The sequence below is a fragment of the Rhodococcus sp. G6(2025) genome (assembly GCF_058628105.1).
Window position 1 is genome coordinate 455,180 of the sequence record NZ_CP179751.1, and the last position, 56,919, is coordinate 512,098.

Below are 56,919 nucleotides of genomic sequence, written 5' to 3' on the forward strand. Positions count from 1 at the left end.
CTGCACTCCTCGCCTCCCTCATCGCGGTTGTGTCGCCAAGTCAGGCCGAGGCGGCGCCAGCATCATCGGGCTGCCCGGCAGTGGAAGTGGTGATGATGCCGGGAACGTTCGAAACGGACTCGACCGCTAATCCTGACGTCGCGAAGGGTCTGCTCAAGCAGGTCACCGATCCCCTTTCCCAGCTGTTCGGCAGCTCCATCAAGATCACCTATCCGGCGTACGAAGCGTCCGCCTTCAACAAGGGCAAGACCTATGCCACCAGTAAGGCATCTGGCATCGCGGCCGGCGCGCGCGTGATGCAGACCCGTGCAACGCAATGCCCGAACACCCTGTTCGCACTCGGCGGCTACAGCCAGGGTGCGGACGTGGCCGGCGACTTGGCATGGTTGATCGGACACGACAGGGGACCGATCCCCGCAGAGAAGTTGATCGCTGTCGGTCTTGTTGCCGACCCACGGCAGAGTTCGAATGGCAACAACACTCTCGTCGGTCCTCCCGTCGACGGTGTCGGGATCGCGGGGGCCAGGCCGGGCGGCTTCGGAGAGACAGCCGCAGTCACGCGTTCGTACTGCGCCCCCGGCGACCTCTACTGCTCGACCAACGCCGGCAAGGATGGATTGCTCGCAGGACTTGGACGAGTGCTTGCCCAGCCTCCGACTGCTTCCGGTCCGCAGCAGAGCGATGGATCTCAAACCACCACCGCGGGTCTGCAGAACGCCTTGGTGTCCGACTACTCGAAGGTCAGCCTTCCGGGATTGGCCGGCAACATCGAGACCCTGCAGCATCAGCTGCAGTCCGGCGCTCCGGACCTGGAGAGCATGCAATCGGCGGCGACAGATATTGCCAACACCCTTGTTCCGGTGGCCGATACGACCAGCTGGGTCACCCAGAATCCGGCCGTCGAACAGACACTCAAGACCGCCAACGCTTCGACCCCCGAATACGCCGGCGGCCAGATCGTCGACAAGGTCAAAGGCATCGACCTGAGGAGTGCATTTCAGGCCGCGGACACCATCACGCGGACGGTTCAGAATCCCTCCACGCCGGATCAGGTGCAGCAGCTGCAGACATCGGTGGACACCTTGTCCACTCAGGTCTCCCCCTTGGCCGCCACTCCGACTGATGGTCTGTCACTCGCGTCGGACGCACTCTCGATCATCAAGCCGAGCGTGCTCATCAACCAGGTCACACACATCGGGACGAACGCATTCGACCTCGCCAACAACATCCCTGCAGTCCTTGACATCTTGTTCACCCGGATCCCGCGCATTGTTCTCGATCCGGGTCTCGATCCAATAGCCAAGGTCAAGGCAGTCCACGCCGAGTTCGACCGCATCAACCTCCTATTCGAGCCACTCATCACGCTGACCGCCGGACTCGACTACAAGACCGCGGCGGCCCTGATCGCGATGATTCCCGACCCATCCGGCGCCGCACAGATCATCTCGATGATCGTCGGCCTCGTCGGGAACCTCGACATCATCGGTCTGGCCAACACCGCCGGCGAACTACAAAAGCAACTCTGGCGCGCCATCGAGACCGGCGACATCATCGGAGCCGGCCTCGGCGCACTCCCCCACATCCTCGACTTCGCGAAGATCGCGGTGGGCACACTCAACGGTGGTCAGAAGACCGAGGCGTCCAACCTCGGTTCAGTGTCTGCGTCCACGACGACCGGACAGCAGATCACCCAGCAGTCACAGGCTGGGGACCTCGGAGGGCTCGCCTCGAGCCTCACCGCACTGGCAGGCTCTGACGGTGCAGACGCCCTCTCCCAGATCGGTGCTGAAGGGCTCAAGTTCGCCTCATTCATCGGATCCGGAACGCACCAGAGCTACGGGGAGCTCGTCGTCGATGCAACAGGCACCACGGCCCTTCAGGACATGACCAACCACTTCCGCGATCCGATCGCCAAGGCCGTGGCGTAACCGAATTCGAGTTACGCGTGCAGCAATGAAGCCCGCAAAACTGCTCGTGATCTACGTGCCCTCCCATCAGAGAAATTGAGGCCATCTGATGACGAAAACACCACCGCAGCAAAGCGGTGCACGATTTTCGCGTTCTTCCCGAATCCCGTCTTTGCCGCCGCGGCCACGCACCTGGATCCGCGACAGCTTTTGCTTGGGTACGACCGCGGTAGGTGTCTGTGCCGCTGCTCCGTTGTTCGGGTACAGCACGCTCGCACCTCCCGCCGCAACCGGATTGTCGATCGCTGCAGCCTGCACCGGGGTGGCAGGCAAACGGAGACAGCGTCGCGATGCCGACGTTGACGAGGTGGTGGAGCGGCTATGCCCGATTGTTGGGTTGCCGGAGGCGACGCGGGCGGTGCTGTCCACTGCAAGATGGAGTCGCGGATGGCCGGGGCACCCGAAAAAAGTTACCGTGCATTACGACTCGACCCAAGCGCTGAATGATGAGACGTGGCTCGCCGACATTTGCGAGGTTTTCGAGCACCAGGGTTGGGGCTTCTTCGAACTCGACAAGCACGACCCCGCCCGTCGACGGTTGATCTTGAGGTCTGCCGCCGAACCGACACGGGAAGCGTCAGACAGTGACCAGGTCGCGCGCGCCAAGCGGATTGTCACTCAACTATTGGGGCCGACCGCGACCGCAACGGCGATCGATGTCGACGGCGACACTGGTGAGGTCACCGCGATGGAGGTCCGTCATGAGCTCGGCCCGAAGTTGGCATCGGAGGGGTACCGGACACGAGTCGAACGAGGAGTGAGCGCGACGCTGCCCGGCCGCTGGCGAGCACGGTGGAATCTAGAGACGGACTGGGTTCGGTTCGAGCTACGCACTGCGTTCCCGGATAGCATCTGGTTGCCGTCGCCGGACCTCGACCCCGAAGCGGACCTCTTGGCCAGTTACGACTCGGTGGAAATTCCCTACGGAATCGACGAGGACGGCAACGAAGTAGTCTGGCGGCCGGCGATCGACCCGAACATGATGTTGATCGGTCCACCGGGCAGCGGCAAGACCGTCACCGCGCACAATCTGTTGGTCAATTTCTCCCGACGAGGGTGGCCGATCTGGGTACTCGACGGCAAGTACGTCGAGTTTCTGGGATTCCAGGACTGGCCCAACGTGCAGATGGTCGCCACCACCATCGAGCAGCAAGTGGCGTTGGTCCATCGCGCCCGCGATCTCATGGAGTTTCGGTACCAGAAGATTGTCACCGGCGAGGCGACCGAAACGGACTTCGAGCCAGTACTTGTCTTCCTCGACGAATGGGCTGAATTCCGCGGGAACGTCGAGGACTGGTACATGGGAGTCAAATCGAAGGGCGGACCCCGTCTGCCACCGGTGGTAACCATGCTCGCGTCTATGGCACGCAAGGCCCGCACCGCGAGAGTGCATCTGGTCTTCGGAACTCAGCGTCCCGATGCGCAGTACTTCATCGGTGACATGCGTGACAACTTCGCCATGCGCATTTCGATGGGTCGGCTTTCACCACAAGGTGCGCTGATGATGTGGCAATCACCGACGATCGGTACCAGCGTTCCTCGCAAGTGCCGCGGTCGTGGCACCACTGTCACGGACAACTATCAGCCCATCGAGATTCAGTGCTACCGCGTACCCGACCCGCGTAAGACGCGCGCGGGCACCTTCGAGGCCGATCTACTCAACACCCTCCGACCCCCGGCGACACGCCATCCCCGATTGCTGATCGTCCCGCCGGACGAGTTGCCCGACATTGACGCCGCCGACGACACTTCCGAACCTGCGCCGCTGACCTACTTCGACTACATCGACGCCGAATGGGTGTTGGCTACCGACCGACCCGACCTAGATCCCGTACTCAGAAGAGCGGACATGACCCACGAAGTCGATCGTCGTCTCGCATCACCGACAGCGCTCCTCGGCCTACTCGGGGGCGGCGACGAGCCCACCAACGAAGTAACGGGAGTGCCCGACGATGACTACTACCCGTTGACCGCCGCGAACGGCGCGACCGATCCCGCTTCGTTTCTTGATCGGCTCTCTGCTCCACAACTCGGTGAAACCTCCTCCGCGGGTTCGGAGTCCCCACACACTCGGCTCGCCCTGGTCAAGGAGCCGGTCGAGACGGAGCGGGAGACGGCAATGGTCGGTGAATCCGACTTCGTCGATGATCGGACGGATTCACATCAGACCAACGAGAACCAGTACGGACCGGTCCGCGATGTTCGCGCCGCGGACGTGGCACTCGGGGACCTATTACTGATGGAGGACCTCGACGAATGGGTGGTCGTCGACACCGATCCCGAACTGGACATTATCGATCACTCGTTGCTTTCCCTGACCTGGCGCAGCGACACCGATGAGTATGGCGAACTCGCTTTACCTGATAGCTCCTACGTATCGATTCGCAAACCCATCGATGTATCGGTCTGAGGACCGGTGGCAGGTTCAAACCAGCGTCCGGCGCCGCTTCGTGTGACGGATCTGGGCTGTGAAAGTAGCGAGCCGACGTCTGTCACACAAGCCCGCTTGACCGGATCTTCCTCCACACAGAAGCCCACTTCAGGAGGAGAGCCTTTCATGCAACCCACTCACTCACAGCCGCCACGTAAATCGGCCCAGAATGAAGCAGGCCTATCCGACGAGGACCAACTGGCTCTGTTGATGGCCGCACCGCTGATTTTGGGCATCGCCGTGGCGGGTCTTCCAGCGATTTCGAGCAGTGCGACGGCTTGGCTGCTCACTCACGGGCTCATGGTTGCGGCCTCGGCATCACCACTGGTGACTATCCCCGGCACGGAAGGGTCCGGCCTAGATCTACGCCGGCTGGTCGTAGTCGCGGCAGTGCTGGTGGTCTCTGCAGCTCTCGCGCTGAGCGGAGCGCGACGATCGATCGATCTTCGCCGGCAGCGACGGTTGCGTAGTGGAGACAATGCATGAGCGCCAGGGTGATTATTGCGGAGTTAGCGAGGGGGAAGCGGCCGATTCCGTGCGCGGATGAACGCTTCACGGATGGTCCGTTCGTCGAGGCGAAGAACTTCAGCGAGTGCGGTGCTATGTCGATCGGACAGGGTCCCTTCGCCCCGCTCGATACGGCCGACCGTGGTGGTACTGAGTCCAGTTCGTTCTGCGACGTGTTTCTGTGTCAATCCTGCAAGATTCCGCAGGTCGGCGATGGTCCGACTGTCCACCGGAACGACGACGAGATGGTCGAGTGGTATTCCGAGCTGCTCGGCGGCCCGGGCGAGATGATCAGGTTGGGGGTGCGATCGCGAGGTTTCCCAGTTGTGGATTGTGGTCGGGTCGACACCGATTGCGCGGGAAAGGTCACCGCGCGTGATTCCAGCAGCGGTGCGTGCGTCCTCGAGGGCTTTAGGGCGGAAGCCATTCAGGGGCCCTCTCACCGCAATTTTCCGTTCATCGGTGGACATCTTATTGAAGATGTAGATACCATCATTGTATACCGGGTTTAGATTCGAGGTTTAAATACAAGTAGAAGCGAAGGCCGCTTGCTGAACTCGAACCTCCGGTGCGCTCGCGTACGAACAGATCCCACGTACACGCGGCCTGACCAGCCGCTAAACGGAAAGAGCATCCGATGACGACTACCGCTGCAGCCGCCCAATCCGAGACTTTTTCGCACGGACGCGCCTCACGATCGTCTACGAACGCCACTCGGCCACCTAAACTGAACGCGGCCGGATTCCCCGCCCGGTCTGCATTGCCGACTCGCGACGACGGGTGGTTCCGGATATCGCGACCTTCGGGTTCAGGGGGACGGGACGGGCAGACTTGGACACCTGCCCGTCACGCCGATACCCTTGCCGACACGCTTGACGTGCGCTCTCACATCAACGCCCTGATGGGCGCCGGAATGACCACCGCTTTGATTGCTGACCTGGCCTCTGTGCCGGTCGCGACGATCCGGTCGTTGCGGAGAACCGCGACTCGCACGATCACACCCGCCACCGCAGACGCCATCCTCTCCATCACATTTCACCCGAGCCGTGGGCGTGATCTGACACCAGCGGTGGGGGCCCGTCGCCGGCTGCGCGCGCTCAATGCCATGGGCTACGGCGATCCGGCCCTTGCTGGTCGGTTGAACGTCGAGGTCGACGTCGTCACGTCGATGCCGGAGAAAGGACTCATCACCAGTGAACTGTGGGAAGCCGTCCACGAGATCTACGACGAGCTTTCTATGCGCCCCGGCCCTGAGACGGACCTCCGTGAGCAATCACGCGCAGCAGGTCTGGTGCCGCCCCTGGGATGGGACGACGACGAGATCGACAACCCCAGGGCGCGTAGTCACGAGCGCGAGCGGGCCACGGGTGCGGTCGCGGCCGACGACGTCGTCATCGTTCGTCGCCTCGGTGGCGAACCGGTCCCGATGCGCAACTGCGAACGAAAAGAAATCCTCCGGATGGCCTACGAGCAGCGCTGGTCACCAAGCCTGCTCGCGGACACGCTCTCCATCAAATACGACTCGGCTGTAACGGAACTGAGCCGGTACCGCCGTGCGCTCGTCCAGGCGGAAGCCGCCGGGTCCGGTTCCGCCGATTCCTCGACGGAGGAGATAGCGGTACGGATTTCCAACTCGCCCAAGGGTGAGCGTGAAAAGGATGAGAATGGCACAGTCGCTGCCGCCGCCGAACTGACAACCGCGCACAATCCTGACTCCCCGCGACGAGCCGAAGCTATGTCGGACGGGATCCAATCTCTCGGCCACCGACAGGCTGAACGTGCAGGCGCGGGCTTTCGCCAGCCGGGGGAGTGCGATCGGGCCCAACTGGACTGGCGTCCTCGCAGCATGCGCAAGGTCCCACGAGGCGACGATTGGCTGTGTTCGTGCGGTATCGGATCATGGGGTGCGCGCATCTGGGACAGCGAAAGCTGGCGACTACCCCGTCACCCGAGGCGATGTCGCCTGGCCCGCCGATCGAGATCGACGAGAGCCGCAGGTGCCAAACAGAACTGCACTAGCTCGAATGAGCGCTGGCAACCGCCGCCCGGCCTGCCGGTCTTCGCGTCAACGATGGCATCCCCCTGCCGAACGGACTTCGGTATCCCATCGCGGTCGGCCCAGACCAACCTCGTTCGAGGTCGCTGATGCCTGTCGATTTCCGGCGAAGGGTCGACAACGCTCTTGGCCCGGCCGGAGCTCGACGTGCACGGCTCCTCAATGGTTCTTTAGCAATCACCACGACAGCTTCAACCCTGCTCGACCTCAAGTCCCATTCATGGGACACGGAGACGGGAAACGGTCATGCATGAGTCATTTTCTTCCGCGCTGAACGAGATGTCCGTCGCCGATGCGGTGATGCAGCTGGCGTCGGGAACCGTTGAACTCGCGCTGGAGGAGGCGCCTGAATTCGGTCGCTGGTGCTGGATCGCCGACCTGCTCGACTCAGACTGGGGCTTGACCGGTCGGCTCCCGGCTACCGGCGGCGATGTAGTCCACGAACTCGAGCGCGTCGCTGGTATGTGCCGAACATCGGGAGAGAAGACCCTCAATCCCGACGCGTGGCGCGCGGCGTACGAGGCCACTGAGAGTCTGTCCCACAGCTCGGCTGTAACCAGCTCAGAGGCCACCTATCTGGCACTTTCGGCGGCGAACGACATCGCACTCGAATGCATCGACGAAACGCACCCCGAGTTCACAGTCGCGATAGCGCTGGCATTCGAGTCCCTCGCCGCCTGTGCGGCGGACTCCGCGGTAGCGCGATGCTGGATCGCCCGCGCTCTGACCGAATGGACGAACCGAACTCTCCCAGTCGCGGGCGGCCCGCGAACGGGAGAAACCCCACCGATCACGGACACTCGGCAGAACGCGTCGATAGTCTCCGCAGGTTGTGGCGAGAGGGTCTTGTTGAGAGTGAGCGGCAACCTCTGAAAGGGGCACTGGCAACAGCGCTCCTTGAGACTCGCCTGGGTGCGGCATGTGCTGGTCAGTTTGTCTGGGTGGTCGGTGCCGCCGGCTTTGGTGTTGCGGATGTGGTCTACCTCGGTGGCTGGTTGTCCGCATGTGGTGCAGGTGTTGTTGTCGCGTTCGAGGATGGTTCGGCGGAGTTTGCGCCATGCGGCGGTGCTGGTTCGGGGGTCGCCTGAGCCCCGGTTATGTGTCATGCGTTGTCCTTCGGGTTGGGGCATCTCTCAGCCCTCGGGGAGTAACGGCGGTCACGCCGTCAGCGATAGTCAGGCAGGTCGGGAGGACCAGGAGACAGTCATGATCGGCAATGTGTTCGACATACCAGTGTTCGGTGACCCGATCTGGCCTCCGGGTGTTTGGTACGTCAACTTCGCCAACTGGTTTAACCAGTTCTGAGGGGCCATCATGAACACCCTGTGGCTGTGGCCCTGGAACATCGTTGAAATCGGTACCAGACTGCTGTTCAGCCTGACCGGTGGTGATTCGCAATGTTCGGGATAGTCACTGATATGGCCGATTGGTTCAGCCTGCACGTCTTGACGCCGACTCAGCACCTATGGCAGCCATTGTTGCAAGCATGGATGGATTGGCGGTACTGACATGATCGGCAACCTGCCTGACTACAACTGGTTCTATCCAGGTCTCGGTGGAATCAGCGTGTTCATGTTCTGGTTCTTCGACGACGTGTGGAACCCGCTATGACCGGCAACCTTCCCGACTTGTTCATCATGATTTGGCTTGGTCCATTCGCAGAAGCGTGGAACAACTTCGCCCTCTGGTTCAATCAGTTCTAGGAGAAATCATGACCGGCATCGTGTTCGATCTACCTGGGTTCTGGGACGTCGGTGATCACTGGCCAGGCACCGTTCAATGGAACATGTTTGCCCTGTGGTGGAATCAGTTCTGACCCGTCGGCACCACCTCGGTTGAAAGTGATGCCCGCCCACGTGGTGGCGCTGCTAACCGGCTCTGCTCGGAAAGGTGAGTGTCGTGGCCGGTGCATGGTTCCGCCCGGTCCGTCCGGTGTCGGTGACTTTGACGCCCTGTCGGTTGGTCTGTGGTCAGTCCTCGTCAGCGACCTTGTACGGGTTCACGTGCACGTCAGGGACGAACCCCGCAGTCTCGTTCATTCGCCCCGAGCGGCCCGGTGTGATCGACGCATCCGACCGGGGATAGTCACCTCACCCTAGGATCGGCTACGTGCCGACAGTGACAACGCCCGACGCCGACATTTTTTACACCGACAGTGGGGGAGAGGGGCCTGTACTTCTACTCGGGCACGGGTTCTTCATGGACTCATCCATGTTCACGCCCCAGTTGCGCGATCTAGCCCCGGACCTCCGGGTTGTGACCTGGGATGCGCGCCGCCACGGGCAAACCACCGATGCGGGTTCGCCGTTCACATACTGGGACCTCGCGCGCGACGCCCTCGCCGTCCTCGACGACCTCGGCGTCGAGAAGGCAATCATCGGGGGCATGTCCCAGGGCGGCTATACCGCGCTGCGGACGGCACTCCTCGCACCGGAGCGCACGAGGGCTCTGATCTTGCTCGACACGGAAGCCTCAGCCTGTACTCCTGAGCAGAAGTCCGGATATCGCGTCTTGTTCGATCAGTGGTGCAGCACAGAGCCACTCGAACCGCTCACCAGCGCACTTGCCCCTCAACTGATCGGTGGAGAACCTGCGGATTGGACGTCGTGGATCAGCAAATGGAACAGCAGCGATCGCATGGCTGTCCGGCCAGCCGCGGAGTGCCTTATCGAGCGCGACGACGTCGTGGACCGACTCTCCGACATTGACGTTCCGGCGTTGATCATCCGTGGGGAAAATGACTTGTCAGCGCCTGCAGAGAAGGCGGACGAGCTCAAAGCAGGTCTTCCCGGTGCTGCGCCAGTTGTCACGATCCCGGTGGCCGGCCATGCCGCGAATTGGACACACCCCGAGCCGGTCAACGCGGCGATCACTGCGTTCGTCAAGACACTCGGCTAATTCGGGAGGCGGGGAGGCGCACTCCGAGGTACATCTGCAGCGGATACTTGCCCCGCATCTCTGCGTGGACCTGCACGTGCACGCTGTATTGCTCACCAGTCTCGGCGTCGCGGAGGTGCATGAACGGCTGGTGCCGGCCGAACCGGACTTCTTCGCGTGACCACAGTTCGCGGAAGAGAGGGAGCTCGCTCAACTCTTCGAGGGTTTCCACCGCCCAGTCGGGGTTGTAGTAGCGACCCATCAACGCTCGGAACCAGCTGACGGTCAAGGCGGCTTCCGCCTCCCACTCCACCATGACCTTCATTGATGCCGGAGTCGAGAAGAACCAGCGCAACACGTTTCCCTCGTCGACCAGTCCAGGGAACGCCTTGTCGTACGCCGAGTTGCAGTCGATGACATTCCAGCGTTCGTCGAGGTACGCCACCAGGTGCGGGTTCAGCGCCGCGATGGCGGTCTTCATGTCCGGTGTAATCAGTGTCCGATAGTCGGCGATCGTCCAGGGTGTCGTGGTGTCCTCACGCTCGGTCTGTGTTCGGCGTGCCAGATTGAAAAGGTGCCGACGTTCTGCATCATCGAGCCCGAGTGCGTTGGCGGTGGCGTCGAGAACCGGTGGAGAAGGGCTCGCGTCCTTAACGTTTCCTTCCAGCCGCGCGATGTAACTGACACTCAAATAGATTTCTTCGCCCAGTTGGGCCCGAGTCATTCCATCCGGGTGCGTCGGCGTTGCCCGGGTGCGCCGAGCACGAATGAAATCACCGAGGCTGGGTGGGCTGAGAGGGTCCATGCTTACCTTTCGTGATCATCAGCGATGTTCAGCGCGCTAACCCTACTCCGGTCGGATGTCAACCTTTGTAGGTAACACTCTTGAGTGTTACCCCTCTGCTGGACAACGCAGTTCCCGACCTGATGGAATGTTTTCCAGAAGGCTCACAGCTGCGTGGCAGGCAGAGAGTGCGGGTCGACAGTCGCGCCGAGGGGGAGGACCCCGGCGGGTTGCGGAGGGGAAAGCGTTTATGCCACGTGCAGCGCAGAGGGATTCACGTGTGCGACCGACGGGGAGCATGCTCGGCGATCGATTACCCGTGACCGGTGTGCCATCGCTCGGACCGCTATTCGGGGTGAGTCGATGGGCCGTCCAAGCGGATCCTAAAACGGTCCGCAAACATGGTTACAACTATTATTTCGAACCCGACTCCTTCTATACGGCAATAGAAGTGGCCGATCAATGGCGTACCCCGCCAATTTTCCCACTCCGGATAGCGGACACTGGAATATTCGACACACGTAGTCGGGCCGACCTTGGGCAGAGCGGTTTTCATGTGCATACCGTCGAAAACGCCGCGGTAGACACTGCTGCTGCGGCTATCACCGCGGTCGACGCGCCACCAGAGCCTGCGATTAAATGTGGACGATTCACACATCACGCGGCACCGAGCGCACCGGAGCAGTCGCGCCCGATGGCGTCACCAGCCTGTCGGAGCCCGCAGGCGGCGTAGTCACAGCGAACTCGTCCAGGTCGCTCTCTACTGTTCGCCGTACGAAAGTGTCCGATATGTCCACACGTCCACTGTGAAGGACCACCACATGGCATCCCTGCTGACCAAGAAAATAGACAAGCTCCGCTCGTCCGGGGATGATCTGCCCCCGGCGCACAACGGCGCAGATCAGGACGACCCACCCGATCTGAATACCCGCGCGCGCGTCCGTCGACGCCCCATCTACCTGGCGATCGGTGTCGCACTCGTCGTGGTGGCAGTGATCGGCATGCTCACCGCGGTCAACGCCATGCGCGCAACCACCGATGTCCTCGTCCTGACGAACGAGGTGCAGCAAGGCCAGACCATCGAGTCCAAGGACTTGGCCGCCAAATCGGTCAACGTCGATGCCGATCTCGGGGCGCTGCCCGCCAGCGAACGCGGCCGCATCGTAGGAATGAGTGCCAGCACCCGATTGCCGGCCGGCACCGTCCTGCTCCCGTCCGCGATCACCGATCAGGTTGTTCCCGGGGAAGGCCTCACGATGGTCGGCATCACGGTGAGCTACAGCTACCTCCCCTCCGAGCCGATCGTCCCCGGTGACATGGTCCGTGTCGTGGACACACCACGCGACCAGGACGACCCGCCCGTCCAGGGCCCGATCAACACGAAGGCGCAGGTGTACTCCACCAAGGAGATCCCCGAAGCCGGCGAGACAACGCTCAACCTGCTCGTGCCCGAGGCAGAGGCCAACTGGGTCGCCGCCCGCGGCGCAACCAAGCGTGTCGCGATCGTCCTCGACAACCGAGTGCGGTGATCGGCGATGTTTCTCGCACTGACATCCGCCTCACGCTCACCCGGTGTGAGCACCACGGCGCTCGCCCTGGCCCTGAACTCACCGACCGACCGGACTCTGCTCGTAGAAGCGGATGCCATCGGGTCCTCGCCGGTCCTGGCCGGATACATGCTCGGAAACCACTATCACGATCGTTCCTTGATCAATCTCGTCGACGCGAATCGTCACGGGCGCCTCAAGGCTGCTCTGACCGAGCAGCTCATCCAGATCCCGGAATCGTCGGTGTCATTGCTCCCGGGGCTGGTCCACTCCGCCCAGGCAGATGCGATGCGGCCCGTGTGGGGACCGTTGGGTGTCCACCTGGCCGGATTGAGCGTCGACGACACCAACGTGATCGTCGACGCCGGCCGGATCGGGCAACGAGGCGCTCCGATCGAACTGATCGTCAACGCGACAACGATCGCAATCGTCACCCGCACGGAGCGAACGGCAATCGCAGCGTTACGCGCCTCGCAGAACGCCCTGCGACAGCAGCTCTCCGCGGTGCAATCACGGGCAAGTCTGGGGTTGATCCTGATCGGTGAGTCCCCCTACAACGCAGAGGAAATCACGAAAGTCACCGGACTTGACGTGATCGCGGTCCTGCCCGACTCCGATGACGCCAAGGTCTTCTCGGACGGGTTGTCCATCAGCAAATGGCGCCGTCGCCGCTCGATCTACCTGCACACCCTCCACCGCGGTACCTGGCCGAAGATCACCAAATTCGCGGTGAGCCATCAGGCGGACTGGAAGTCCGGTCCTGCGCTCAATGCTGCGCTGCCGACACTGACAGGAGACCGCCGATGAACTCCGACGACGCGACTCAGCCTCCACAGAACAAGATCACGGAACTTCCCTTCTTCTCAGCCCCGATCCCGGACGCCAACCTCGCAGGTGGCGGCCGCAGTTCGGTATCGAAAATCACGCTCCCCGAAACTGATCCGTTTCGATCGCTTCGCCTACACGAACTGCCACCGGCCAGCACCAATGGGCACAGCGGCACTGCGCGACGGTCCGTGCCGCCGGCCGCGAAGGTCAAGGTCGATCGCGCCCTGGTCCGCGCTCTGCAGAAAGAAGCTGCGGAACTGTTGCGTGACTACCGGTCAGCGCGTGACCGCGAGCGCCACGACCCGAAGAACGCCGGCAAATACTTCGCCCCGTTCACCGAGGAGGAAGAACGCGAGTTCGGCCGTGAGACGATCACCGGCCTGGTCAAGAACCACGTCCAGAAGACCATCAACTCCGGCGGCGAAGCCTTCACAATCGTCGAAGAAGAAGCCCTGATCAAGGCCATCTTCGACGCGCAGTTCAACCTGGGCCCGCTGCAAGAACTCGTCGAAGAGCCGCACGTCACCGACATCTTCCTCAACGGCGCGGCCGTCTACGTCAAGTTCCCCGACGGACACTATGAACACCGCGACCCAGTGGTCGACACCCCCGAGGAACTCCTCGAGTGGATGGGACTGCTGGCCTCACGCGCCGACAACGGCGGCCGACCCTTCTCCCGGCTCAATCCGTCACTGCGTCTGACAATGCGCGGAGGCCACCGACTGTCGGTCATGGGCTACTCGGTCAAACGGCCCTCGGTGGCAATCCGCATCCACCGCCTCAAGAACATCGCCCTCGATCAGCTCGCCGTCGAACATCGGATGATGCCGATCGAGCTCGCGACCATCCTCTCGTGCGCGGTCCGCGGCGGTGCCTCGGTGGTCACCGGCGGCGGAATGGGCTTCGGAAAAACGACCTTCACGCGTGCCCTGGCCAATGCGCTTCCTCTGCAGACCCGAATCGGAATCGCGGAAACCGAACGGGAACTCTTCATCGACGAACTCCCAGGCCGCGAGGATTTCGTGGTCGACGCCGAGACAATCCTGGGCGGCGGAGAACGCGGTGCAGACGGCGAGCTCGCCGGCAGCTACACCCTCTCGGACATCCTGTACGAGTTCGTGCGACAGCAGCTCGACTACATGATCGTCGGTGAGGTCGCCGGTCACGAGATCCTCGCTCTTCTCAAGGCACTGCAGACGGCCAGAGGAGGGCTATCCACGACGCACGCTTACACCGCTCGCGGTGTCGTCGACCGTCTGGTGAACCTGGCGACCGAACCCCCGATGAACGCGACGGTGGACTACGTCGAACGCCAGCTCGCAGAGCACATCGACCTGATCGTCCAACTCGGCACGAAGGTCCGCGTCGATGGCGAAGGGTCGCGCACCTCGGTCCGCTACGTCGACGAAGTCGTCTACGTCGAGCCCGGCGACGACAAGAAGCCGTCCTTCTCCACGATCTACCGGGGATACTCGGACGGCACAGGAGAATTCGGATCCATTCCACAACCTCTGCTCCGCAAGCTGCTCGCCGGAGGATTCAAGCGAATCAACCTCCCCAGCGACAGCCTTCGCCACTTCGACGAAGAACGCGACCTCTACGACGATGAAGAGGTGGCGTGATGTATCAGCAAATCGGCATCTTCCTGGTATTGCTGCTGTGCGCCGGGGTCGCCTGCATCGTCATGGGATGGAAAGACCGCCGCGATCCCACCGCGCCCACGCGTCAGCGCCGGCGCCGCAGCTCGTCGAAGATCCCGCGTAGCACCCAGATCCTGCTCGTCGTGGGCTTCGCCGCCGGCATCGTCGTGTCGTCCCTCTCGGGTTGGCTCTTCACCCTCTTTCTGGTCCCGGCGCTGCTGGTCGGCCTGCCGTACCTGCTCGGCCGTCCCGAAGCAGAACAGCAGATCAGTCGGCTGGCGGCCATGGATGAATGGGCCCGCAACCTGTCCAGCAGCATGAAGGCTGGTTCGGGAATCGAGCACACCATCATCTCCACTCCGATCCCGGAGGCACTACGGGAGGAGATCACGGCGTTCATCAGCCGCCTGCGCAACAACGTCCCTCCGGTGGATGCGATCACACGTTTCGCATCGGACCTCAACGACAGCGTCGGCGACAAGATCTGCGGCGCCTTGCTACTGAGCATGCAACTGCGAGGCGTTGGACTTGCAGCCGTGCTCGAAGGCCTCGCCGAAGACGTCGGTGACATGGTCGCGCGCCGACGCCGCACCGAGGCCGACCGCAAATCCAGCCGTACACAGGCGAAATGGGTCACCATCATCGCAATCACAACACTCGCGGCAGCGTTCCTGTTCACCAACTTCATGGAACCGTACAAGTCGGGCGGAATGCAGATCGTGCTACTTATCCTGCTGACCCTGTTCGCGGCCGACCTGTACTGGATGAAGCAGGCCACCAAACCGCCGACCTACCCCCGCTTTATCGGCACCAATGATCGCGTCAACCGCACCGACCTCGTAGGAGCGCAGCGATGAGCATTCAGATGACGGTCATCCTCTACACGAGCGTCGGAACAATCGGCATCTACCTGGTCGCCCTCTACTTCATGCGCGCACAACCCGCACTCAGCGATGCCATGTCGCGCCTGTCCGGACCGGCCCCGGAGCGCACGTCGACAACCGGAACCTCCCTGATCGACGGGATGGCGAACAAACTCGGCATCCGGGTCCACCCCTACCTACAGGACAGCAAATTCTTCACGCTCCCCAACGCCGATCTCGCCCTGCTGCACCGAGATCCCGCCCACGTACTCGGGGAAAAGCTCGTCGCAGCACTGCTCGGACTGCTCATCTTCCCCTTCCTCAACCTCGTCCTGACTGCATTCGGGGTCGGCCTGGGATGGTCCATCCCGGCCATCCTGTCGATTGCGACCGCCTTCCTGCTCTTCCTCATCCCCGACATCGAGATCCGACGCCGGGCAACCGCGGCACGAGCCGAATTCGCGCAGGCACTGAGCTCCTACATCGACCTCGTCGCACTGTGCCGACGCGGTGGAATCGGCACCACCCAGAGCCTCGAGCGCGCTGCGCAGGTGGGAGATTCATGGGTGTTCCTGCGCCTCGACGAGGAACTGTACGAAGCCGGGCGCTCCGGCGAAGCCCCGTGGAATGCCCTGACACGCGTCTCCCATGAGCTCGGCCTGACCGAGCTGGGCGACCTGGCCGACATCATGAACATGACCGGAGACAAAGGCGCATCCGTCTACTCATCACTGCGGGCAAAGGCCGCGGGCCTGCGATCCGCTCAGGCCAGCGCAGAACAGGGTGCGGCAGCGGAGGCCACCGAAAAGCTGGCTATGCCGCTGGCCGGACTCGCCGGCCTGTTCATCATGCTGCTGCTCATCCCGGCACTGACCATCATCACCGGCTAGTCCGATTCGATGGTGCGCCGCCGGCGCCGCGAAAGGAGCGAGACGCCCAGACCGCCGAGCCTGGCCGGTCACGATCATCCAGTCCAGCTCACCTGCTACACATCGACCAAACACAAGGAGCCCACCATGAGCATCACCACCGTCGCTACCGCCACCCGGCGCACCGCCCGCGAGGCCGTGACCTCCTACATCACCCTCACGATGATGTTCGTCGCCGCACTGGCCGGCACCCTCCTCCACCGCGCCGGCGGCAAAGACTCAGACCGCGGACCCTCCACCCTCGAGTACGTCTTCCTGGCCGTCTTGGTTGTCGGCGCCGCCGCCGCAGCCGGTGCGATCGTCGTCCGCAAAATCATGTCCCGCGCAAACGCGATCCCCGACTGAAATCAGACAGCGCTGCATCGATTGGAGAGACGGTGAGTACGTGACACACCTCGTGAGGGTCTTCCAGGCCGCCGCGATGGTGGCGGTCGCCGCGGAACTTGTGCAGCTCGGAATCGATTCCTGGCCGTGGCCGTATATCCCCATTCCGTCCTGAAAAGCCAGCCGTCCAACAACTATCGGAAGGCAGACCATGGTCACACTGGAACAGTTGATCGACCGATGGCGCCGCGATGACCGAGGCCCGGCGACGCTCGTAACGGTCATCGCGATGGTCGCATTCCTTCTGATCTTTTCGGTCCTGCTGCAAACCGCTCTGTTCTTCCACGGCCGCGACGTCGCCAACAGCTGCGCCGAAAAGGCACTGAAGAACACAAGATCCCAGTACGGCAACCAAGCGCTCGGAACAGCTGCCGCTTATGCCTGCATCACCCAGGCAGGTAGGGGTGACCTGCAGATCCCGGTTGTCCTCGTCAGCAAGAACATCCGCGAAACAACCGTCAACATCACCGGAAAGGCCCCTTCCCTCGTCCCGGGTCTCGAATTCCCCATCGTCGTCAACCACACCAAACCGACTGAACGCGTCACCAACCCGGGAGGAATCGGATGAGACTCACCCGATGGATATCCCGCGCCCGCCGAGATGACCGGGGCGACGTCACGATCGAGCTGTGCCTCGCCGTCGTCATCCTGATCTTGCTCCTGGGCTGGATGTATGCGTACGGCGTCAACCGACAGGCGCACCAGAAGGTTGAACACGCCGCCACCGAGGGTGCCCGTGCAGCCTCACTCGCCCGCACCATCGCCACGGCCACTCCGCTGGCGTACCAAGCAGCGGCCGGCAGCATGGACGGACAAGGTCTCAAGTGCGCCACCATGAACGTCAACGCCGATACCAGCGGATTCCGCACCAGACCTGGTGTCCCCGCCACGGTCGAGGTCACCGTGACCTGCCAGGTCTCCTTCGACGCTCTTGGATGGCCCGGAGTCAATGGTGCCCGCACCGTCACCGCTACCGCAATCTCGCCGATCGATACCTACCGGGAGCGCACACGATGACCAACGCCCTGCGTAAGCGACTCGCCTCCCGCCTGCCCGAGGAGCCCCGCGACAAGGGTGCCGTCACCCTGATGACGGTGGTCTTCGCCCCTGTCCTGATCTTTTTCGTCTGGGGACTGATCGTCGACGGTGGCGGCATGCTCACCGCCGACCAGCGAGCCGACAACGTCGCCGAGGATGCTGCCCGCGCAGCCGGTCAGCAGATCATCGGATCGGTGAGCGCCCGCGGCATCGACACGGTCGTCGACCCGGTCCGCGCGACGGCAGCCGCCAAGAGATACCTGTTCGAGGCCGGCGTCGACGGCGACGTGATCCCCACCGGCCCGCGCACCCTCCTGATCACGACCCGCATCGTCTACAACTCGAAACTTCTGCCATACCCCAGAACGAAACTGCTCGTCGGTACGGCCGCTGTGAATCTCAACCGCACCAACGCCGGGGAGGTGTACATACCGTGAGCGCAAACGCCACGCGGTCCCGCCTTGCCGGACTCGGCTACCTCCTGATCCTGGTGATGCTTGTCGCCGGGATCCCGGCCGCGCTCTGGGCACTGCGCGGCAATCCGCTCGACATACCGTGGTCGGATTCCGAAGTTTTGCTCGCGAGTCCAGATGACGGCAGTCTTCTCATCGCCCTTCTTCCCCTTGTTGGCTGGGCGGCCTGGGCCACCTTCACCGTCCCGATTCTGCTCGAACTCGCGGCGACACTGCGTGGCGTCAAAGCGCCGAAGCTGCGCCTTCTTCGCTCACAACAGCGGACGGCGACGTTCCTCGTCAGCGGCGCCCTCTTGCTCCTGACCGCCGGAACCGCCACCGCCGCACCCGTCCTGACCCAGCCTGCGGACGTGGGAAGCACCTCTCCGTACGCGCCGCACTCACAGCAGGAAGATCCGAGCGCGTCACCGCAGACCCAGGTGGATCCGCGGGCGACCCGGGTGGCGGTACAACCGGCGGGGCCGACAGTGACGACCGTGCGCGGAGACACCCTGTGGGGATTAGCCCAGCAGCATCTCGGAGAGGGCCGCCGCTACGCCGAGATCCTGGACCTCAACCGGACTGCTGTCCCCGAGCCAGGGTTTCTGGCCGAAGGGTTGACCCTGCAGCTGCCCGCATCCCAGCCCGAGGTGGTACGCGGCGCCTATACGGTCAAGCAGGGCGACACCCTGTGGGATATCGCCGAGCGCGAGCTCGGCGATCCATTGCGTTTCATGGAGATCACGACTCCCGACGGCACCCCGGCTGGCGAGCTGATCACGGTCGGCCAGCAATTGATCATGCCCACCGCCGCCTCCGCGGCGGCTGACGCTACGCCGGCGCCGGCCTTGGTGCCGCCGGCTGATGCTGTTCCGGCTCCCGCTCCGGCTCCGGATGCTGTTCCGGCTCCCGCTCCGGCTCCCGCTCCGGCTCCGGATGCTGTTCCGGCTCCCGCTCCGGCGCCCGCGCCTGTGGATGTCGCCCCCAACTGGCAACTCGATCCCGTCGAGCCTCAAATGCCTGCCGACCTCGTCATCAATGACGCGCCGGCAGAGACCGATACCGAGGACGGCTCATCCGACGTCGTGTTCATCGGTCTCGGAATCTCAGCGGTTGCTGCAGCTGGACTCACCGGGCATCTCGCTCTTCGTCGCCGCAAGCAACAACATCGCCGCCGCCGCGGCGAGCGCATCGCCCTTCCCGCCGAAACCGCGATCCAGGCGGAGCAAGCACTCACGGCCGCCGCTGATCCGCTCACCACCACCCACGTCGACATCGCATTGCGGCACCTCGCGCACCACTGCAGGTCCACGGGAATCGCTCTGCCGGGCCTGCTGGCGGTCTTCGTCGGTGACAACGACATCGAGCTCGGACTCGTCGAACAGGTCTCACTCCCGGCGCCTTGGACACAGATCGACGACACCACCTGGTCAGTAGATCCGAGAGCGTTTCCGCGCAGCGTTCCCGAGGCTGAGATCAGTCCGTACCCGGCGCTGACGGCAGTCGGAACCAGCGACGACGGTCGCGACCTCTTGCTCAACCTCGAACAGATCGGCCACCTCGCCATCAGCGGCACCCCGACTGCAACAGCCGGGGTGCTGCGTGCGCTCGCCGTCGAGCTCGCAGTCTCGCCCATCGCCGACAGCCTCCACCTCAACCTCGTCGGATACTGCGCCGACCTGCCGGAGGCAATCGACAACGGTCGCATCACCCACTCCGAGGACGCCGACACGGTACTGACGACACTCGCCAATCACGTCGAACTCGACTCCGAAATCCTCGCGGACAACGACTTCGAGTCAATCGCGCAGGCACGCACGACGTACACCACCAGCGAGCTGACCGCACCCGAGATCGTTCTGATCGCCGATCCGGTGACCGAGGCACAGGCCGGGCTACTCGCCGGCATCGCACGGCACGCACCCCGAGTCGCGTTCGCCGCAGTGACCACCGAGAGCGCACATACCAACGCCAAATGGACCCTCGAGGTCGACGACAACGGCTCGGCCGTCCTTGCTCGTCCAGGAATCGCGTCGGCCGGCATCACAGTGACCACCCTCGATGAGGAGAGCTACGCGTCTGTCCTAGACCTACTGACCACCACCTCACGCGAACCTCGCGTTGCCCACAAGGGCGATAACCCTGACATTCGATGGGAAGCAGCCCGTCTCGACAACGACATCTCGACCGACGAGTTCATAACCAGCTCCGATCCCGCAACCTTCAGCGTGGTCGGGAACGAGGACCTCGACCATGCCGTCGACCGACCAGAGCCGTCCGATTCGGATGAGGTCACCGCAGAAGGCGAGCTGCCGGAGGCGGATCACATCTGGATCAGGCTGCTCGGCGAACCCGCCGTCACACCCCCGTCACCAGGGCCGGCCGAAGGCCGAGAGAAGAGCCTGACCGAAATCGCCGCGCTTCTCATCACCACTGATGGCGGAGTCCTCGCCGCGGACATCGACAGCAAAATCTGGCCCCATGACGTCGAAGCCGCCAGAACCGGCACAGCCGAGCAGGAGAAAGAAGCGAAGGCCCGGCTCCGCCGGCGCCGCAACGAAGCGCTCTCTCGCCTGCGTAAGTGGCTCGGTGACACCGAGACCGGTGAACCCGCCCTCATCAAGTCCGGAGATCGAACCGGCCGGACCCCGCAACGGCTCCACGACGCCGTCACGACCGACTGGGACTATTGGCAGGAACTCGTCAATTCCCATCCCGCTGACGTCGACACCGCCCGGTTATCCGCCGCACTAGCTCTGGTCACCGGTCAACCTTTCAGTAGCGATGACCCCACCGCCTACGGGTGGGCCGACCAAACCAAGCAAGACATGATCTCCGCCGTTACCGACGTCGCCGAGGAGCTCGCCACCCGCTACATCCGCGGCCGACAAGTTCCCCAGGACCTCGCGGCTGCACACGTCGCCGCGGAGACGGGCCTCGAGGTCGACATCGTCCACGAAGGGTGCTGGCGTGCGGCGATCATCGCCACCCACTTCTCGGGTGACACCGAGACCACCCAAAGGTTGATCGATCGCATGATCACCGAGCTCGACGCCCTTGAAGAAGAGCCCGAACACGAAACCAAGATGCTCTTGAGTCAGCTCGACTCCACCTACGGGAGCCCCTACCGGATCGGAGCAGCATCATGACGCGCCGCATCGCCGCACTGGCGACACTCACTGCTGCGATGTGCCTGACAGCCAGCTGCAGCATCCTGACCCCAGAACCGGGCACCCTCGAAACCAACGCCGGACCCACGTTCACCGGGCCGCCCGGCTCCGGAAAGTCCCCCGAGCAACAGGCAGGTGAAGCCGCACTGGTGAAGGTCAACGAGTACTACACGGTGCTCGCGCGTCTGAGTGCCGATCCCGCCGCCAACCCCGCAGATCTCGACAATGTCGCGGCCGGCAACTTCCTTCAATCGACGAAGCGGGACATCACCGCGCATCGCATCGAGGCGGACGCAGGCGAGGTCAAGGTTCTCAAGAACACCATCACCCGCCACAACATCCCGATCGACGAAAACGGCATCCCTACGCCCGGCACCGCGACCATCGAGATGGACGTCTGCCTCGCCCGCGCTACCGACGTTCTCGAGCTCGGGAAGCCGATCCTGACGAACACCGCTTGGCCCGACCCAGCAGGATGGAGAGTCACAGCCGACTACACACTGCCCGGTACGCCCTGCAATGCCGGACTCTTCTAGGAGATACGACTATGGCACACACCACCATCCGCCGAACCTCCGTCGCTGCCTTGGCTGCGACGACCCTATTGGTCGGCGTGACCGCCTGCTCCGACACGGACGCGGCGGATCCGGCGGTAGAGCTCACTGTCACCGGTGACCCGGCGTTCGAGGGTCCCGACGGGGCGGACACGTCGAACAAGACTCCTGACGAGTTGGCACGGGAACAGGCGCTTGCGAAGGTCGATGACTTTTACGCTGTCGTGGGCAAGCTTGATGGCGATGCCGCTGCGCCGATTGAGCAGCTCGACACCGTTGCCGGTGGTCCCGTGCTGGATAGCTGGCGGGGAGATATCACCCTGCGTCGATCGCAGAACGTGGTCGGAGCGGGCGACGTCAAAGTTGTCGATGCGAAGATCACCGACGCCGGCATACCTGTAGGCGACGACGGCAAGGCTATCTCCGGGCCCGCCTGGGTCCACGTGCGCGCCTGCACCGACATCTCCGGTATGACCTGGACGAAGTCAGACGGTAGTCCCGCCTACGACGTCAACCGGCCGCAGTTTGTGCTCGCCCAGTTGACCGTCCGGAATGCGGATTGGCCCGATGCAAACGGCTGGCGAGTCACCAGCGATGCAGCTGCCCGTTACGCGCCGTGTGATGCACCATAACCAAGGAGAACACATGCCAAATCGTCGTCGTTTTCATGCGGCCGTGATCGGCGCGCTCGTTCTGGGGAGCCTGGTTGCGTCGCCACACTCAGCGCTTGGACAACCCGGCTTCGGTTCTGGAGGAATAGACGTCGCTCCAGGTTCCGGAAATCTGGGTGCGAACATTGTCGTTCAAGGCAGCTACGTCCAGGTACCTTCGGCGTCGCCTGGCTCCGGCGGCTCCTCAGGGGCGAGTGCAGCGGGGACGGGCGGCGGTGGGTCTGGATACAGCGGTGGTGGTGACGTCGTGGCCGCTCCTACGGAACCTCCGGTTCGGGAGCAGTTGAAGGCGTGCGGCCGATTCACGGACTGCGTTCCGCTGAGTCCGAATGTGGGTATGCCGGCCACTCCGGTGAGCATGGCGCAGGTCATGAATGTGGTGGGAACAGCCGTGACCGGGATGCAGCTTGAGGAGCCGCCGATGTGCTGGACCCCTGAACCTGCCAACTTCCCTGGTGGGAGAACCGGTTTGGTCGGAAAGAACGCGTGGGCGTGGGTTTGCCCGGATCAGATCCGGGAGAGCACCGTCGGCCCCGTGACACGTGTCGTCCCTGGTCCGGGAGGCGTCGTGGTGACCGCCACAGCTGTCAACTCGAGTGTCACGATCAACTGGGGGGACGGGTCCCTCCCGACAATCTGCCCGGGCGCGCTTCTGCCGTTCACCCCGTACAACGACCTGATCGACGCCAGTCCGCTGACCCCACCGAGTGGATTGCCATCCCCGACATGCGGTCACCACATCGAGAAGACATCGATTACGCAGCCCGGCGGCGTGAACAACGTATCGGCGTCGTCGGCGTGGATTGTGAACTGGACAGCAGTATGGCCAGGTGGCGGAGCAGGTGGAGTCGTGCCTGTTCCGTTGACCTCCAACTACCAACAGCGAATCGGTGAGCTGCAGGTGCTGGTTACGCCCAATTGATTCGACGTGGACTCCATTCGATGTTGGTGCGGCGTCGGTCCGGTCAGAAACTCAGTGGCGCTGGACGCGCAGGACTGAGTCCCCGGATCGATGCCCTCGCGCCGCTGCGGTGTCGACGTCGCGACCTGTGCAATGAGTCCGCGAAGTAGCTCAGATCAGGAAGTGGTGCTGCTGCTGGAGTTTGGTTGCCAGATCGAGTGAGGGCGTGATGGAGAAGCCCACTGCTACGTTCTGGCTCGCTTACGAGGAGGCGAGTTGTCGTCTCCTGCGGAAATTAACAGAACGGAGAACAAGCATGACCGTAGAGCAGGCGGTTACGACCACTTCCGCAACCAAGCCGGTGAGCACCCTTGCGCAGAAGGTCACGGCAGGCGCGGCCGTCGCGATCGCCTTGTTGATCGTGTTTTGGCGGCTTTCTCATTGGGGCCATGGTCTTCGCCGCGGCGGAGGGCGTTGATCGAACGATCTCGAACCTGACCGATGTAGACGATCCACGAGTTGTACGACAGGCGATCTGCCTGCCGTACTCAGATTTTGTTCTTCGGCAACATCAGGCAGGCCTGCCTACATCGCAGATCCAAGGTGTGCTGGATTATGCCGGACACGACGGAGAGGGCAGCGCAATCGACAACTCGGATGTCTGCGGCAGCCCGCAATCCATTCTCGACGCGGCGGGGATCAAGTAGGTAGTCATACGGCAGGCTGCCCCGCGGCACTTCCACAGGGCTTCAACTTGGGGAGTACGTAACCACCCGCGCTGGTGAGTGCCGAAGACGCCCGCCACCAGTCTTTATGGTGGCGGGCGTGCGTCGAGCGATCGATGAACCGCTAGAGTTATTGGTGTTCTGGTGACCATCCCCCCAATTTTGTTCCCAGAACACCCCCTTGTGCCCCGGCGTCCCCCGATGCCGGGGCACATTCATTGCAGTGAGGACGGATCGAGGGTGACGGAGACGAGGCCAGGGCGGATCCCGGTGGGCGATCCCATTGCACTGCGCTTCGATCCAGAGACCAAGCGCAAGCTCGAGGACATGGCCGAGGGGATCGGCCCACGTCGATTCGAGGCGTTGATTCGTGTTGCCTGCCGACGACTGGTCACCCAGCCCAAAGCTGTCGGCACTGGCCTCGCCGAACAGCGACGGCTTTCGGAAGCGCTGCGGGCAATCCTGCTGGTCATGCTCAAGATTAAGCTGGAGCCGGACACAGCCCAGGAGTTCGCGGCGCTGGCCGCCGCGTATGACACCACGGTCAGCGCGTTGATGAGGATCGCGCTGCACCGATTCCTGGAAGCGCCTGGCCGCTATAAGCATCCGATGCTCCGCGAGGCCGAGCGGACAGGTTTGTCCGACTGGGTCGACGTGATGGTCAACCCGTCCAGCAAGCAGCAGATCTGGCGACTCGCCGGCCGATACGGGGACAAGCTCAACACGTCCTTGCTCCGGGTCGCACTACGACGCCTGCTCGAGGAGCCCGGTGACCTCGCCGGAGACCTGGAAACCATCGCGCCGCTGCGCGATCTCAGGCCCGAAATCTACGCCAGGGCGAATGTGCACTTCGACGAGCCTCTGCGCGACAAGCTCGACGGGTTGGCTGCACGGGTCGGGTCCGATCGCGCTGAGCTGATGCGCCTTGCCGCGAGACGGGTGCTCGAGGAACCCGGAAAGATCGAACAAGCAGTGAACAACGAGGTCTTCCGTAGCGAGAAGAACCGGAAGCACCTCATGGCCAGGCACGCTCGCCGCCAGGCGCGACGCCACACGCAGCCCGACTGATCACCGCGGACAACCTTCTGTTTCCGACGCTAAGTCACCTGCGGTGCTCCCATGATTGGAAACCCTCGCAAGAATGCTGCGTTCGGTGGCCGGCTTTCGTGCCCACACGAGGGTGGTGGTCACCAGTCTGCGAAGAGGTTGTAGAGCGCATGGCTCGCGATTGAGGGGAGCAGCGACTTTGTCCAGATGGCGAGGACTCCCCAGAGAAGGCCGGCGACCACCATGAGTGCTGCGTTCAAGGCGGAGAAGGTGTCGTGTCCGATGCCGAATTCATAGCCAAGGAAAATCCAAAGAACGGCGATCAGGATGCGAGCTGCCCATTTGGGCCAGCGGCTGCGAATGTATCTGCGGGCAAAGACGACCGCAGCGACAAGTGGTCCTCGGAACATGAGTTCTTCAAAGACGACCCCGGACATCAGCGTCAGACCAGGGATGTGGCCGGCCCAGCCCGACGTTGACCAGGTGGACCTATCAGCGTCCGCGGCACGTTGCGCAGGTGATTGGTCCGTTCTTGCTGTCGCGACCACGAGGTCGAGAATCGGGCCTCTCAGCAGTGCCGTCACTGCCAGGGTGACGATTGTGACAGCAAGGAGCATCACGATAGTCCGAGGCTGTGGAAGTGTGCAGCCGATGCTGCGTGCTGCCCAGCGGGCCGGGGCGACCGTGGCACGGGCGCCATGGGAGGAACCCAACAGAGCAAGCATGCAGAGCAGGAACACGCCCCAGATGATGGCAAGAACAAGAAGGCCGAGTCCGACCGCGTTCCCTTCTTGAGCGGATATGGTCGGTACGCCCGCAAAAAAGATGAGGAATACCCACAGCAAGACTGCCAAGCACAATCTCGGGAAGCCGGTCTTGAGCGTGGCGGGCCGTCGTGGATTTGTACTTGCTACGAGCAGGTCACCCGTTGATGTTCGGGGCTTGTCGTTGGACAACGAGAGCTACCTTTCCAGTGACTGCGTTTGTGCGGTGATACGTCTGCTGCGAGTTGGACCGCAGGCATGCGATCACCGGCTGATGAGTGCAGCGTGGGGCGTGGATGAGCTGCCCAGCTCGACAGTTCTGCCCCGCGGCGCATCCGGACAGCAGGGATCGTCTCGCTCAGAAATTCAGGTGGCGTGCGAGACGGCTGATCGGATGGGTTTCGACATTCGCGGGTCGACCGGGCCCGATGATGCGCACGCCACCGCTCACTCGGACGTGGGCCTCGCCATCGATGCGGACCGTGGTGGTGTCGGTGGCGGCGATCAGAGCTTGACCGTTGGCTTGGACGTGGCAATGACTGTGCGCGAAAACGATGGCGCTGTCTTCTGCGCGGATCCTGGCGTTGTCGGTGCCGACGATATGGCTCTTACCGCGGGCATCGACGGTGCTGTCGTCGAACGCTTCGATGTGAGCATGTTCGTAGGCAGTGACCCTGGCGTGGTTGGACGCTTGGACGAAGCACCGGCCGGCGGCTGCGATGGAGCCGCCGGCGATTCCCGCGCAGGTTTGTCCGATAATTTTGACCTCGACTTCGCTGGGGACGTGACCAAGGTCCAGCCAGTTCTCCGGGTCGGCGTCGATGACGACGCTTTTCGCTCCAGCGGCGAGGCGCTTGGTGTATTCCGCATAGCTGCGGACCGGCGATGCGGAGCGGCCACGACGCGGCCGACGTGAGTTGCGCGTGGATTTCTTCACTGGTGCCCCCATGAGTCAATACTGCCTTCGTCTGGTGTCGTTCGTGCGAGCGCCGATGTCGGCGCGTCGCCCGTGGGCTACACGAGGTTCGGTGTGCCGCGGTGTTCTGTGTCAGTCGCCGATCTTGACGGCATTCCCGGTCGGGTCGACGCATTGCAGATAGGAGTCGGCGTGTGATCGGTCCGGAAGGTAGGGCCAGCTGCAGTTCCAACCGTCGATGACAGCGAATCGCCCTTGTCCTTGTGCGGTGACCGTGTGGTCGTTGAGGTAGCGATCACTGATGCTCAGTGCTGCTGGGCAGCTCGGAGTTCCGGCGATGATGATCACAGGTGCAGTCGCACCGTTCAGGTTGTTCGTGACGATTCCGCACTGAGCGCTCGTGGGCGGCAATGCGGCGGCAGCGGTGGCCTGCGTAGCAGTCGTCGCCAGCTGTGTCTCGGATATCCGGGTCTGAGCGTCGGTCACGCCGGGCTGACCTTGATCAACGGTGGGGTTCGTCGACCACTCGACGTGTGTGGCAGCACCAGCTGGTTCGGCTGACGGGGACAAGGTCTCGGCTTCTGTGCTGCTGCACCCGGTGAGGATGGCGGCCGTGATGAGGGACAGTGCAGCAATTTCCGTGGTGGTTCGTCGATTCACGAGTACTCGCTTCTATTCCAGTCCGACAGGGAGGACGCAATGTCGAGCCCAGTGATATGTGATGACCTGGACAAAACGACGCCCGGCGCGACCACCGCCGCACCAGCGGGTCCAAGCTGCGGTTTCTCGAAGGGCCCTTCCAGTGGGCGGGCTCCCGCATCGGTTCGGTGGTGCTGAGACTGTCCAGGTGGACGGCTAGTGTCGATCTATCCCTTATGTCTGTCGCACAGTTGCGGAGGAGTGCCCAAGATGACCGAACCGACGTCCGAGCTGGCGGGCAGTGGTCCCAGCGAGGAGCCACAATCGCCGGCCGTCGGTGCTGAAGATGCGGCAGGGCAACGCAGTGATCATCTGTCGGCGACGGTGTACGCGCCTGCTGGGATTGTCGTCGTCGCGAGTGTGGTGGTGTGGTTCGCGGTTCGGTGGCTTGATGTCGAATACGGCACAACAGGGCTGTGGTGGGCTGCAAGCGCCTGCGCTGCAGGTGGTGCGGCGTTGAGTGCGGCAATAGCGCCGATGATGGCCCGGTTGTGTAAGGCGGTCGATATTCCATCAGAGGCAACCGGCCGGCGGATCGTTCCTGCGGCTACGACCGCGGGATTGTGGTTTGGCGCCGCGCTGCTCACCGGCGGCGACGCGATCTTGACGGCCTGGCTTGCACTCAGCCTGCTGTGCGTGTGGGCAGCGTGGATCGATCACCTCACCCTGCGGTTTCCGTTGACGTTGATCCGGTTGACCACTGCAGTGGGCCTGATGTTGGGGGCATTCGCTGTGGCGGTGGATCAAGATCCTGCGGCAGGTGGGCGCGCTCTTCTCGCCGGCATGCTGGTGTTCGCGTTCAACCTTGCCTTCGCGATCGTCACCCGCGGCTACCCCGGGCTCGCCGACGTGCGTTTGAGTTTCATTCTGGGTGCTGCCCTGGGATGGGTCGGATGGATGAATGTGCTCTCAGGGATGTTGCTACCGAACGTCCTCGCGCTCGTGGTGATGCTGTGGGTGAAACTTATCGGACGACGGAAGGATTTGGGGGAGTTCGGTTTCGCCCCCTTCCTCGTCTTCGGAACTGCGCTGGCGATCGCGGTCCCCCCGATGTGGTGGATCGTCTGGATCTAAACGCCGCAAGGAGTCCTAGGTTTTGCCTGGTGGTGGTGGCCAAGTTCAACCGCGCCGAGGTGCGATGCGGATGAACGTCCCGGGGGTGTTCCCAAACACAAGGGAAGGAAAGGGGAGGGGAGTGAGTGATATACGGGTAAGGTCGATTTTCTATCGTGACGAGGTTCTTCGACTTGTTGCTGTGGGAAGTGTCTCGTTAGCGTGTGCTGTCGGTGTGCCGTTGTGGGCGCTCATGGCTGTCGACGTTCAGGGTGGGGCAACCGGGTGGTGGGTAGGGGTCGGTTGTTGGGTCGGCTATCTTGGGATGACGCTCCCAATCTTCCTAGCTTATTCCCCAAATAACATCGACTGCATCAGGTTCCTCGTTGGGCATTACGCGACTGTCGTGAGCTTGGGCGTCATCGCGACTTTGCGTCTATCGCACGGGGAGTCGATCGCGCCCTCATCGACGGGATGTGGGCGGCGGTTGCTGGAGTGACCGTCTTCCTTTTTTCGGTCGCCTATGTATTAGCTGTGAGGGAGCTTGATGCGGCTCGGCGTCGTGGACATAGGGCGACGCGGTTGACCGATCCGACACTGCCTGCGCAGCTGATCGGCATTCGCGAGTTGGTGCTCGAACTTGCTGCTGCTACAGAGGGTTCGGACTCGCAACGAGATTGCGGCGAGCGACTGCGGGAGGCCGTCAAAGGGTTGCGTCTAGTTTTCGGGGATGTCTATCCGTTGACGATTAACTTGGTGGCGTGGTTCCTTCTGAGGGGAAAACCAGCCCCCGTTCCAGCGGAGAAGGCGGACGAGTTGCTTGCGACCATCGATCAGAGGTTGCTGATTCTCGCTTCGGTTCCGTACGAGGAGGGAACAAGTTTGGGCGCGTGGATGGATGAGTACGAAACGGCGGCGAGCAGGTTTCGGAAAGTGTATCGGCGACCCCCGATCCGAAATTGAGTGTCTGAGCGGGGTGGTGATGCCGTGATCGGCGCGCGATCGAACGTGTTCTTCGACTGAGGTGTCGAGGGCCGGGTGACTGGTTTCGAGATTGGGAGGTGTCTTCGGCATGGACGACGCGGACCAATCCCCCCCGATGCCGTCGATCGTTCAGACAGAACTGCCGTGTGAGTTCTGCGCGGAGCATCCTCAGTACTTCCCCGGTGACCCCGTCGGCTTCGTGCGTGCGGCCCGCTGGGCGGTGGTCGTCAAGGATTGCTGCCACTTCGACGCTCGCGTGGACTACCTCCTGTGTGACGAGCACTGGGCAATGATCCGACACCAACAGCTGCCCGGGCAGTGCCCTCGGTGCGGGGCGATCGCCTACTCAGTCAAGGACATCGTGTGTACCGAGATCCCTCTGGGAAGGACGGTCGATGGGGCGTGGCCGGTGATCCGTCGATAGGCGCGGAGCCGCCGTGTCGTTGACCGGCAGACTGGCCTTCAAAATAGGACGGCTGCCGCCCCAACGGTGTTCCGGACGCGGACATCATGCTGAGCGATGTCGGCCTGTGTGGATGGAGACCCATCGGTTCTGTCCAAAGACATGTCACACAACCCCAGTTGTGTGGATCTTCCTCCAGATGATTGGGAGTGGTGGCACTTCCTACGACGGAGGTGCATCTGTTGTGGCGGAGTTGCCGATCGCTCGCGGTCCAGGTGGGGCAGTCAAGGTCCGGACCTATGGTCCTCGCAATTGCTGTCGTGAGGACTAGGGAGTGGTACCGATGAATGTTGAGGTTCGCCGTATCCACCCGACGGATGCGAAGAGAATCCGCCGCCACCTTCGTGCAGAGTCGCTGACCGGGCGTCACCGCGCGGACCAGTATGGATGCGGATGGTTGGCTCGAGGTCTGGATGGCCAGCGATGAGGGCCCCCGGGGATCGCACACGCCTCGTCCTCACCGCCGACGGCACCTCTCTGGCGGTGCGTGAGATCGGATCCCGGATGGCGCCGGTTACTGTGATTTTCGCGCACGGATTCTGTCTCCACATGGACGCCTGGGCACCGCAACGGGCCTACCTGGCTAAGGTCTGGCGCAAGCGCGCCCGGTTGGTCTTTTTCGATCACCGCGGCCATGGTGGATCCGGCGCGGCTGACACCGACAGTTACACGATCAGCCAGCTTGGACGGGACCTGGATGCGGTGATTCGCACGGTGGCGCCAAAGGGTCCGATTGTCCTCGTCGGGCACTCGATGGGCGGGATGGCCGTGATGTCCTACGTCGCCCATCACCAAGAGGCCGCGGCCGCGCAAGTCGTGGGAGTCGGGTTGATCTCGACCGCCGTCGACAATGTCGCCGGCGCCGGCATCGGGCGCGTTCTGAATACGCCGGCGGTGACGTTGTTGCGGTCGGCATCAGCTCACGCCCCAGGGCTCGTCGGGCGCAGCTGGAATCTCTCACGTCGCATCTTGTCGCCGGTGGTCGGCGCAACTTGCCCGCTTGCTCCGAGTGCAAGTGTCCGTGCCGCCGCCACGTCTTACGGGATGGTCCACGCGACGCCGATCGCCACCGTGGCCGCCTTCCTGCGTGACCTGCGGATCTACGACGCTTCCCCGGCGCTCGACGTGCTCGCGAAGGTGCCGGCGTCGATCATCTGTGGAACCCGGGACAGGGTGACCCCGATCGGGCACTCACAGCGACTCGCGGCGGCTCTTCCCCTCGCCGAACTGATCTCGGTGAGCGGAGCGCGGCACATGGTCGGCCTTGAGCGCCCTGACGTGGTGAGCGAGAGTCTCGATCGACTGCTCGGCCGCGCGGTAGGGCGCCGCGAACAGGACACCACCCGCAGGTCCAAATCCGACCTCGTCGGGGCGTGAGATCTGCGCGTGCCTGAGACCTGACGAGACAACCACTGATGGGAGAAGTGTTGAGTATTCACCAGGACGTTGACCTGTCATCCGGTCCGGCGCACCACCGGCCGGACGAGCTCGTTCACCGCGGCGCGAGGTCGTACACACGGCATGTTCTGAACCGGGTGGCAGCGTGTGGTGTGCAGGTCGGGGCGCGGCATCGGTGCATCGATCTGCATCACGAAGCGAAGACCTACAACCCGTGGCAAGACGTCACCTATTGCCGCTGCGGTCACATCCGGTGGGCGGGCGAGCATGCGCAGTTCGACACCGCCGTCGAAGCATTCGAGGTTTTCCCTCATCACCCCTCGGGGCGGCCGGATCCACGGACCTATCCCGGAAAAAATGACACCGAATCGCGGCAGGTCAGCGAGCAGCGGCCCATCGGGCGAAGCGAGCTACGCCGATGATCCCGGCAGAAGCGGGCGACCCCGCGGCCCGCGCTGTTCTGGACATGATCGACCGCGTCGAGATCGACCCAGAGAGCGACCAGTTTCTGACGGCGCTCGACCGTATCCACTTACAACTCCTCTCGCCGAGGGTGGCAACGATCGTCGCAAGGCGAGCGGAGCTGGGTTTTACCGCCTACGACGTGAATACCTATCCCCGACGGAATATGTGGCGCACGCAGGTCCCGTTCGGGCGGACGAACGGCGGTGTTGTTGTCGAGATTCCCCTCGTCGTGATCGCACCTGTTCTGATCGGCATGATTCCTGTCCTACTCAACATGAATCCGCTGTTTCAGTCTCCGATCACGGCTCTGACGGTATTCATCTCCGCGGCCGCAGGTGTGGAGGTCCTCGCGATGTGGTGGTGGATCCGCCGCGATCCCTTCAACCTGACCGCGGCGGACAAGCAGATGTTCCGCGGCAGCATTGCCAAGCTCAATGCTTACGTCTGGGCCGGCGGCGACTTCTTCGAACTTCGTCTGGCCATGACTGCGTCCGCGATCGTCGACGAGATTCGTGAAGTGCCGGCATGGAGTCACGAGGGCCTCGACATACACCGCATCCGGCTCGATATCGAGGACCACCTCCGAGTGATTCTCTGCCACTGCGGTGAGCTGGCAACTTTCCGGGCCAGCGTCGGCGAACCCACGACGGGAGTCAGTGCCGAGGCTGACGCGGCTCGGGCTGCCCACCATGAGCAGCGACGGTGGTTCGACCAGGTCAAAGAATCACTGATCGGGCGGGTCGCCGCGTTGTGGACGTATCACCAAGACCTACTGATGCTTCAGGACTCCATCGACGGTACTGCGGCTCTCGGTCGCATCGACGCTCACGCGCCGGCGCTCGGAGAACTGCTGGTCAACTCGGCGAATGATGACCTCGCAGCGTTGGCGGTCGGTGACCTGGCCACTGACCTGGCCGATCTACATCAGGCGCGGGAGAAGGCGCTGGCCCAGCTGCGCGGCGACGTAACCGGATTCGATCGGCGCAGCTGATGGGACGCAGCCATGACCGGATCAGCCCAGACCGCGGCGACGGTGTGTTCGATCCGGACAGGGGCGACAGTGACGTCGCCACCCGCAAGGAGGGCGAACTGATCTCGCAGCACGCCTACGACACCCGCGCCGATCTCCGCAGCGGAGCACGAGAACTCGACACCGCCACCGAGAACCTACCCGGATTGACCCGGGCGCAACGGGACCTCAACCGCGCCTATCCACGGCCCACGCCGGCGGCAATCGGAAACTCTCGGCTTCGCCCCCAGCTGCCACCGGCGATCGAACTCCGTCGCACACTCTCGGCACGACAGCGGAACACCCGATCCGCGGCGAAGCGCCGGGTCCTCGACGCCATGCCGAAAGCCCAGTACACGGCGCTGGCGTCGTTGACGTCGGACCCGAAGACCTGGCGGGAGACGAACAACGCCCTCTCCGCGGTGGCCGGCGACGCTGTCGAGCTCGACGATGCTCGCCGCAAGCAGGTCCAACGAGTGGACAGGGCCATCCAGCGATACGAACGCGAATCCGGACGAGGTCATCTCGTGTACACCTCGGTGAGCATCCCCAACGCGGTCGTGAACCCGTCAGATCTGCCCTCGACGCTATCGCCGGGGACGGTCCTGTCCTTCGACCGGTTCACTGCAGCAACCCATTCGCTGCACGAGCTGGACTCGACCGCCCGACCCACCGATGTCGTCTTCGAGATCCAGACCGACCGGGGCATGTACTACGGGCAATCTTCCCGCGTAGACAACTCGCACCACTTGCTGCCACGAGGAATGCAGCTACAGGTGGTGGGGGCTCATTTTGTGCCGTACGAGCGACCCGGACAGCCACCGGGGGAGCGCCTGGTCGTCCAACTTGTCGATCACGAGACGCCATGACGAGTCGAGGCGGGGCGTTCGAGACAGATTCAACTCACCGGAAGGAACACACAGTCATGACTGCGGACAAGCCGCGCCATCGGCGCCCCGACCTGACCTTTCATCCCGATATCTTCGCTGTGCCCGCGCAATTCAGAGTGGTGAAAGCCGCGCCACACGACGATGCGGACCAGGCCGCGGACACAACGCAAGGGAAGGAGGGCTCCGGCGCTCATACCGGACGACGAGATGGCAAGGGGCTGTGAGCAGAAAGAAAAGTCGGAGGCCACCTCCAAGATGGTGTGCCTCCGACTCACCCAGTGCATTCTCAGTACCCACACCCTATTTGATCTTCCGCATCCGGTCCAATTCTCCACGCCCTATTGGCCGATGTGGATGCCCGACTGGGTTGCCCCGGTTGTGAGTTCGGTCGAGTTGTACAGGTCCATCTCTACTGTCGGTGATCGCACGACACCCTCGCGGTCATCGAGACAGTACTTCCGCCCTTGGCCGCCACACCAACGGCAAAGGAGACATCATGGATTTCGCATCGATCATCGTCGGCGTCGCAGTGGCCGGCGCATCAGCTGCCCAGGGCGGCGGAGTGGACCCCGCGATCACCGACAGCGTCACGGCGGTCGCACAGGAACTACCGCCAGCTCTCGCCCAGTATGTCCCGGACCCGCAGCCCTACCTCGACGACGCGGCCCGGGCAGTGCAGCAGGCGCAGGAGCAGTTGCCCGCCGAGTGGCAAGCCGAGATCGAGAACGCCATTCCACCGGAAGTCCAGGATGGGGCTGCCGGCGCCAGGGAACAGCTCCCGCCCGAGGCGCAGGGCCTGATTCCCGAGGTCGTCCTGCCCGCCCCTAGCCCGGAACCCGGGCCCGCCGACGGTGTCACCAACCCCGCAGGACCCGCAGCTCAGGCACCGTCCTCAACTCCGCCGCCGGAGACGAATCCGCTAGTCCTGCCTCCTGCCGTCAGCGGAGCACCCACCACTGCTGCCGGCATCCCCTCCCTGACAGGAATGCTCGCCCCGACCGCAGTCAGCGATCTGACCTTCGATCCCCGCTTTCCCCGCAACCTCGAGTTCGCGCGTGCGGTCATCGAAGCGGCGATGCGTGCGATCGGATTGCCCTACCAATGGGGCGGAGGCCTTCTCACCGGACCGTCGATGGGCGATGGCACCGGAGGAGCTACAGCCGGCTACGACTGCTCTGGGCTCACTCGCTTCGCCTACTACATCGGCACCGGAGGCACGAAGGTCTTGCCGCGAACCTCACAGGAACAGTTCCGGGCAGGCCAGCAGATCAGCATGGACCAGGCCCAGCCTGGTGACCTGCTGTTCGGGAACTGGCAGGCAGACGGAGCCAACCACGTCGCGATCTACCTCGGTGGCGGAAAAATGCTTGAAGCACCGCAGACCGGGCAGCTCATCCAGATCAGCGCCGTGCGCTCGGACATGGTGCCCGCCCGCTTCCTGTGACCATCGGGGACAGTGCCCTGTGCTTGATCCCGAAGCGGAACAATACGATCGCCACTACAAACGCAGACCGGCAACAGAGTCGTGGCGACGTGCGGCACGACCGCAGAGACGAAGGAGACAGTGCCGCATGACGATTACGCCAGCAGCCCACAAGAAGGCAATCGAGACCGCACGAAAGAATGCGGAAGCACTGGCGCAGAAGGCAATCGAAACACGAGTCGCACTTGTCGGAGCCATCGGTGAAGCAGTGGAAGAGCTCGCCGCGCTCGATTCCGCACGCGAGGCAGCTGTAGACGCAATCAGGATGGCCCACGAGAACGCGATCGAAGGCGGGTGGACGGCCAAAGAGCTCGCAGCCATGGGCTACATCGCCCCGAAGAAGCGGAAGAACGCCTCCAGTAAGGCCGCGCGTGGTGGCGCCAGCAAGGACGCGACTGAGACGACCGATGTCGCAGATGCTGCTGCACCGCAGGAAGGAGATCAGCCGCCGAGCACCGACGGGCAGGTCTCCAGCGAGCGCGAACCTGAGCATTCCTACAGCTAGGAAGCAGTCCGGTGGTGTGGCCCCGGTCTCTCGGGTGTCGTCCTCCCGATCCTTGTCGGAAGACGGCGCCCGAGAGCTACCAGGAGCTTCGCCGGGCCGGCATAGGTGCCGGAGTCAGAACCACATGTCAGAGGGTGCCGTCACGATGATCACGAAGGAGGTGGCATGACCAGTACACAGACGTCTCCGCAGCAGTGGGCACGGGGTATGCTCGTCCCCAGCCGGGCAGCAGTGCTGGACATTGAGTCGACCGACCTCGACGGGTCGATCATCGAGATCTGCGTTTTGGACGCCGCCACCGGCAATCCACTGCTCGATACCCTGGTCGATCCCGGCGACGTTCCGATCCACCCGGACGCCTATGCCGTGCATAGTATTGCCCCGGCCGATCTGATCGGCGCACCCGGCTGGTCTACGGTCCACAAGAAGCTGCTTGCGGTGACCGCTGGCCGAGTGACCCTCTCCTACAACAGTCGGTTCGATCAGGGCCGCGTTCTCCATGATTGTGCTCGGCACAGTCTCGTCCCCGCGCACCTCGCCGACCCAGAGATGTGGGGATGCATCATGCGAATGCGATCGCAGGCCGAGGGCACCGAGAAGAGCATTCGGCTCGATGGCGGACACCGAGCCCGCAGCGACGCCGCGGCCGCCCGCACCATCCTGCTCAGCATCGCCGAGGGCCCCTCCGTGCCGACAACCCCCACATCCCACTCTCGGCTATAGCCCACCAAGGGAGCCTCCTTGCCATTCAGCCAGACGACCACCCGCCGGACGAAAGTGCTATTCGCCTCCGCCGCGGCCGCAGTTCTCGCCGGCTGCGGCACCGTCTCCGCTATTGAGGCGCAGACCCGTCCAAGCACCCCACCAGTAGTCCCGACCGCCGACATGGTGGCCAGCCCAACTCCTGACGTCGCGCAGACCACCCTCGCCACCCTGGAAACACTGCCGGTCAAAGGCCGCGCGCCCAAAACCGGCTACACGCGAGACGAATTCGGCCAGGCATGGTCCGATGACGTCACCGTCGCAGGCGGACACAACGGGTGCGACACCCGCAACGACATCCTTGGCCGCGACCTCATCGACCGAACCTACAAGGACGGCACCAAGAACTGCGTGATCCTCACCGGCACCCTCAACGACCCATATACCGGCAAGACCATCGCGTTCACCCGCGGCAAGGACACCTCGAGCTCGGTGCAGATCGATCACGTCGTCGCGCTCTCCGACGCCTGGCAGAAAGGCGCCCAACAGCTCGACGACACCACCCGCCGCAACCTGGCCAACGATCCCCGGAATCTCCTCGCCGCGGACGGCCCGGCGAACCAGCAAAAAAGCGACGGCGACGCCGCGACCTGGCTGCCTGCCAACAAGAGCTTCCGGTGTGTTTACGTTGCAAAGCAGGTCGAGGTCAAGGCTGCATATCAACTCTGGGTCACCCAAGCCGAGAAGGACGCGATTGCTCGTGTCCTTTCTGCGTGCGGCTAGGGGTGATCTCGCTACAGGGGTGTGGCCGTCGACGGTCGAGAAGATCGTGCGCGCCCACTCGGCGGGCTCCGCAGGGGCAGATAGCGTGGCGGGCCCGTCGCCGCGTCGAAGGGGTGCACGATGACCGCGACGGCGAATCCGGCTGCCGCGGGGAACCACTCCTCGGCTGCGACCTCGAACGGTGCGATGGAGGTGTGGATCCGCCGCCCCAGGATTCTTCACCGGACCACTTCTACGGGACGTCGCAGGTCAGCGAGTTCCAGTCGTGGGACGGCAATCGGAACGTGCCGGTGAGGGTTCCTCTTGCGGTGCAGCGGGCACAGCACGCCTGCCGTCGATCCTGCGGCGATTCATCCGATCGCGCTGAAAGAGAAGCGACCAGCGGTCGCCGATCACCTCGACGGCCGCGTTATCGCGCACCCCGAGCGCGGCTGTCCAGCCTTCGGCCTCACCGTCCCGTGTATAGCACTTGCGACCCCCACCACTTGTTACGGTGACGCCTACCACCTGCGACCCGCAACTGCTTCCTGGGAGATGCTGATCCCGACACCACCTGCCACATGTCGATCTCGCTCGACGGCTTCGTCGCCGGACCCGAGCAGAGCCGGGACAATCCGCTGGGCAAGCGCGGCGGCGAGCTGCACGGCTGGCATATCGGCGACCCGCGCGCGACCGAAGCCGACAAGACAGCCAACGGATGGCTCATGCGCCCTCGCGGCGCCTACGTCATGGGCCGCAACATGTTCGGGCCGATCCGCGGTGAGTGGAACGAGGCGTGGGACGGATGGTGGGGATCCGAGCCGCCCTACCACGCACCGGTCTTCGTGCTCACTCACCACGCACGCGAACCGATCGAGATGGAGGGCGGGACCACCTTCCACTTCGTCACCGAGGGGTTCGACGCCGCCTACGCGCAGGCGCTCCAAGCGGCCGACGGCAACGGCGTGGACATCGCCGGCGGCGCTTCGACAGTCCGACAGGCACTCAACGCCGCCGTGATCGATGAACTCACCCTCGACATCGCACCCGTCCTACTCGGCAGCGGCGAGCGCATGTTCGACGGCGTCGAGACGTTCGGCTTCGAGCCCGTCGAGGTGCTCCACTCACCGCTAACCACCCATATCCGTTATCGCAGAGGCAGCGCCGGCTGAGCAGCAACTGCCCTTCGTGCGTCTCAATCGAGGATCCCCTTGCGGTGTCTCATGAGGCCAGCTCCCGCTAACGACCATTTCTGGGGCACCTCCGATCCGAGCACCGGCTCTCCCTCTCATTGCGACCGCGCGGAGTAGAACGGGAAGATGGGAAGGCAGGCAGCCGTCGTGCTCTACGTGCTCGCGCTGGTAGCCGTCGTGGTCGGCGTGGACGTCCTGTTCTTCAGGCACCACTTCTGGGAGCGGCTGCTGGTGAACGTCGGCATCGTCCTGGACTTCGCGGCGTTCTATTTGAGGTTCCAGAAGGTTCATGAGCGCAGCCGCCGCAATTACAACGCGAAGTAGCGCACACCTATCCAGGGCAGATGAACCGGTGCACCGTTAGCCCCCATTGGGCCAGGCCGAACGAGGCTATAGCCCCGGCTCCCTCATCGTCACGCTCGCCGTCGCGGCGATCTGGTCGGTCTTCCAATAATGCGTGACGTCCTCGACGAGGGCTCGCGAACGCGAGCGGTTCGCCTGACTCCGCCCTACTAGGAGCTCTTGAAGAGAGAGTTCTTCGTCGAGGAAGCCGGCACGACCTCCAGCCGCTGTAGCTCTGCACCGGCATCGGCGACGTCGCCGTCAGCTTGGTCGAGTATTTGCAGGCCTTTTTCAACTGCGCGCCAGTCCGCGGACAGATCGAAATATCCCAGGAGATCAACGACCTCGGCGACCCACCGTTTCGCGCCGCGTCTGTCACGTCGCAGCTGGGCGTAGTAGGTCACCATGGCGTCGCTCACCGACTTCTTGCGCTGCCCCCACTTCTCGCCCTTCCTGGCCGCGTCACTGGCCAGTTGCCACAGCTGTGCAACGTCGACGTGCCGATCCAGCACCGGTTCCCTCACACCTTGCACAGTAGCGATCCAACAGGGCAGGTGATAGCGACCCTGCATGTAGCCGATCGGCTATCGGCACAGCGCTTGGCGCGCCCCGATGCGGCAGGCGGAGCAAGATCGAATCGAACCCGGCAAATATCGGCGGCTTGCACACCGAAACCGGACGGGTTAGTCATGTCTTATGACCGAGAATCCGGGAACCCGCGCGGGTTTGCAGGTGGGTGACCGTGTCAAGGTGCACGCCGAAGGCACATCGGTGTTCGTCATTGTGAGCGTCGAGGGTGAGGACGCGCTGATCGAGTCCGTCGACGAGGCGGCGCCGGGCCGCTTCCCGTTCCACTGCAAACTGTCGCGGCTCGTGCCCGCTGAGTCGTAGCCGCGTTCTCTGCTCGCGGTCCTGGATGGCTCGGCGGCGGATCATGCACGGTGGGGTTGGGGCAGCGCTGCGGATTTCGGGGGCCGGCCAGGTCGGCAACCAGGGCGCGCCCGGGATCACTATCCCGGGCGCCCGCTCTGTCCTCGATTCCGCGGCAGGCAGAGGCTCTCTACCGCCCCTCGGCCGGCCCCTAGGCACTGCGATCCGATGTCATCACCCGTGGTGAAAACCGCACTCCGTAGTGGTTGGAGAGGCGGCAAGGAACGGGCGCACCTCGAGCCATTCGTGGATCGGTTTCCCATCCGCACCCGGGGCCGCGGACAGCTCGCCGGCCAGTTCGAGCGCCCGCTCGTGGGTCTCGACGTCGATCACCATCCAGCCGGCGATCAGGTCCTTGGTCTCCGCGAACGGGCCGTCGGTGACTGGCGGTCGCCCCTCGCCGTCGTAGCGGACGAACGTACCCTCCGCGGACAGTGCCTGACTGTCGACGAACTCGCCGGTGCCCTCGAGCCGGGCGGCGAAGTCGTTCATGTACTGCACGTGGGCGGAGATCTCCTCCGGCGTCCACTGGTCCATCGGTACGTCGTTGACCGATGCCGGCGCGCCACGGTAGTGCTTGAGCAGTAGGTACTTGGCCATCATGTTCTCCTTGGTGCGGTGCGGCCCATTGTGGCCGTGTTCACTTCGGGGACGCAGCCGCGCGCGGGTTCTCGACATCCCACGGAGACATTTCCTGACCATCTTCTCTGTCGGGATCTTGTCTCGACGCTTCCCGTCCCGGTCGCCGCTGCAGCGATCGAAGTCTCACCGCATGTAAAGCGGAGGTGTCAGACGAACTCGCGGATTCGGGGGAGAACTTGGGCGAGTTCCTCGAAAAGGTTCGGCCATCCGCGTCGTAGCCGGGTGATGCGACCGTGTTCGAGGAAGGCGCCGTCGATCATGTGGGAGACCCGTAGGTGTTGTTCGGGTGTGCCGAGTTGGCGGAGTTTGTCGTAGACGGGGTTCACCGGTAGTTGGTGGTGGGCGATGTATGCCCAGATCTCGTCGACGCTCCAGTCCCATATGGGCCCGAAGACATGTGTTCCGTCGGCTCGGTCGATGAGGCCGCCGTGGTGTCGGCGTTGTTCGGTGGTGTTGGTGCAGCAGCCGTCGCAGTCGCGTGTGACGTGGCTGCTGAGTGCGTTGTAGTACAGCGACCAGCGTCCGGTCCCTTTCGGGGATTCGTCGGCGCGTACGCCCCAGATTTCTCCTGGCCCGTGGGCTGCGTGCGCCGCGCGGGAGGGTGCACCGATGAGGATGTCGCGCAGCTTTTGGCTCGTGGCCCGGGTGGGCTGTTGGTGGTCCCATTCGCCGGACTGGGCGAGGACGGTCAGCAGTGGTGGGTCGGCTCGGTGGGGTTCGAGGTTGAGGTTCCAGGTGTCGGCGAGTGCTGTGATGTAGGTATAGGTCTCGGGGTACTCGAGGCCGGAGTCGAAGAACACGACGGGGATGTTCGGTTCGACCTGCAGGGTGAGGTGGAGTGCGACGAGTGAGTCCTTGCCGCCGGAGAAGGCGAGGTATCCGTCGTGGTCGTCGAGGTGCCCGGCGATGCGCCCGGTGAGGGTTGCGAGGTCGCGGCGGGGCCGGCGCAGTGCCCGAAGAGTGTTCAGGTCCAGGCCGTCGGGTTCGGGCTTGCCCGCCACACGTCCTCCTCACGTTGTCCGGTCGGGTATCGAGATCTCGCAGCTTCTGTCACACAGTGTCCGCCCGGTGGATCTTCCTCCAGGCGTAGGGGCGTTTCTTATCGCCTGGGCATGTGAGGAGTGTTGGTGTGGGGAAACTGTGCGAGGTGGACGGCCGGCAGGACGTCGTCGCCGCGGCATTCGCGTCGACGAAGACGCGCGAGGTAGTCGAGCTGGCGAAGGTGGGCCGGTGTGCGCGATGCGCGGCGTCCCCGGTTCCGGTGGAGGCGGTGACCAAGGTGGTCTCCCGAACGTTCACGGGTTTCGATTCGTGGAAAGCGCCCGCGGAGGGTGGGCTGTGCACGTCCTGCGCCTGGGCCTACCAGCACCCGGATCTGCGCAGAAGCATGCATGTGGTCACCACACGACCAGCAATGAGGGCAGTGACGGCGGCGGATCTCGAACGGATCTTGTCGCGGCCGCTCGAGCCGGATACCGCCGTGGTGGTGCCCTTGCGGCCCGGCCGAAAGCACATCCTGCCGCACGCGCGGTGGGGCGGGATTGCGGTCGAGGACACGTGCCTGCCCTGGACTATGCGTGATGTCGCGGCGGTGACAGCGATGCGTCGACTGCGGGCGCTGGGGTTCGGTGCCCGCATGCTCGCCGAGCCTGCAGCCCCGTATCCGGTGTTCGCCACGATCGCCCCCAGGCGGTGGCCGGCGGTCTTCGCGGACTGGGATCGTCTCGCCCCGTACCGCCAGGTCGGGCAGTGGTGGGAGCTCGCGCTGCGAGCCACCGTGTCGGCGAGTGCGAAGGGAACGAAATGACCAGCCCGACCGATCGATGGCTCGCGTCCGCACCGGCGGGGCTGCCGCCGCTCGAGGGTCCGGCGTCGACGGCCGAACGCCTGCTGCTGTTGCTGCACTACGGGATCGACTGGGATTCGGGATGGGTCGGCCGGCGACGGGAGAGGTACTGGACCCAGCACCTGCCGAACCGTGTTCGGGTCGCCACCTATATCGGTGGCGGCGATCTCGACCGGTGGTGGTCGGTGGTCTCACGGTCCCTCGAATCGGAACCGACGAACACCGACCAACGGCTGGAACTGGCGACGTTGCTGCGTGAGGAGTCCGAGCCGGTGCTGACGTTGCTACGTGAGCGTCCCACGTCGTACGTGTTGCGCACGCGGATCGTCGCCGAAGCCGTGGCCGCCGCTCGCACTTCGGGAAGGAAGAAATGATGAGGTCGACGGTGCGCTGGGATGTCGAGCTGACCGCGCTGTCCTCGATCTCCCAGAAGGGGGAGGACTCCGGAACGACGACGACACTGTTCCGGCGCGAGCCGGTGATCCAGCCGGACGGCAGGCCGGTGCTGGTGCCGATCGTGTCCGGCAACTCCCTGCGCGGCGGGTTGCGCAGGATCGCCGAGGAGCTATTCCGCGATGTCATCGGCTACGAACAGCAGATCCCACTCTCGGCGGCGCACGCGCTACGCAACGGTGGCTCTTTGACGAAGGTCACCGGCGACGGTCTGACCGGTCGCCGGCGGCAGCGACTGCGGGAGCTGGTTCCCCCGATCGGGGTGTTCGGCGGCAACGGCGGAGGTCAGCCACCGATCGATGGCTGCTTGAAGGTGGGCAAGGTCATCCCGCGGGTGCGTGAGACCGAGACGATCATGACCCGGGCGTATACCGGCCGATTGATGAGTCAGTTCGAGTCGGTCTCCCTGGAGAGCTACAGCCGATTCGACGACACCGACACCCGGACGTTCCCCGAATCCTCCGCGGGGGGCGGAGCCGGCAAGGATGCCGGATCGTCGATGCTGATGCGATTCGAGGTCGAAACACTCCCTGCAGGAACCCGTTTCGAAACCTTCTTGCGGCTGGACCGGGCCACCCCTCTCGAAATTTCGTTCTTCACCGATGTGTGGGGCAGATTCGCGCGTGACGGATTCCTCGGAGGGCGCAGCGCGATAGGTCACGGGCGGGTCCGCGCCGAATCGGATCGGGTGGTGTTGGCCGGCCCGGACCCGCAGTTCGTGGACTGGCGCGTCGAGCTCGCACCACTGCGCGATGAGGTCATCGAAGCATTGTGCTGGCTGACATGACGGGCACCGAGGAGATGGCACCGTTCGTTGTCCGGGCGCACCTGTCGTCGGGACTGGCGCACGCGACGCCGTGGGGAATCAGTCTCGACGGGATCCTCGCCGCCGAACTGTGGGCCGATCACAAGGCCGCGGCCCTCGACCGAGGCGAGTATGTGCCGGCGCTGACACCCGAGTGCGCCCCGCCCGACCTCGAGCTGCCACTGGCGCGATGCGAGCTCGCCGGCGAGGACTGGCATTGGTGTGCGACGTGCTCGTTCCCCGAGGACCCGGCCGGTGATCCCGTGGTGCGGCACTGGGCGTCGCGGGCCGATCACCGCGGGCTCGAGCAACTCAGTCACACGCTGCCGGCGGTGATCTCGGATCGACAGGGCCGCTACCGGGCCCGCTACATGCCCCTGATGATCACCAACACCCGCACGGTCACCTGGCGCGGAGTCGGAGATCTCGACGCCGTCGCCATGATCCTGGGTGGCCTGGATGTCATCGGAAAGAAACGGGCCCATGGTGAGGGCCGGGTCCTGCGGTGGGAGTTCGAACACTGCCCCGCCGCAGACCGGTGGGCGTCGGCGCACCTGCATAGCGACGGCACTCTCGGGCGCACCACACCACCGGCCTGTATGCCCGAACTCTTGGAACCGGAATCGGCCGGCTTCGGGTTGGCCGGCCTGCGGCCGCCGTACATGCACCCGACCCGAATGCGTCAACTCCACCTACCTCGATGAGTGTTGTGTGAGTACCGGTTCGGTGCATGTTTCTCCGCACGATGTCACTCAACTCATCCATTTCGGATCTTCCTCCTCATGACGGGGTAAGGCCGCTTCGGAGAGGACACGAATGGCCGTGACGGAGGACATCGATCACCGCATGACGGGTTGTGTGCGCCGGCCGTGATGCGAAATCAAGTCGAACTGTCCAGGTCAGGGGATACCGTCCGCCCCACCGAGACACCATCTGCGGGAAAAGGGAGATGAGCGAGATGACCAATACCGACACACGCACCAGGATGGCGTTCGACGCTCCGGAGTGGCGAGACTTCGCGCTGTGCCGGGTGACCGATCCGGAAGCGTTCTTCCCAGAGACGGGGGAGAACGGCCGCCCCGCGAAGCGGGTGTGCTCTAGGTGCGAAGTCCGTGACGCCTGCCTCGCCGAGGCACTCGCCCAAGACGAGCGGTTCGGGATCTGGGGTGGGCTGACCGCGGCCGAGCGTCGCAAGCACTACCCGAAGCGACGCTTGGGACGGGTGAATCGGAAAGACGCCGCTGGCCACAGTGAACAAGCGCAGAAGCCGCGCCGAGGATTCTCGAAGGCTTGCGAGCAGTGATTCGGAATCGTCCGGAAGCCACACCTTACCCGGCATCATCTGGAGTCTGAACAGAGGAAGCGTCAGCAGAATCTGTAGCAACCGCCAAAGTCCAGTAACCCGAACGAGTGGTTCGGCAAACCTGCCTCACCAAGTTCTAAGGATGCGATCCCCGGGTGGCGTAGATCGCGGGAGCGGATGGGCGCGGGTGATGTGCCTCCGCGGACTCCGCCCATGGAAGCTGGTCTTCAAACCGACAGATGGTAGTACGCAGGCCGGGATGCGTGGCGATGCGCCCTCAATGCCTAGGCCAACGGCGATGGCTGCTGTCGTGCAGTGTGATTCGGTATAGTGGCCTAGCCGGCGTTGCCGCCGGCGACGCGCACGCCGAATATGCCGATGGTTTGGTCGCCAGATGACGCATGTTCGCCGTGGCACCCACCGTGAGTGGGTCCGGGCGTGGCAGATGGTTACTAAGGCCCGTCTGCCACGCTTCGTCGTGTCACGCGGAGTGGACCCGAGCCAGGGAGGCAAGGGGTCGCGATGCATACAGGTCAAGTCCGAACGCGCTGGCGGCCGGATGGACCCCGATGCCGGCGTCAGCACCTCCACAGCGTCAAGCCCGGCGACTGCCGTCTGCCCGCAACTTATGACGGTCACCTTCGCGACAACGATGGTGTCCGCGAGCCGGACCGGGAGGTCGAGGATGCCGCGGACGTCGCGAAAAGGGCGTCCCCGAGGAAACCGAATCCGGATACACCCGTGCGTATACGCCGGGGCCTGTCGATTCCGGATTCGATTCTGCAGCAGCCGCGTTCGCCGCAACATAAAGTGCAGGTGGTCTTCGGACGCCGCGAGGCCGACAGCATCCAGAACCCGTGCCACCGGATGGGGAGCGCATTCGGCATCTGACCCAACCGTGTCGTCGATGATCACATCCACCTGTCGATGCTCTTGCGGTCGACATCGGCCGGTCGTGGTGCGCACCCACATTCTGGGCGTGATCTCCGGCCATCTCGGATATGGCGAAGCGATATACGGACTGTCCCGGTTTCAGAGCATCCTCGATCGGCACGACCGGTCACCGCGCGCCGGGTCACGGTGCGTATCCACCTACCCATCCCGTGCCCCCGGCACGGGATGGGTAGGTGGCGTTTTGGTGCCCTGGAAGGCTTGATTTCGGGGTCGGTCTGTGGGCGTGTTGCTGCTCGAATTCTATTGTTGTAAAGCGTTTTTCGGGTTGCGAGGTGTTGGTGGGGAGGGCTATATTTTTGGTGCCTTAGTCAGTGCGGGGCGGGAGCTGACCACTCCCGTTCCGCCCGTTTCCCGGGGGTGTTCTCCGGGGGTTTGGAGTGGTGTATGTCTATGGACGTTGCGGTTGCCAGAAACGTGTCGAGTGGTGCGGGTACGCCGTCTGCTGGAGGGGTGTTCCCGGTGGATGGGGTGTTCGTCGAGGTGCGCGAGGGCGCGGCGTGGACGGCGGGGTGGCTGGTCGCGGACCGTACGGAGGTCGCGGCGTGGACGGCGGGGTGGCTGGTCGCGGACCGTACGGAGGTCGCGGCGTTGTCGGTGGCGCGCGCTGCTGATTCTGCGGTGGAGCGGTGGGTGTCGGTGGCGTTGGTGCCGGTGTCGCCGGATGCGCCGCCGTGGTTTGGGCGCGTGCGCCCGGATCAGGTGATGGTGGCGTCGTTGCAGCGTCCGGTGCCGGTGTGGTGGGACCGGGTAGCGGGACCGCTGGTCCAGGTGCTGGCGGAGCGTCGTCAGACGCGGGCGTTGCGGGAGCAGTTGACGACGACGCAGACCGGTCACATGGAGTGGATCGAATCGCTGGCCTCGGATGCGCGGGAGTGGGCGGACGACAACAGCCTGTGCGGGCAGTTCGATCGGTTCATGGAGGAGCACGGTCTGCAGGGCCGTTCCCGGGATTTCACGGTGGATGTGTCGGTGAGCCTGTCGCTGTCGGTGTCGCTGACGATTTCGGCGACGGGGGAGTCCGACGCCGAGGAGCGGGTCGACAGGTACGACGTGGAGGAGGCGGTGCGCAGCCGGTTCGGGTCGTCTGAGGAGTTCACCATCGACAACTTCACCGTCGAGAGCGCATCGGAGGACTGAGCGGCATGAGCAAGCACGTGATGACGGCGGTGCGGATCGATCTGGACGGGCGCGCCGAGGTAATCGACCTGGCGGCAGCGACGAGCACGGGTGCGGCGCTCCGGTCGGCGATCGGATGCCGCTGGTTCGACGTGGTGCGACTGGGACCGGATCTGGACATGTGGGTCGACGACGAGGGCGCGACGCTGGCGGATGCACAGGTCAACGTCACGGCGACGACGATTGCACGCGCTCACGGGGCGATCTGGCAGCCGTTCTACGGGGTGGCGGTGTTCGCAGCCCATGACGGGGACGGCGCGACTGTGGGGCTTTCCGAGGACGTGAAGGATGCCCTGCTAACGCGCGCGTTCTACCGACCCACGGTGATTCGATGAGCGAGGAAGGTACCCCCGCAATGAGGAACGAGACGAGCACGAACAGCCTCGCGCTCCGGCAGATGTACATGTCGCAGGCAGAGCGCGCGCTCGAACGCGGCAGCCACTACATCGAGGAATCGATCTGGGTCTACCTGATGCGCGACTGGGACGGCACCGATCGGTGGGTGCTCGACCCGGTGACGGTGGACGGATACGGGCTGGACTCGGGCCTCGAGAACGGTGCCCGCAACAGCGAGTGCCTGTGCGAGGACCAGGCCGAGTGCGATGCCATCCGAGATCGGATGGACCGGACCGCTCTGCCCACAGCGGATGCTCTGCTGCATCTGCTCGCAGACTCGCTCGGGTACACCCTCACCAAGCGCTGAGTCAGCCCCTCTCACGGCGGCCCGCACTCCCTTCGGGGGTGCGGGCCGCCGTTGTGTGGTGATGCCCGAGGGGGTGGACGGTTCATGTTCGGGCGCCAACCCATCCGGTGCCCGGCACCGGATGGGTAGGTGGCGTTTTTCCACTCCGGGCCCTTGACTTCGGCCCATGCACGTGAACCGAAAGTGATCGAAATCGCTTGTAATTCAGTTGGTTTCGGGTGTTGATCTTGTCGGTGGTGTTGGTTATGTTCGTACTCGCCTTAGTTGATGAGGCCCACGGGACTGACCATCCCGTGGGCCCGAAGTAGAAAAGGATCGGTGCCGTTATGTCGGCTGAAACTCTTACGTGGCTCAACACACAGACCCTGATCGGGATGACCTCGCAGCGGGGGCGGGCGTGGCACTACCGCGCGCAGGAGCAGGGCGAACAGTCCAACCACTACCCGGGAGCGATTCCCGTCGGCGACGTCGCCGAGCGGCTGTTCTTCTGGGACGCGATCAAGGTTCCCGTGCTCGCGCAGTTTCCTGCGGACATCGAGACCATGACAGGGCTCGATGCGCAGGGACGCCCCATGATGGCGCAGCAGATGCCCGCGATGGTCGCTGTGGCGCGCAGTGACACCCGGCAGGTGTTCAAGGTGTTCTCCGACGGCTACGAGCCGCATCAGTACCGTGAGTGGCTTCTGGGGGCGGTGTCGAACATCCTCGGTGACACCTTGGTCGTCACCTCGGCGGGATTGCTCCGCCACGGTGGGCAGGCGTGGGTTGAGGTCTCTGTTCCCAAGACCCTGCACGACGGGCGCACGGGGTTCAGCTACCGGCCCAATCTGTTGGCGGCGACGTCGCTGGATGGCAGTCTGGCGACGACGTACGGGCGCACCGTTACCGCGACGGTGTGCGATAACACGATGGCGATCGCGCTCGGGCAGGCGCGGGGTCAGCAGGTGAAGATCCGGCACAGCCGGTATTCGGGTTTGCGGATCGACGAGGCCCGGCAGGCGCTGAGCCTGGTGGAGGAGACCGCTGACGAGTTCACCGAGACGCTGCGACGTCTGTCCTCGACGGCGGTGACGGATCGGCAGTGGTTCGCGTTCCTGGACGCCTGGTACCCGATGCCGGAGGAGCAGGGCCGCTCGCGCACGATCGCGACCCGAGTGCGTGAGGAGCTGGTGGAGATGTACCGGCACGACGTGCGGGCCAACAGCTGGCAGGGAACCGCGTTCGGTGTGGTCCAGGCGGTGAACACCTGGGCCCACCACAAGCAGTCCGTCAAGGGCGCCCCGCGCGCCGAGCGGAACCAGGAAGGCGCGATCTCGGGCCGCTTCGACAAGCTCGACGCCTCCGTCGTTAGCACTCTCGAGAAGGTCCTCGCTAGCTGAGTCTGTCTCGCTGTCGGCGGTCCGCACCCTACCCCCTGGGGTGCGGACCGCTGATGTGTGTTGTGGCTGTGACCTGTGTTCAGTTTTGTTGTGTGGGTGTGATGGGCATGGGGTGTGGTGCCGGGATCTGGTGGGCCTGCGTCGGGTACGGGCGGGCTGCGGATACCGCCTCGGCCCGACACCGGGCGGCCGGCGCTGAGAATCAGCGGGGATATGCGCGATCTGGCGGACTCTCACCACCCGAACGTTGTCGAGCACGTTGGTACTTGTTCCAGGGTGTGTATCGAGTGGGCGGGAAAGGAATGGCCTGTGCGGTGAGTTTCAGAACGTCATGGAGGAGCACGATTTCGGATCGCGAGCGCGAGCACGATATAGAGATGGGAGTGACCACGCGAATCGCTGCGCCCGTGTCGGCATGCAGCATTTGAGTGGTGCGCGAGAGTCATTGGATAGCAGCAATATTCGCGAGTGCGACGCTTGCAATCTCCACTACCTCGATTTCGATTGGGAATTGGCTGACGGAACCATTGAGGCAAGGGGCCCGGGAACATGCAGCGTTACCGGTCAACCCGAACCAAGCGGCGTTGTCCCTGGGGAGCCTGCCGCGTGCGCGTGGCCCGTCACCCGTCATCAGTCGCGATCAGTGCCCTCGATCTTCGAGGCAGGGCTTCGGCCGACCCCGCACCCCAACGTCCCCGGCACCGTGTGTGCCGGGGACGCATTCGGGCGACTGGGTGGCGGCGCGCGCCGCTCCGTTCGTACGGCTTTCGCGCCGACATCGTGCACGACTTCCACCTTCTGACGCGGCGTTGCGCTTGGGGATCGGTGACGGATAGAGCGGCGACCGGCTGAGATCTTCTCGGTTCGTGCCGCGCTGACGGTGTGGTGTCGTGGATTCGTCAGGACCGGATCCCGGGCCTCTACTTCGTCGGTCGGCTGTGCCATTCTGGTGCCAGGTTCGGTGACGTCGCGAGCGTGAGGGTGACATGACTGTGCATGTGATCCAATCCAGTGGACACAATGGGTCGGCGGGGCGGTGTGATCTGTGTGAGCACCGCTTCGAGGCCGCGGTCACCGGGCAATCCGCGGCGGAGGCGTTCGCCCGGATCAACGGGTGGGTCGTCGGCGAGACCACCCGGTGCCCGATGTGCGTGACTGCCCGAATCGCCCGTATCGCCTGAGCATCGGACGCTCGTGTGAGGGTGTGCAGGTCGGTTCGCCGGTAGCTCCTTCCGGGCGACCGGGATCGTCCACCGCCGCACCATCCAGTCCGTCGAGCAGAGTCTCCCGGTCACCGGTGGGCATCGGACCCACCGGTGTTGGGGAGGGGGCTAGGCCCGAGTGCGAGGGTGAACGAGGTGGGTGGAGTCCGACCTCGAGCCAGCTAGTGGTGACGGCCAGTGACCGGTGCTCGGGTAGGTGTCAGCAGTCGGGCTTGTCGGGTTCTGCGGCGCTGACACTCACGCTGGACACAGGCTCGTTGAGGATCAGAGGTCCCACAGCCCTAGCAACGCGGACCTGAGCCCAGGGGAGCGGACGTAGTGGTCGGTCCGCAGCCGTGAGCCCGGGTGCCCGAGATCGGTCAGCGCCTTCTCGGCGTCAGCGAGGGGGAGCGGGGACAGGCCGGTGCGCAGGCGCAGGAAGTACAGAACCGCTCCACCGGACCGCGGGATCTTCATGGGGTCGGACACCACGACGGCCGGCGCGTAAATCCACGCGTCATCGGCCGAGACGAAGACGATCACGTCGCCCCGCTTCACACCGCTAGGTCTGTCGAGGCGAAGCGATTCGAGCTGGTACTTCGCCGCCGGGCCGCCGCGGCTGTGGTGCCGGCCCCGCTGCTCGTCGAGGACCTGTTGTTCGGTGCGGGTGGGTTCGTAGTCGACGGCGTGTTTGACGAACATCCGGGTCACCGGCGTCGGCAGGAAATCTGTCTCGATGCGAACCCGGCCGGTGACCCCGGGCAGGGGGACCGCGCGGCCGATCTCCCACTCCCGGATCGCGTCGTCGAGGAACACCTGATCGACTTCGGTGATTTCATCGAGGCCGTTGATGAACTTCCGCACGGAGGCGATGATGTCGGGGTCGTCGGTGATGACCGCAGCGTCGTCGGCGAGGGTGGAGTTCTCGGATGCGTTCGCGGACCCGATGACCGCCCGGGTGTTGGTGACGATCACCTTGGCGTGCAGGGTCGGCGACGACAGTACCCGTACCCCCTTGTTCAGGTAGTGGGCGAGGGCGGCGGGGGAGGTGGCGTGCGCCCGGATAGCGGCTTTGGAGGCGTTGACGACCAACAGGTCCCCGGCGCGCAGCGGGAGCAGGTCGGGTGCGCCGGGTCCGAGGTAGCCGATCGCGGCGTACCGGGCGCCGCGGGTGCGGATGGCGCGGGTGATGTGCGGCCACGGGCTCGGGCCGTGGAAGGTGGTCCCCATACCGACAGACGGTAACCGGCCCGCCTTGCGTGTGGTGCCGGTCCCGGGCAACGCTAAAAGGAAGCTCAACGGGGGCGCCGTCGGTTCGGCGCTCCCCGGCGAGGTCGACGGTGGCGCGGGTGAGGGGCTGACCGCGGTTTCCCGGGGTGCATCATCCGGTCGAATCTCGGTTGCGGACAACGCGTCGGCGTCGGCGGCGGCCACGACCGTCGGTCCGGCGCTCTTACTCTTGTGAGCACCACGAGACGAGACCGGCGGGAGGAGGATGATGAGTTACGAAGCGATCTACGACGGGGTCCGCTATCCGCTCGCTGATGCGGCGGCCGCCCACGGCCTCGAGGACGACATCCGGGGCCTCTTCGCAGGCAACGGCAACGGTGGCTTCGTCGGTTTCGTCAGCCAGAACTCGACGGTTCGCCTGCTGATCACGCCGGCGACTCCGGTCGCGATTCGGGGCAGCGACGAACCGAACCCGAGCGTCGTCCACCGCTGGTAGCCCCGACCGCAGCCGATACCTCCGTCGGGCCGCGACGGTGTGTCCGTCCTCGTGGAGGAGTCGGTGTCCGCGAGACTTTCGGCAACGATCCACCGCCAAGGCAGAAGGAGGGTATGGTGCCCAGCCTCATTTTTGGGTGGTGTCACCTACGGCATCAGCCAGACCCGGTTCGAGGCCACCCGGGAGCTGCTCGGACGGTTCGCCGAGGGACACACCCTGGGAGTGGCGATGTCCCTCACCCATGACGGTGCCCGGCCACCTGTTCATCACCCCCGGGGTGCCGATCACGCTGGCGGAATGACGACTCCGCGGTGGTCGAGTCCTAACGGATTCCTGCGGAGACACCGCCCGAGCAGTGTCTCCGGCGAGGCCGCCAAGCGGCGGCGTCAATCCCTCGGCGGGAGGTAACACCCGGTCAGGTCTTGGCCGCAACTCTGCGCGCAAACATGCCAGCGAAAATACCGGCAACAAGGAACGGAGTGGGTAGGGTGATGTCCGCGCACGTACACGGGTGGCACACCGAACACGAGTGGGTGGGGATGGCGAAGGCAGGAACTTCCGAAGGCGGCGCCCGCCGCCGCCCGACCGGGGCCGGACGAGCCGCCGTAGGGGCGGCGAAACGCGCTCCCGGTGCGGGCGACGTCGGTGGTGCAGGAACGCCGAGTCCGGAATTGACGGCAAAGCTGGAACCACGGAAGGGCCCGACGAAGGTTCCGCTCAATACCCGCGTCCTGGCCTCGACGGAGGCCCGGTTGAACTGGCTCGTCAACGATCGCCAATCCACGGTGACCAACGTCGTGGACGTGGCCCTGCAGGAGTTCTTCGACCGCTACAGCGTCCCGCCGGCAGATCACGACGGCCGGATCGCCGAGCAGGAGTCATGAGCAGTCCGTGGGAACAGATACCCCTGTTCGCACTGCCCGAGACAACCGCGACGACGTCTCCCGATTCCACCGATGATGTTCTCCCTGACGATGACGTTCTCCCCGACGACGACGCTGTCGCCGTCGATGCTGATGTCTTCGTCGAAGCCGATCAGGCTGACTCTGAGCCCGCCGCTGCCGCCCACCCTGCATCGCCCGAGCGGTCGGATGTGGCCGAAGCCGCCGACCCCGCCGAAGCCCCGTCCCCGCCGACACCCGAGACGGACAGCGAAGAAGTGGACAACGCAGCGGTCGACGGCGACGAAGTGCACGACGACGCGGCTGAAAGCGACACGGCTGAAAGCGACGCGGCTGAAAGCGACACGGCTGACAGCGAAGAGGCTGGCAGCGAAGAGGCTGACAACGAAGAGGCTGACAACGAAGAGGCTGACAACGAAGAGGCTGGCAACGACGCGGCCGATAAGCCGGTGTGGGAGACGCTGCCCGCCGGAGAAGAAGCCGATGGCCATGCGTTGATCGTGACCGCCGACGGAACCTACACACCCTCGGGGCGGGAGTTGACCGGTCCCGTCGATTCGGTCGAGAAGCTGGACAAATTGATCCGCTGGGCTTCGCTGACACCGTTGGGCGCCCCAGCGCAGATCTGGGTCGTCGGACAGGCCGCGTGCGAGCTGCTCGGGTGGATCATCGACCCGGGCAGTGAAGACGACGTCGACGACATGGAAGCCCTCCGCAACCGCGCCGCCCAGGAACTGACCGCTGTCCTGCACGCCACCCTGACACCGATGCTGAACGCGGGCTGGGAGTTGCGTGGCGAGCCCGGGCACGTGGTGCATCTGTCCCGCTCGATCGGGAACTTCACCTCGATGGTGGATGTGGTGATCGAACCGTACGTGTGGACGTACTGGAACAAGGACTTCGGTTGGCACAACCGGGTCGGTGACATGGGCATCCTCGGCTCACCGACGGCCGGAACGTATCTCCCGGACGATGACCTCCCGGCGGCACGGGAACTCGGTCGCCGGTTGGCCTGGTGCGCCCGGCACCTCGGGGTGCTCCCGGGACCGACGCCCGCGCGCACCGGCGCGGCCCTCGTCGACAAGATCAAGCGGGAACGCACCCGCAGCGGTAAAGGGATCGTCGTCACCACACCCGGCTCGGTTCCACCGCTGGACGGCCCGCCGCGGGGAGACCTCGAACCTGCCGTCGGCTGGACCCGCGTCCCCGACGCGCAGGATCTCGACGGGGCGAGCCGGTTGGTGTCGATCGATCAACGCGCCGCCTACCTCGCATCCGCCGGCATGCTCGAATTCGGCTACGGGCAACCCCAACACCTGACTGGTGACAATGCCGCGGCTGCGGCGGTGGGGGAGAAGGGTGCCCCGTTCGGGCTGTGGCGGATCACCCTGCCGCCCGGGCAGACACTGTCGCTGCCCGAGAAGCTCCCGTTGCCGCACCCGCACATGCTCACCGACCAACCGGTACAGACCTGGGTCACCTCGGTCAGCCTCGACGGGCTGTGCTCACCGGTCGCGGACGGCGGAATCGGTGCGGACCTCGACGACCTCGACATCACCGAGGCCTGGGTCTACCCACAGCAGGGCCGGGCGCTGGACAAGTGGGCAAAGATCCTGCGCGAGGCCCGGAAGGCCGCGGTGGACACCGACGACGACGCGACGAAACGGTTCCTCGGCACCTGCTACAAGGGCTACATCGGGCGAATGGTGAACCCGGACATGTGGACTGCGAAGCAGATGCAACATCACCACCAGCCTTTGTGGCGGGCGGCGATCATCGCGCACTGCCGGTGGCGCGGCCGCCGCGTCGCGATGCGGATCGCCCGCGAACACAATCGTTGGCCGGTCCGCACCGTCACCGACTCCTGGGTGTACCTCCTCTCAGGCGGTGAGGACATCGCCGACCCGAGCGACGCTTTGGGGAAGATGTCGGTCGAAAAGGACATGGTCCTCACCGACACACTCCTGTCCGCCTTCACATCGGCCCAGGACGTTCACGACGTGAACCTGGCGATCAAGGCGGCCTTCGCCGACAACGAGGACGCCGCCGCCGACGACGAAGGGGAGGGGGTGCTCTGATGGCCCTGCATCTCCCGAAGCCGCGCACCAAGAAACCCGCGCAGGAGGCGGTCGGCCTCGACGGACTCAAGGTCTCCGTCGCCAACGCCGCGACCAGCGGTGTCGAAAAATCCAAGCAGGTCAAAAGTGGGGGACTGGCCCGGCTGACCAGCAAGGTCTCCGTGAAACAGCTGCGCAAGGAACTCGGCAACGAGGGCCTGCGGCAGGCCGCGATCGATGCCGGCCGCACACCGCCGTCGGCTCGCACGTTGCGTCGGTGGGCGCAACAAGGCCGCATCCCACATCCGGATGTTCTCGAGCGTGCCCAACGGCGTGCCGCGATCGAACGCCTCGGCGGCGTCGACGTCGTGGCGGCGAAGATCGGGCGGTCCCGCTCCGCCGTGTCCCGGTACCGGTCCGGTGAAACGAACGAGTTGCGTGCGGATGCGAGCAAGAAACTCAGGAACGTCAAGGCGCAGGACATCATGAAACGGGCCGGGGTATTGCGCCCGGACGGAACTCCGAAGAAGGCCGTCATTCGCGTCAGGGGTGGCGTCATGGTCCGTAACGGCGCCGACGAGGGCTACGACTACCGGGTTCGGACACTGGATTTCGCGAACTCGGACACACCGTTCACCAGTGAGGAGTCCCGCGAACTGGCCGCCGCGCTGGCGAATGACGATCACGCCCGCGTCGTCGCGTTGCTCGAGCGGCACGCCACCCTCGACTACCCGGAGAACAAGGGCTTCGACAAGTACAGCGACCAGTTCGGATTCCACTTCGACCACATCGACTCCGTCCACATCGACTGGATCTGATCTAGAGGGGACGTGCCGTTTCCGCAGGTCCTACCGCGGGAAGAGACGTCGGCGTGCGCGGTGGGTCGGGCGGCAGGCGACGTGCGAATGAGGGTTATCCACATACCCCGTTGAATCTGGCTGCCGAATTCGGTCACCGTATGCACCTCACCTCATCGGTGTGTGTTCTTCGGAGGCTGCGTGTGGCATCCCGGAGCCGCATCGAGGGGTGAGCTTCATAGCTCGCCGCTACAGATGAGGTGCCAATGCCCGCAAGACGTTCGAGAGCCCACAACCTGGTGGCTCTCGTTGCGTGCGCGACCGTCGCCGGCAGTTGCGTTGCGCTGACAGCCCCCGCGATCGCACACGCCGACCCCACCGGCTGTGCGGCGACGTTCAACCTGCTCATCCCCGGCACCTGGGAGACATCCGGGAACGCCGACCCCCACCAACCTGTGGGGATCCTCAAACCGGTCGCCGACGCCATCACCACTGCCCACGGTGACCGGGCAGAGGTCTACACCCTCCCGTACATGGCCCGCGCGTTCGACAACGGCCACACCTACGCCGACAGCAAAATCGACGCCCTCACCAACGCCGAGGCGGTACTCACCGACGTCGCGAGCAGGTGCAAGAACACGAAGTTCACGATCACCGGCTACTCCCAGGGCGCCGACGCCGCCGGCGACCTTGCCTCTGGGATCGGCAACGACCACGGGCCGGTGCCCGCTGATCGTGTCCTGGCCGTGGGCCTGCTCGCCGACCCCGGCGCCGGCACCCAGGGCTCCGCCGTTGTGGGCCCGCGCACCTCCGGTCACGGCATCGCCGACCCCCGCCCGCAGGGAATGGGCACGCTCTCCGGCCGGGTTGCCTCGATCTGCGATCCCGGGGACCTGTACTGCTCGATCCGCAAGGGCGACAACCCCATCCTCGGCTCGCTCGGGTCGATTCTGAGCAAGACCCCCAGCACGAACGGTGACACCAGCAACACCGGCGGCACCGGCAACTCCCAGTTGGCCACCGCGTTGACCTCGGACTTCTCCGG

At 64.3% G+C, this 56,919-nt stretch carries 54 protein-coding genes and 3 pseudogenes (2 of these 57 only partly in view); 47 read left to right on the forward strand and 10 right to left on the reverse strand.

The window, feature by feature from the left end; all coding sequences use genetic code 11:
* Window positions 1-1,928 carry the 3' portion of a cutinase family protein gene (locus tag ACLIVD_RS39115; protein WP_491933285.1) on the forward strand. The gene continues 28 nt to the left of window position 1, outside the view, so the window shows 1,928 of its 1,956 coding nt (coding positions 29-1,956); its start codon lies beyond the left edge, outside the window; it ends in the stop codon at window positions 1,926-1,928.
* An 88-nt stretch (window positions 1,929-2,016) separates the two neighbouring features.
* Window positions 2,017-4,377, forward strand: a complete 2,361-nt coding sequence (locus ACLIVD_RS39120) for a type IV secretory system conjugative DNA transfer family protein (protein WP_491933286.1) — start codon at window positions 2,017-2,019, stop codon at window positions 4,375-4,377.
* 530 nt (window positions 4,378-4,907) lie between these two features.
* Here ACLIVD_RS39120 and ACLIVD_RS39125 read toward each other — a convergent pair.
* Window positions 4,908-5,375, reverse strand: coding sequence for a helix-turn-helix domain-containing protein (locus ACLIVD_RS39125; RefSeq protein WP_491933287.1), 468 nt, complete (start codon window positions 5,373-5,375; stop codon window positions 4,908-4,910).
* Between the two features lie 443 nt (window positions 5,376-5,818).
* Between ACLIVD_RS39125 and ACLIVD_RS39130 the strand changes: the two genes are divergently transcribed.
* From ACLIVD_RS39130 to ACLIVD_RS39140, 3 genes are all read left to right on the forward strand, one after another.
* Window positions 5,819-7,051: a hypothetical protein gene (locus tag ACLIVD_RS39130; RefSeq protein ID WP_491933288.1), complete on the forward strand. Its 1,233-nt coding sequence runs from the start codon at window positions 5,819-5,821 to the stop codon at window positions 7,049-7,051.
* A 156-nt stretch (window positions 7,052-7,207) separates the two neighbouring features.
* A complete protein-coding gene (locus ACLIVD_RS39135) occupies window positions 7,208-7,834 on the forward strand; it encodes a hypothetical protein (RefSeq protein ID WP_491933289.1) in 627 nt (208 codons plus the stop codon).
* A 1,338-nt stretch (window positions 7,835-9,172) separates the two neighbouring features.
* Complete coding sequence (locus ACLIVD_RS39140; protein ID WP_491933290.1) at window positions 9,173-9,859, forward strand: alpha/beta fold hydrolase; 687 nt, start codon at window positions 9,173-9,175, stop codon at window positions 9,857-9,859.
* On the opposite strand, the gene ACLIVD_RS39145 is transcribed toward ACLIVD_RS39140, so the two are convergent.
* The gene (locus ACLIVD_RS39145) at window positions 9,843-10,643 is read right to left on the reverse strand and encodes a helix-turn-helix transcriptional regulator (RefSeq protein WP_491933291.1); all 801 of its coding nucleotides are present in this window, start codon (window positions 10,641-10,643) and stop codon (window positions 9,843-9,845) included. The genes ACLIVD_RS39140 and ACLIVD_RS39145 overlap by 17 nt on opposite strands.
* A gap of 800 nt (window positions 10,644-11,443) precedes the next feature.
* Between ACLIVD_RS39145 and ACLIVD_RS39150 the strand changes: the two genes are divergently transcribed.
* The 14 genes from ACLIVD_RS39150 to ACLIVD_RS39215 all read left to right on the forward strand — a co-directional run bounded on the left by ACLIVD_RS39150 (window position 11,444) and on the right by ACLIVD_RS39215 (window position 25,392).
* Complete coding sequence (locus ACLIVD_RS39150; protein ID WP_491933292.1) at window positions 11,444-12,151, forward strand: SAF domain-containing protein; 708 nt, start codon at window positions 11,444-11,446, stop codon at window positions 12,149-12,151.
* A gap of 6 nt (window positions 12,152-12,157) precedes the next feature.
* Window positions 12,158-12,976 (forward strand): hypothetical protein, encoded by an 819-nt coding sequence (locus ACLIVD_RS39155; protein ID WP_491933293.1) that lies wholly within the window; start codon window positions 12,158-12,160, stop codon window positions 12,974-12,976.
* Window positions 12,973-14,619, forward strand: coding sequence for a TadA family conjugal transfer-associated ATPase (locus ACLIVD_RS39160; protein ID WP_491933294.1), 1,647 nt, complete (start codon window positions 12,973-12,975; stop codon window positions 14,617-14,619). Before ACLIVD_RS39155 ends, ACLIVD_RS39160 begins: the two co-directional genes overlap by 4 nt.
* On the forward strand, window positions 14,619-15,494 hold the full coding sequence (locus ACLIVD_RS39165) for a type II secretion system F family protein (protein ID WP_005560293.1): 876 nt from the start codon (window positions 14,619-14,621) through the stop codon (window positions 15,492-15,494). The genes ACLIVD_RS39160 and ACLIVD_RS39165 overlap by 1 nt, the downstream gene beginning before the upstream one ends.
* A complete protein-coding gene (locus ACLIVD_RS39170) occupies window positions 15,491-16,390 on the forward strand; it encodes a type II secretion system F family protein (protein WP_159929890.1) in 900 nt (299 codons plus the stop codon). The genes ACLIVD_RS39165 and ACLIVD_RS39170 overlap by 4 nt, the downstream gene beginning before the upstream one ends.
* A 126-nt stretch (window positions 16,391-16,516) precedes the next feature.
* A complete protein-coding gene (locus ACLIVD_RS39175; protein WP_005560295.1) occupies window positions 16,517-16,774 on the forward strand; it encodes a hypothetical protein in 258 nt (85 codons plus the stop codon).
* Between the two features lie 190 nt (window positions 16,775-16,964).
* Complete coding sequence (locus ACLIVD_RS39180; protein ID WP_159929888.1) at window positions 16,965-17,381, forward strand: hypothetical protein; 417 nt, start codon at window positions 16,965-16,967, stop codon at window positions 17,379-17,381.
* Window positions 17,378-17,830: a hypothetical protein gene (locus tag ACLIVD_RS39185; protein WP_072948901.1), complete on the forward strand. Its 453-nt coding sequence runs from the start codon at window positions 17,378-17,380 to the stop codon at window positions 17,828-17,830. Before ACLIVD_RS39180 ends, ACLIVD_RS39185 begins: the two co-directional genes overlap by 4 nt.
* Complete coding sequence (locus ACLIVD_RS39190; protein WP_491933295.1) at window positions 17,827-18,288, forward strand: TadE/TadG family type IV pilus assembly protein; 462 nt, start codon at window positions 17,827-17,829, stop codon at window positions 18,286-18,288. The genes ACLIVD_RS39185 and ACLIVD_RS39190 overlap by 4 nt, the downstream gene beginning before the upstream one ends.
* Complete coding sequence (locus tag ACLIVD_RS39195; protein ID WP_491933297.1) at window positions 18,285-21,452, forward strand: LysM peptidoglycan-binding domain-containing protein; 3,168 nt, start codon at window positions 18,285-18,287, stop codon at window positions 21,450-21,452. Before ACLIVD_RS39190 ends, ACLIVD_RS39195 begins: the two co-directional genes overlap by 4 nt.
* Window positions 21,449-22,009, forward strand: coding sequence for a hypothetical protein (locus ACLIVD_RS39200; RefSeq protein WP_064079852.1), 561 nt, complete (start codon window positions 21,449-21,451; stop codon window positions 22,007-22,009). Before ACLIVD_RS39195 ends, ACLIVD_RS39200 begins: the two co-directional genes overlap by 4 nt.
* An 11-nt stretch (window positions 22,010-22,020) precedes the next feature.
* Window positions 22,021-22,659, forward strand: coding sequence for a hypothetical protein (locus tag ACLIVD_RS39205; protein WP_491933298.1), 639 nt, complete (start codon window positions 22,021-22,023; stop codon window positions 22,657-22,659).
* Between the two features lie 1,389 nt (window positions 22,660-24,048).
* Window positions 24,049-24,306 carry a hypothetical protein gene (locus tag ACLIVD_RS39210; RefSeq protein ID WP_491933299.1) on the forward strand — a complete coding sequence of 86 codons (258 nt, stop codon included), beginning with the start codon at window positions 24,049-24,051 and terminating at the stop codon, window positions 24,304-24,306.
* A 219-nt stretch (window positions 24,307-24,525) separates the two neighbouring features.
* Window positions 24,526-25,392 (forward strand): ribbon-helix-helix domain-containing protein, encoded by an 867-nt coding sequence (locus ACLIVD_RS39215; RefSeq protein WP_491933300.1) that lies wholly within the window; start codon window positions 24,526-24,528, stop codon window positions 25,390-25,392.
* Window positions 25,393-25,511: 119 nt separating this feature from the next.
* Here ACLIVD_RS39215 and ACLIVD_RS39220 read toward each other — a convergent pair whose 3' ends face one another.
* The 3 genes from ACLIVD_RS39220 to ACLIVD_RS39230 form a co-directional block, all read right to left on the reverse strand.
* Entirely contained in the window at window positions 25,512-26,327 is an 816-nt protein-coding gene (locus ACLIVD_RS39220; RefSeq protein WP_491933302.1) for a CPBP family intramembrane glutamic endopeptidase, read from the reverse strand.
* A 166-nt stretch (window positions 26,328-26,493) separates the two neighbouring features.
* The gene (locus ACLIVD_RS39225; RefSeq protein ID WP_491933304.1) at window positions 26,494-27,084 is read right to left on the reverse strand and encodes a hypothetical protein; all 591 of its coding nucleotides are present in this window, start codon (window positions 27,082-27,084) and stop codon (window positions 26,494-26,496) included.
* Window positions 27,085-27,183: 99 nt separating this feature from the next.
* Window positions 27,184-27,537 (reverse strand): hypothetical protein, encoded by a 354-nt coding sequence (locus tag ACLIVD_RS39230; RefSeq protein WP_491933305.1) that lies wholly within the window; start codon window positions 27,535-27,537, stop codon window positions 27,184-27,186.
* A gap of 423 nt (window positions 27,538-27,960) precedes the next feature.
* Between ACLIVD_RS39230 and ACLIVD_RS39235 the strand changes: the two genes are divergently transcribed.
* The 11 genes and pseudogenes from ACLIVD_RS39235 to ACLIVD_RS39285 form a co-directional block, all read left to right on the forward strand.
* Complete coding sequence (locus ACLIVD_RS39235; RefSeq protein ID WP_491933306.1) at window positions 27,961-28,824, forward strand: A24 family peptidase; 864 nt, start codon at window positions 27,961-27,963, stop codon at window positions 28,822-28,824.
* A 474-nt stretch (window positions 28,825-29,298) separates the two neighbouring features.
* Window positions 29,299-29,766 (forward strand): hypothetical protein, encoded by a 468-nt coding sequence (locus tag ACLIVD_RS39240; RefSeq protein ID WP_491933307.1) that lies wholly within the window; start codon window positions 29,299-29,301, stop codon window positions 29,764-29,766.
* A 1,033-nt stretch (window positions 29,767-30,799) separates the two neighbouring features.
* Entirely contained in the window at window positions 30,800-31,627 is an 828-nt protein-coding gene (locus tag ACLIVD_RS39245) for an alpha/beta fold hydrolase (RefSeq protein WP_491933308.1), read from the forward strand.
* Between the two features lie 38 nt (window positions 31,628-31,665).
* Window positions 31,666-32,070 carry a hypothetical protein gene (locus tag ACLIVD_RS39250; protein WP_491933309.1) on the forward strand — a complete coding sequence of 135 codons (405 nt, stop codon included), beginning with the start codon at window positions 31,666-31,668 and terminating at the stop codon, window positions 32,068-32,070.
* Window positions 32,067-33,104: a hypothetical protein gene (locus ACLIVD_RS39255; protein ID WP_491933310.1), complete on the forward strand. Its 1,038-nt coding sequence runs from the start codon at window positions 32,067-32,069 to the stop codon at window positions 33,102-33,104. The genes ACLIVD_RS39250 and ACLIVD_RS39255 overlap by 4 nt, the downstream gene beginning before the upstream one ends.
* Window positions 33,104-33,991 (forward strand): hypothetical protein, encoded by an 888-nt coding sequence (locus ACLIVD_RS39260; RefSeq protein WP_064079838.1) that lies wholly within the window; start codon window positions 33,104-33,106, stop codon window positions 33,989-33,991. The genes ACLIVD_RS39255 and ACLIVD_RS39260 overlap by 1 nt, the downstream gene beginning before the upstream one ends.
* 56 nt (window positions 33,992-34,047) lie before the next feature.
* Entirely contained in the window at window positions 34,048-34,236 is a 189-nt protein-coding gene (locus tag ACLIVD_RS39265; protein WP_491933311.1) for a hypothetical protein, read from the forward strand.
* Between the two features lie 272 nt (window positions 34,237-34,508).
* The gene (locus tag ACLIVD_RS39270; RefSeq protein WP_491933312.1) at window positions 34,509-35,456 is read left to right on the forward strand and encodes a C40 family peptidase; all 948 of its coding nucleotides are present in this window, start codon (window positions 34,509-34,511) and stop codon (window positions 35,454-35,456) included.
* 127 nt (window positions 35,457-35,583) lie between these two features.
* Complete coding sequence (locus tag ACLIVD_RS39275) at window positions 35,584-36,000, forward strand: hypothetical protein (protein WP_491933313.1); 417 nt, start codon at window positions 35,584-35,586, stop codon at window positions 35,998-36,000.
* A gap of 165 nt (window positions 36,001-36,165) precedes the next feature.
* The gene (locus tag ACLIVD_RS39280) at window positions 36,166-36,723 is read left to right on the forward strand and encodes a 3'-5' exonuclease (protein ID WP_491933314.1); all 558 of its coding nucleotides are present in this window, start codon (window positions 36,166-36,168) and stop codon (window positions 36,721-36,723) included.
* A gap of 54 nt (window positions 36,724-36,777) precedes the next feature.
* Window positions 36,778-37,482: pseudogene (locus ACLIVD_RS39285) on the forward strand (HNH endonuclease family protein); the annotation flags it as partial.
* 30 nt (window positions 37,483-37,512) lie between these two features.
* Here the strand turns inward: ACLIVD_RS39285 and ACLIVD_RS39290 are convergent.
* Window positions 37,513-37,700 (reverse strand): annotated as a pseudogene (locus ACLIVD_RS39290) (N-formylglutamate amidohydrolase); the annotation flags it as partial.
* Between the two features lie 345 nt (window positions 37,701-38,045).
* On the opposite strand from ACLIVD_RS39290, the gene ACLIVD_RS39295 reads away from it, so the two are divergent.
* Window positions 38,046-38,636, forward strand: a complete 591-nt coding sequence (locus ACLIVD_RS39295; RefSeq protein ID WP_491933315.1) for a dihydrofolate reductase family protein — start codon at window positions 38,046-38,048, stop codon at window positions 38,634-38,636.
* Window positions 38,637-38,783: 147 nt separating this feature from the next.
* Window positions 38,784-38,981, forward strand: a complete 198-nt coding sequence (locus ACLIVD_RS39300; RefSeq protein ID WP_491933316.1) for a hypothetical protein — start codon at window positions 38,784-38,786, stop codon at window positions 38,979-38,981.
* A gap of 188 nt (window positions 38,982-39,169) precedes the next feature.
* Here ACLIVD_RS39300 and ACLIVD_RS39305 read toward each other — a convergent pair whose 3' ends face one another.
* Entirely contained in the window at window positions 39,170-39,511 is a 342-nt protein-coding gene (locus ACLIVD_RS39305; protein ID WP_491933318.1) for a hypothetical protein, read from the reverse strand.
* 184 nt (window positions 39,512-39,695) lie between these two features.
* Here ACLIVD_RS39305 and ACLIVD_RS39310 point away from each other — a divergent pair, with 184 nt between their 5' ends.
* A complete protein-coding gene (locus ACLIVD_RS39310; RefSeq protein ID WP_491933319.1) occupies window positions 39,696-39,890 on the forward strand; it encodes a hypothetical protein in 195 nt (64 codons plus the stop codon).
* A gap of 213 nt (window positions 39,891-40,103) precedes the next feature.
* Here the strand turns inward: ACLIVD_RS39310 and ACLIVD_RS39315 are convergent, their stop codons facing one another.
* A complete protein-coding gene (locus ACLIVD_RS39315; protein ID WP_491933321.1) occupies window positions 40,104-40,532 on the reverse strand; it encodes a YciI family protein in 429 nt (142 codons plus the stop codon).
* Between the two features lie 185 nt (window positions 40,533-40,717).
* Window positions 40,718-41,572 carry a phosphoadenosine phosphosulfate reductase domain-containing protein gene (locus ACLIVD_RS39320; protein WP_491933322.1) on the reverse strand — a complete coding sequence of 285 codons (855 nt, stop codon included), beginning with the start codon at window positions 41,570-41,572 and terminating at the stop codon, window positions 40,718-40,720.
* Window positions 41,573-41,700: 128 nt separating this feature from the next.
* On the opposite strand from ACLIVD_RS39320, the gene ACLIVD_RS39325 reads away from it, so the two are divergent.
* The 9 genes and pseudogenes from ACLIVD_RS39325 to ACLIVD_RS39365 all read left to right on the forward strand — a co-directional run bounded on the left by ACLIVD_RS39325 (window position 41,701) and on the right by ACLIVD_RS39365 (window position 49,190).
* Complete coding sequence (locus ACLIVD_RS39325; RefSeq protein WP_491933324.1) at window positions 41,701-42,378, forward strand: hypothetical protein; 678 nt, start codon at window positions 41,701-41,703, stop codon at window positions 42,376-42,378.
* A complete protein-coding gene (locus tag ACLIVD_RS39330) occupies window positions 42,375-42,791 on the forward strand; it encodes a hypothetical protein (RefSeq protein ID WP_491933325.1) in 417 nt (138 codons plus the stop codon). The genes ACLIVD_RS39325 and ACLIVD_RS39330 overlap by 4 nt, the downstream gene beginning before the upstream one ends.
* Window positions 42,788-43,657 (forward strand): RAMP superfamily CRISPR-associated protein, encoded by an 870-nt coding sequence (locus ACLIVD_RS39335; RefSeq protein WP_491933326.1) that lies wholly within the window; start codon window positions 42,788-42,790, stop codon window positions 43,655-43,657. Before ACLIVD_RS39330 ends, ACLIVD_RS39335 begins: the two co-directional genes overlap by 4 nt.
* Window positions 43,654-44,379, forward strand: a complete 726-nt coding sequence (locus tag ACLIVD_RS39340) for a hypothetical protein (protein WP_491933327.1) — start codon at window positions 43,654-43,656, stop codon at window positions 44,377-44,379. The genes ACLIVD_RS39335 and ACLIVD_RS39340 overlap by 4 nt, the downstream gene beginning before the upstream one ends.
* Before the next feature lie 245 nt (window positions 44,380-44,624).
* Window positions 44,625-44,870 (forward strand): annotated as a pseudogene (locus ACLIVD_RS39345) (WhiB family transcriptional regulator); the annotation flags it as partial.
* Between the two features lie 1,446 nt (window positions 44,871-46,316).
* The gene (locus tag ACLIVD_RS39350; protein ID WP_491933328.1) at window positions 46,317-47,069 is read left to right on the forward strand and encodes a hypothetical protein; all 753 of its coding nucleotides are present in this window, start codon (window positions 46,317-46,319) and stop codon (window positions 47,067-47,069) included.
* Between the two features lie 5 nt (window positions 47,070-47,074).
* A complete protein-coding gene (locus ACLIVD_RS39355; RefSeq protein ID WP_491933329.1) occupies window positions 47,075-47,443 on the forward strand; it encodes a DUF3846 domain-containing protein in 369 nt (122 codons plus the stop codon).
* Window positions 47,444-47,463: 20 nt separating this feature from the next.
* A complete protein-coding gene (locus ACLIVD_RS39360; protein ID WP_491933331.1) occupies window positions 47,464-47,811 on the forward strand; it encodes a hypothetical protein in 348 nt (115 codons plus the stop codon).
* Between the two features lie 326 nt (window positions 47,812-48,137).
* Window positions 48,138-49,190, forward strand: coding sequence for a DUF932 domain-containing protein (locus ACLIVD_RS39365; RefSeq protein ID WP_491933332.1), 1,053 nt, complete (start codon window positions 48,138-48,140; stop codon window positions 49,188-49,190).
* A gap of 1,487 nt (window positions 49,191-50,677) precedes the next feature.
* On the opposite strand, the gene ACLIVD_RS39370 is transcribed toward ACLIVD_RS39365, so the two are convergent.
* Window positions 50,678-51,622, reverse strand: coding sequence for a phospholipase D family protein (locus ACLIVD_RS39370; protein ID WP_491933333.1), 945 nt, complete (start codon window positions 51,620-51,622; stop codon window positions 50,678-50,680).
* 268 nt (window positions 51,623-51,890) lie between these two features.
* On the opposite strand from ACLIVD_RS39370, the gene ACLIVD_RS39375 reads away from it, so the two are divergent.
* The 5 genes from ACLIVD_RS39375 to ACLIVD_RS39395 form a co-directional block, all read left to right on the forward strand.
* Window positions 51,891-52,118, forward strand: coding sequence for a hypothetical protein (locus tag ACLIVD_RS39375; protein WP_491933334.1), 228 nt, complete (start codon window positions 51,891-51,893; stop codon window positions 52,116-52,118).
* Window positions 52,119-52,609: 491 nt separating this feature from the next.
* Window positions 52,610-53,002 (forward strand): hypothetical protein, encoded by a 393-nt coding sequence (locus ACLIVD_RS39380; protein ID WP_491933335.1) that lies wholly within the window; start codon window positions 52,610-52,612, stop codon window positions 53,000-53,002.
* A complete protein-coding gene (locus tag ACLIVD_RS39385; protein WP_491933336.1) occupies window positions 52,999-55,098 on the forward strand; it encodes a hypothetical protein in 2,100 nt (699 codons plus the stop codon). The genes ACLIVD_RS39380 and ACLIVD_RS39385 overlap by 4 nt, the downstream gene beginning before the upstream one ends.
* A complete protein-coding gene (locus ACLIVD_RS39390) occupies window positions 55,098-55,895 on the forward strand; it encodes a hypothetical protein (protein ID WP_491933337.1) in 798 nt (265 codons plus the stop codon). Before ACLIVD_RS39385 ends, ACLIVD_RS39390 begins: the two co-directional genes overlap by 1 nt.
* Window positions 55,896-56,140: 245 nt before the next feature.
* Window positions 56,141-56,919 carry the start of a cutinase family protein gene (locus tag ACLIVD_RS39395; RefSeq protein ID WP_491933338.1) on the forward strand. 1,210 nt of this gene lie beyond the right edge of the window, so only the first 779 of its 1,989 coding nucleotides appear in the window; the start codon lies at window positions 56,141-56,143; its stop codon lies off the right edge, out of view.

Excerpts from the sequence above, each read along its gene's own strand:
- ACLIVD_RS39120 (WP_491933286.1), top strand. The coding sequence starts at position 2,017 with ATGACGAAAACACCACCGCAGCAAAGCGGTGCACGATTTTCGCGTTCT.
- ACLIVD_RS39125 (WP_491933287.1), bottom strand. The coding sequence starts at position 5,375 with ATGTCCACCGATGAACGGAAAATTGCGGTGAGAGGGCCCCTGAATGGC.
- ACLIVD_RS39130 (WP_491933288.1), top strand. The coding sequence starts at position 5,819 with ATGACCACCGCTTTGATTGCTGACCTGGCCTCTGTGCCGGTCGCGACG.
- ACLIVD_RS39135 (WP_491933289.1), top strand. The coding sequence starts at position 7,208 with ATGCATGAGTCATTTTCTTCCGCGCTGAACGAGATGTCCGTCGCCGAT.
- ACLIVD_RS39140 (WP_491933290.1), top strand. The coding sequence starts at position 9,173 with ATGTTCACGCCCCAGTTGCGCGATCTAGCCCCGGACCTCCGGGTTGTG.
- ACLIVD_RS39145 (WP_491933291.1), bottom strand. The coding sequence starts at position 10,643 with ATGGACCCTCTCAGCCCACCCAGCCTCGGTGATTTCATTCGTGCTCGG.
- ACLIVD_RS39150 (WP_491933292.1), top strand. The coding sequence starts at position 11,444 with ATGGCATCCCTGCTGACCAAGAAAATAGACAAGCTCCGCTCGTCCGGG.
- ACLIVD_RS39155 (WP_491933293.1), top strand. The coding sequence starts at position 12,158 with ATGTTTCTCGCACTGACATCCGCCTCACGCTCACCCGGTGTGAGCACC.
- ACLIVD_RS39160 (WP_491933294.1), top strand. The coding sequence starts at position 12,973 with ATGAACTCCGACGACGCGACTCAGCCTCCACAGAACAAGATCACGGAA.
- ACLIVD_RS39165 (WP_005560293.1), top strand. The coding sequence starts at position 14,619 with ATGTATCAGCAAATCGGCATCTTCCTGGTATTGCTGCTGTGCGCCGGG.
- ACLIVD_RS39170 (WP_159929890.1), top strand. The coding sequence starts at position 15,491 with ATGAGCATTCAGATGACGGTCATCCTCTACACGAGCGTCGGAACAATC.
- ACLIVD_RS39175 (WP_005560295.1), top strand. The coding sequence starts at position 16,517 with ATGAGCATCACCACCGTCGCTACCGCCACCCGGCGCACCGCCCGCGAG.
- ACLIVD_RS39180 (WP_159929888.1), top strand. The coding sequence starts at position 16,965 with ATGGTCACACTGGAACAGTTGATCGACCGATGGCGCCGCGATGACCGA.
- ACLIVD_RS39185 (WP_072948901.1), top strand. The coding sequence starts at position 17,378 with ATGAGACTCACCCGATGGATATCCCGCGCCCGCCGAGATGACCGGGGC.
- ACLIVD_RS39190 (WP_491933295.1), top strand. The coding sequence starts at position 17,827 with ATGACCAACGCCCTGCGTAAGCGACTCGCCTCCCGCCTGCCCGAGGAG.
- ACLIVD_RS39200 (WP_064079852.1), top strand. The coding sequence starts at position 21,449 with ATGACGCGCCGCATCGCCGCACTGGCGACACTCACTGCTGCGATGTGC.
- ACLIVD_RS39205 (WP_491933298.1), top strand. The coding sequence starts at position 22,021 with ATGGCACACACCACCATCCGCCGAACCTCCGTCGCTGCCTTGGCTGCG.
- ACLIVD_RS39210 (WP_491933299.1), top strand. The coding sequence starts at position 24,049 with ATGGTCTTCGCCGCGGCGGAGGGCGTTGATCGAACGATCTCGAACCTG.
- ACLIVD_RS39215 (WP_491933300.1), top strand. The coding sequence starts at position 24,526 with ATGCCGGGGCACATTCATTGCAGTGAGGACGGATCGAGGGTGACGGAG.
- ACLIVD_RS39225 (WP_491933304.1), bottom strand. The coding sequence starts at position 27,084 with ATGGGGGCACCAGTGAAGAAATCCACGCGCAACTCACGTCGGCCGCGT.
- ACLIVD_RS39235 (WP_491933306.1), top strand. The coding sequence starts at position 27,961 with ATGACCGAACCGACGTCCGAGCTGGCGGGCAGTGGTCCCAGCGAGGAG.
- ACLIVD_RS39245 (WP_491933308.1), top strand. The coding sequence starts at position 30,800 with ATGGACGCCTGGGCACCGCAACGGGCCTACCTGGCTAAGGTCTGGCGC.
- ACLIVD_RS39250 (WP_491933309.1), top strand. The coding sequence starts at position 31,666 with ATGGGAGAAGTGTTGAGTATTCACCAGGACGTTGACCTGTCATCCGGT.
- ACLIVD_RS39255 (WP_491933310.1), top strand. The coding sequence starts at position 32,067 with ATGATCCCGGCAGAAGCGGGCGACCCCGCGGCCCGCGCTGTTCTGGAC.
- ACLIVD_RS39260 (WP_064079838.1), top strand. The coding sequence starts at position 33,104 with ATGGGACGCAGCCATGACCGGATCAGCCCAGACCGCGGCGACGGTGTG.
- ACLIVD_RS39265 (WP_491933311.1), top strand. The coding sequence starts at position 34,048 with ATGACTGCGGACAAGCCGCGCCATCGGCGCCCCGACCTGACCTTTCAT.
- ACLIVD_RS39270 (WP_491933312.1), top strand. The coding sequence starts at position 34,509 with ATGGATTTCGCATCGATCATCGTCGGCGTCGCAGTGGCCGGCGCATCA.
- ACLIVD_RS39275 (WP_491933313.1), top strand. The coding sequence starts at position 35,584 with ATGACGATTACGCCAGCAGCCCACAAGAAGGCAATCGAGACCGCACGA.
- ACLIVD_RS39280 (WP_491933314.1), top strand. The coding sequence starts at position 36,166 with ATGACCAGTACACAGACGTCTCCGCAGCAGTGGGCACGGGGTATGCTC.
- ACLIVD_RS39295 (WP_491933315.1), top strand. The coding sequence starts at position 38,046 with ATGTCGATCTCGCTCGACGGCTTCGTCGCCGGACCCGAGCAGAGCCGG.
- ACLIVD_RS39300 (WP_491933316.1), top strand. The coding sequence starts at position 38,784 with ATGGGAAGGCAGGCAGCCGTCGTGCTCTACGTGCTCGCGCTGGTAGCC.
- ACLIVD_RS39310 (WP_491933319.1), top strand. The coding sequence starts at position 39,696 with ATGACCGAGAATCCGGGAACCCGCGCGGGTTTGCAGGTGGGTGACCGT.
- ACLIVD_RS39315 (WP_491933321.1), bottom strand. The coding sequence starts at position 40,532 with ATGATGGCCAAGTACCTACTGCTCAAGCACTACCGTGGCGCGCCGGCA.
- ACLIVD_RS39330 (WP_491933325.1), top strand. The coding sequence starts at position 42,375 with ATGACCAGCCCGACCGATCGATGGCTCGCGTCCGCACCGGCGGGGCTG.
- ACLIVD_RS39335 (WP_491933326.1), top strand. The coding sequence starts at position 42,788 with ATGATGAGGTCGACGGTGCGCTGGGATGTCGAGCTGACCGCGCTGTCC.
- ACLIVD_RS39340 (WP_491933327.1), top strand. The coding sequence starts at position 43,654 with ATGACGGGCACCGAGGAGATGGCACCGTTCGTTGTCCGGGCGCACCTG.
- ACLIVD_RS39350 (WP_491933328.1), top strand. The coding sequence starts at position 46,317 with ATGTCTATGGACGTTGCGGTTGCCAGAAACGTGTCGAGTGGTGCGGGT.
- ACLIVD_RS39355 (WP_491933329.1), top strand. The coding sequence starts at position 47,075 with ATGAGCAAGCACGTGATGACGGCGGTGCGGATCGATCTGGACGGGCGC.
- ACLIVD_RS39360 (WP_491933331.1), top strand. The coding sequence starts at position 47,464 with ATGAGGAACGAGACGAGCACGAACAGCCTCGCGCTCCGGCAGATGTAC.
- ACLIVD_RS39365 (WP_491933332.1), top strand. The coding sequence starts at position 48,138 with ATGTCGGCTGAAACTCTTACGTGGCTCAACACACAGACCCTGATCGGG.
- ACLIVD_RS39370 (WP_491933333.1), bottom strand. The coding sequence starts at position 51,622 with ATGGGGACCACCTTCCACGGCCCGAGCCCGTGGCCGCACATCACCCGC.
- ACLIVD_RS39375 (WP_491933334.1), top strand. The coding sequence starts at position 51,891 with ATGAGTTACGAAGCGATCTACGACGGGGTCCGCTATCCGCTCGCTGAT.
- ACLIVD_RS39380 (WP_491933335.1), top strand. The coding sequence starts at position 52,610 with ATGTCCGCGCACGTACACGGGTGGCACACCGAACACGAGTGGGTGGGG.
- ACLIVD_RS39385 (WP_491933336.1), top strand. The coding sequence starts at position 52,999 with ATGAGCAGTCCGTGGGAACAGATACCCCTGTTCGCACTGCCCGAGACA.
- ACLIVD_RS39390 (WP_491933337.1), top strand. The coding sequence starts at position 55,098 with ATGGCCCTGCATCTCCCGAAGCCGCGCACCAAGAAACCCGCGCAGGAG.